47 protein-coding genes and 1 pseudogene (2 of these 48 cut by a window edge) are annotated in these 57671 nt (G+C 61.2%); 28 read left to right on the top strand and 20 right to left on the bottom strand.

The window, feature by feature from the left end; genetic code table 11:
- Together HYI44_RS07140 and HYI44_RS07135 are read right to left on the bottom strand one after the other, a co-directional pair.
- Positions 1–700: the 5' portion of a flagellar basal body rod protein FlgF gene (locus tag HYI44_RS07140; protein WP_122837928.1), read on the bottom strand. 41 nt of this gene lie to the left of the window's left edge; 700 of the gene's 741 nt are visible here — the first part of the coding sequence; it begins with the start codon at positions 698–700; the stop codon falls past the left edge of the window.
- 286 nt (positions 701–986) lie between these two features.
- Positions 987–2549 (bottom strand): sigma-54-dependent phenylalanine hydroxylase transcriptional regulator PhhR, encoded by a 1563-nt coding sequence (locus HYI44_RS07135; protein WP_045058872.1) that lies wholly within the window; start codon positions 2547–2549, stop codon positions 987–989.
- A 317-nt stretch (positions 2550–2866) separates the two neighbouring features.
- Here HYI44_RS07135 and phhA point away from each other — a divergent pair, with 317 nt between their 5' ends.
- From phhA to HYI44_RS07110, 6 genes are all read left to right on the top strand, one after another.
- Positions 2867–3658, top strand: coding sequence for a phenylalanine 4-monooxygenase (phhA, locus tag HYI44_RS07130; RefSeq protein ID WP_122837927.1), 792 nt, complete (start codon positions 2867–2869; stop codon positions 3656–3658).
- A gap of 69 nt (positions 3659–3727) precedes the next feature.
- Positions 3728–4084: a 4a-hydroxytetrahydrobiopterin dehydratase gene (locus tag HYI44_RS07125; protein ID WP_122837926.1), complete on the top strand. Its 357-nt coding sequence runs from the start codon at positions 3728–3730 to the stop codon at positions 4082–4084.
- Entirely contained in the window at positions 4084–5277 is a 1194-nt protein-coding gene (locus HYI44_RS07120; RefSeq protein ID WP_263868326.1) for an amino acid aminotransferase, read from the top strand. The genes HYI44_RS07125 and HYI44_RS07120 overlap by 1 nt, the downstream gene beginning before the upstream one ends.
- A gap of 294 nt (positions 5278–5571) precedes the next feature.
- A complete protein-coding gene (locus tag HYI44_RS29285; RefSeq protein WP_263868325.1) occupies positions 5572–5703 on the top strand; it encodes a hypothetical protein in 132 nt (43 codons plus the stop codon).
- 71 nt (positions 5704–5774) lie between these two features.
- Positions 5775–5978 carry a hypothetical protein gene (locus HYI44_RS07115; RefSeq protein ID WP_122837924.1) on the top strand — a complete coding sequence of 68 codons (204 nt, stop codon included), beginning with the start codon at positions 5775–5777 and terminating at the stop codon, positions 5976–5978.
- 82 nt (positions 5979–6060) lie between these two features.
- A complete protein-coding gene (locus HYI44_RS07110; RefSeq protein ID WP_225569057.1) occupies positions 6061–7260 on the top strand; it encodes an MFS transporter in 1200 nt (399 codons plus the stop codon).
- Here the strand turns inward: HYI44_RS07110 and arfB are convergent.
- The 8 genes from arfB to HYI44_RS07070 all read right to left on the bottom strand — a co-directional run bounded on the left by arfB (position 7257) and on the right by HYI44_RS07070 (position 15362).
- Entirely contained in the window at positions 7257–7670 is a 414-nt protein-coding gene (gene arfB / locus HYI44_RS07105; protein WP_045058867.1) for an alternative ribosome rescue aminoacyl-tRNA hydrolase ArfB, read from the bottom strand. The two genes, HYI44_RS07110 and arfB, sit on opposite strands and share 4 nt — an antisense overlap.
- A gap of 255 nt (positions 7671–7925) precedes the next feature.
- Positions 7926–9338 (bottom strand): amino acid permease, encoded by a 1413-nt coding sequence (locus HYI44_RS07100; RefSeq protein WP_045058866.1) that lies wholly within the window; start codon positions 9336–9338, stop codon positions 7926–7928.
- Positions 9339–10213: 875 nt separating this feature from the next.
- Positions 10214–11482, bottom strand: a complete 1269-nt coding sequence (gene rluB / locus HYI44_RS07095; RefSeq protein WP_122837921.1) for a 23S rRNA pseudouridine(2605) synthase RluB — start codon at positions 11480–11482, stop codon at positions 10214–10216.
- A gap of 155 nt (positions 11483–11637) precedes the next feature.
- Positions 11638–11829: a DUF1289 domain-containing protein gene (locus tag HYI44_RS07090; protein ID WP_225569056.1), complete on the bottom strand. Its 192-nt coding sequence runs from the start codon at positions 11827–11829 to the stop codon at positions 11638–11640.
- A 155-nt stretch (positions 11830–11984) separates the two neighbouring features.
- Positions 11985–13025 (bottom strand): SMC-Scp complex subunit ScpB, encoded by a 1041-nt coding sequence (gene scpB, locus HYI44_RS07085; protein WP_225569055.1) that lies wholly within the window; start codon positions 13023–13025, stop codon positions 11985–11987.
- Between the two features lie 11 nt (positions 13026–13036).
- On the bottom strand, positions 13037–13795 hold the full coding sequence (locus HYI44_RS07080) for a segregation and condensation protein A (protein WP_225569206.1): 759 nt from the start codon (positions 13793–13795) through the stop codon (positions 13037–13039).
- 60 nt (positions 13796–13855) lie between these two features.
- Complete coding sequence (locus tag HYI44_RS07075; protein WP_045058915.1) at positions 13856–14485, bottom strand: L-threonylcarbamoyladenylate synthase; 630 nt, start codon at positions 14483–14485, stop codon at positions 13856–13858.
- Positions 14486–14498: 13 nt separating this feature from the next.
- On the bottom strand, positions 14499–15362 hold the full coding sequence (locus HYI44_RS07070) for a PHP domain-containing protein (RefSeq protein WP_122837917.1): 864 nt from the start codon (positions 15360–15362) through the stop codon (positions 14499–14501).
- An 87-nt stretch (positions 15363–15449) separates the two neighbouring features.
- Here HYI44_RS07070 and HYI44_RS07065 point away from each other — a divergent pair, with 87 nt between their 5' ends.
- From HYI44_RS07065 to HYI44_RS07045, 6 genes and pseudogenes are all read left to right on the top strand, one after another.
- Positions 15450–16046: a septation protein A gene (locus HYI44_RS07065; protein WP_122838617.1), complete on the top strand. Its 597-nt coding sequence runs from the start codon at positions 15450–15452 to the stop codon at positions 16044–16046.
- Position 16047: 1 nt separating this feature from the next.
- Complete coding sequence (locus tag HYI44_RS07060; RefSeq protein ID WP_045058859.1) at positions 16048–16347, top strand: YciI family protein; 300 nt, start codon at positions 16048–16050, stop codon at positions 16345–16347.
- A 101-nt stretch (positions 16348–16448) separates the two neighbouring features.
- A pseudogene (locus tag HYI44_RS29525) lies at positions 16449–16530 on the top strand (translation initiation factor 2); the annotation flags it as partial.
- A gap of 7 nt (positions 16531–16537) precedes the next feature.
- Positions 16538–17215 carry a response regulator transcription factor gene (locus tag HYI44_RS07055; RefSeq protein ID WP_122837916.1) on the top strand — a complete coding sequence of 226 codons (678 nt, stop codon included), beginning with the start codon at positions 16538–16540 and terminating at the stop codon, positions 17213–17215.
- A 222-nt stretch (positions 17216–17437) separates the two neighbouring features.
- The gene (locus tag HYI44_RS07050) at positions 17438–17887 is read left to right on the top strand and encodes a Spy/CpxP family protein refolding chaperone (RefSeq protein ID WP_122837915.1); all 450 of its coding nucleotides are present in this window, start codon (positions 17438–17440) and stop codon (positions 17885–17887) included.
- A gap of 177 nt (positions 17888–18064) precedes the next feature.
- A complete protein-coding gene (locus tag HYI44_RS07045) occupies positions 18065–19405 on the top strand; it encodes an ATP-binding protein (protein ID WP_225569054.1) in 1341 nt (446 codons plus the stop codon).
- Between the two features lie 96 nt (positions 19406–19501).
- On the opposite strand, the gene HYI44_RS07040 is transcribed toward HYI44_RS07045, so the two are convergent.
- A complete protein-coding gene (locus HYI44_RS07040; RefSeq protein WP_122837913.1) occupies positions 19502–20068 on the bottom strand; it encodes an NAD(P)H nitroreductase in 567 nt (188 codons plus the stop codon).
- Positions 20069–20190: 122 nt separating this feature from the next.
- On the opposite strand from HYI44_RS07040, the gene HYI44_RS07035 reads away from it, so the two are divergent.
- Positions 20191–21645 carry a TrkH family potassium uptake protein gene (locus tag HYI44_RS07035; RefSeq protein ID WP_122837912.1) on the top strand — a complete coding sequence of 485 codons (1455 nt, stop codon included), beginning with the start codon at positions 20191–20193 and terminating at the stop codon, positions 21643–21645.
- On the opposite strand, the gene HYI44_RS07030 is transcribed toward HYI44_RS07035, so the two are convergent.
- On the bottom strand, positions 21602–22663 hold the full coding sequence (locus HYI44_RS07030) for an AraC family transcriptional regulator (RefSeq protein ID WP_225569053.1): 1062 nt from the start codon (positions 22661–22663) through the stop codon (positions 21602–21604). The genes HYI44_RS07035 and HYI44_RS07030 overlap by 44 nt on opposite strands.
- Positions 22664–22824: 161 nt before the next feature.
- On the opposite strand from HYI44_RS07030, the gene HYI44_RS07025 reads away from it, so the two are divergent.
- Positions 22825–23136: an Mpo1-like protein gene (locus HYI44_RS07025; protein WP_225569052.1), complete on the top strand. Its 312-nt coding sequence runs from the start codon at positions 22825–22827 to the stop codon at positions 23134–23136.
- 27 nt (positions 23137–23163) lie between these two features.
- Entirely contained in the window at positions 23164–23754 is a 591-nt protein-coding gene (locus tag HYI44_RS07020) for an HD domain-containing protein (protein WP_225569051.1), read from the top strand.
- Positions 23755–23858: 104 nt separating this feature from the next.
- On the opposite strand, the gene HYI44_RS07015 is transcribed toward HYI44_RS07020, so the two are convergent.
- The gene (locus tag HYI44_RS07015) at positions 23859–24674 is read right to left on the bottom strand and encodes a UDP-2,3-diacylglucosamine diphosphatase (protein ID WP_045058850.1); all 816 of its coding nucleotides are present in this window, start codon (positions 24672–24674) and stop codon (positions 23859–23861) included.
- A gap of 135 nt (positions 24675–24809) precedes the next feature.
- On the opposite strand from HYI44_RS07015, the gene HYI44_RS07010 reads away from it, so the two are divergent.
- Together HYI44_RS07010 and HYI44_RS07005 are read left to right on the top strand one after the other, a co-directional pair.
- Complete coding sequence (locus tag HYI44_RS07010) at positions 24810–25574, top strand: helix-turn-helix transcriptional regulator (RefSeq protein ID WP_225569050.1); 765 nt, start codon at positions 24810–24812, stop codon at positions 25572–25574.
- A gap of 96 nt (positions 25575–25670) precedes the next feature.
- Positions 25671–26564, top strand: coding sequence for a DMT family transporter (locus tag HYI44_RS07005; protein WP_122837906.1), 894 nt, complete (start codon positions 25671–25673; stop codon positions 26562–26564).
- Here the strand turns inward: HYI44_RS07005 and HYI44_RS07000 are convergent.
- On the bottom strand, positions 26558–26845 hold the full coding sequence (locus HYI44_RS07000) for a SelT/SelW/SelH family protein (RefSeq protein WP_045058847.1): 288 nt from the start codon (positions 26843–26845) through the stop codon (positions 26558–26560). The two genes, HYI44_RS07005 and HYI44_RS07000, sit on opposite strands and share 7 nt — an antisense overlap.
- A 71-nt stretch (positions 26846–26916) precedes the next feature.
- Between HYI44_RS07000 and HYI44_RS06995 the strand changes: the two genes are divergently transcribed.
- Positions 26917–29106, top strand: a complete 2190-nt coding sequence (locus HYI44_RS06995) for a patatin-like phospholipase family protein (RefSeq protein ID WP_225569205.1) — start codon at positions 26917–26919, stop codon at positions 29104–29106.
- Between the two features lie 115 nt (positions 29107–29221).
- Here the strand turns inward: HYI44_RS06995 and HYI44_RS06990 are convergent, their stop codons facing one another.
- The 3 genes from HYI44_RS06990 to recQ form a co-directional block, all read right to left on the bottom strand.
- On the bottom strand, positions 29222–30979 hold the full coding sequence (locus HYI44_RS06990; RefSeq protein ID WP_225569049.1) for a FimV/HubP family polar landmark protein: 1758 nt from the start codon (positions 30977–30979) through the stop codon (positions 29222–29224).
- Between the two features lie 127 nt (positions 30980–31106).
- Positions 31107–31541, bottom strand: coding sequence for a MarR family transcriptional regulator (locus HYI44_RS06985; protein ID WP_045058845.1), 435 nt, complete (start codon positions 31539–31541; stop codon positions 31107–31109).
- Between the two features lie 119 nt (positions 31542–31660).
- Entirely contained in the window at positions 31661–33787 is a 2127-nt protein-coding gene (gene recQ / locus HYI44_RS06980; protein WP_122837904.1) for a DNA helicase RecQ, read from the bottom strand.
- 1461 nt (positions 33788–35248) lie between these two features.
- Between recQ and HYI44_RS06975 the strand changes: the two genes are divergently transcribed.
- From HYI44_RS06975 to lapD, 4 genes are all read left to right on the top strand, one after another.
- The gene (locus HYI44_RS06975; RefSeq protein WP_045058676.1) at positions 35249–35836 is read left to right on the top strand and encodes a YecA family protein; all 588 of its coding nucleotides are present in this window, start codon (positions 35249–35251) and stop codon (positions 35834–35836) included.
- 10 nt (positions 35837–35846) lie between these two features.
- Positions 35847–36242 (top strand): YbaN family protein, encoded by a 396-nt coding sequence (locus HYI44_RS06970; protein ID WP_122837903.1) that lies wholly within the window; start codon positions 35847–35849, stop codon positions 36240–36242.
- A 118-nt stretch (positions 36243–36360) separates the two neighbouring features.
- Positions 36361–37068, top strand: coding sequence for a cysteine protease LapG (lapG, locus tag HYI44_RS06965; RefSeq protein ID WP_122837902.1), 708 nt, complete (start codon positions 36361–36363; stop codon positions 37066–37068).
- Between the two features lie 32 nt (positions 37069–37100).
- The gene (gene lapD / locus HYI44_RS06960) at positions 37101–39041 is read left to right on the top strand and encodes a cyclic di-GMP receptor LapD (protein WP_225569048.1); all 1941 of its coding nucleotides are present in this window, start codon (positions 37101–37103) and stop codon (positions 39039–39041) included.
- A 112-nt stretch (positions 39042–39153) separates the two neighbouring features.
- Here the strand turns inward: lapD and HYI44_RS06955 are convergent, their stop codons facing one another.
- The gene (locus HYI44_RS06955; RefSeq protein ID WP_225569047.1) at positions 39154–47847 is read right to left on the bottom strand and encodes a retention module-containing protein; all 8694 of its coding nucleotides are present in this window, start codon (positions 47845–47847) and stop codon (positions 39154–39156) included.
- A 607-nt stretch (positions 47848–48454) separates the two neighbouring features.
- Between HYI44_RS06955 and HYI44_RS06950 the strand changes: the two genes are divergently transcribed.
- The 3 genes from HYI44_RS06950 to HYI44_RS06940 all read left to right on the top strand — a co-directional run bounded on the left by HYI44_RS06950 (position 48455) and on the right by HYI44_RS06940 (position 53489).
- The gene (locus HYI44_RS06950; protein ID WP_122837899.1) at positions 48455–49813 is read left to right on the top strand and encodes a TolC family outer membrane protein; all 1359 of its coding nucleotides are present in this window, start codon (positions 48455–48457) and stop codon (positions 49811–49813) included.
- Between the two features lie 133 nt (positions 49814–49946).
- On the top strand, positions 49947–52106 hold the full coding sequence (locus tag HYI44_RS06945) for a type I secretion system permease/ATPase (protein ID WP_122837898.1): 2160 nt from the start codon (positions 49947–49949) through the stop codon (positions 52104–52106).
- Positions 52107–52115: 9 nt separating this feature from the next.
- Positions 52116–53489: an HlyD family type I secretion periplasmic adaptor subunit gene (locus tag HYI44_RS06940; RefSeq protein ID WP_045058683.1), complete on the top strand. Its 1374-nt coding sequence runs from the start codon at positions 52116–52118 to the stop codon at positions 53487–53489.
- A 129-nt stretch (positions 53490–53618) separates the two neighbouring features.
- On the opposite strand, the gene HYI44_RS06935 is transcribed toward HYI44_RS06940, so the two are convergent.
- Together HYI44_RS06935 and HYI44_RS06930 are read right to left on the bottom strand one after the other, a co-directional pair.
- Positions 53619–54215, bottom strand: a complete 597-nt coding sequence (locus HYI44_RS06935) for a tRNA-uridine aminocarboxypropyltransferase (protein WP_225569046.1) — start codon at positions 54213–54215, stop codon at positions 53619–53621.
- A gap of 4 nt (positions 54216–54219) precedes the next feature.
- Positions 54220–55113: a LysR family transcriptional regulator gene (locus HYI44_RS06930; protein ID WP_045058685.1), complete on the bottom strand. Its 894-nt coding sequence runs from the start codon at positions 55111–55113 to the stop codon at positions 54220–54222.
- Positions 55114–55377: 264 nt separating this feature from the next.
- Here HYI44_RS06930 and speB point away from each other — a divergent pair, with 264 nt between their 5' ends.
- The 3 genes in view from speB to HYI44_RS06915 are tightly spaced (at most 54 nt apart) and all read left to right on the top strand, a layout consistent with a single transcriptional unit that may run on beyond the window.
- On the top strand, positions 55378–56328 hold the full coding sequence (gene speB / locus HYI44_RS06925; RefSeq protein WP_045058686.1) for an agmatinase: 951 nt from the start codon (positions 55378–55380) through the stop codon (positions 56326–56328).
- Positions 56329–56337: 9 nt separating this feature from the next.
- Positions 56338–56760: a YybH family protein gene (locus tag HYI44_RS06920; RefSeq protein ID WP_122837894.1), complete on the top strand. Its 423-nt coding sequence runs from the start codon at positions 56338–56340 to the stop codon at positions 56758–56760.
- Between the two features lie 54 nt (positions 56761–56814).
- Positions 56815–57671, top strand: the 5' portion of a protein-coding gene (locus HYI44_RS06915) for a purine-cytosine permease family protein (RefSeq protein WP_225569045.1). The gene runs 664 nt beyond the window's last position; only the first 857 of its 1521 coding nucleotides appear in the window; the start codon lies at positions 56815–56817; the stop codon falls past the right edge of the window.

The following is a 57671-nucleotide window of genomic DNA, read 5'->3' as shown; positions in this document are numbered from 1 at the left end:
CTTTTGCGGTGTTCATCATCTTGATGTGCAATTCGAACTGCTTGGCCAGGGCCAGCACCGAGGTCATCTCTTCCACGGCATTGACGTTGCTCGACTCGAGGAAACCGGACACCAGCTTGACGTTGGCATCCGCCTGCGCCGGCTGGCCGTCCTTGGTGTGGATCGAACCGTCCAGGCCTTTGGTCATGTTCCGCAAGTCAGGGTTGACCAGCTTGATGCGGTCGACTTCGGCCATCACGCGCGGGCCTTCGCCCATCGCCCGAATACTGATGGTGCCATCCTCGCCCACCTCGATCTGTTGCTCGGGCGGCACGGCAATCGGCCCGCCATTGCCCATCACCGGCATACCGTTGCCGGCGCGCAATACGCCCAGGGCATCGACGTTGAGGCTGCCGGTGCGCACATAGCTTTCACCGCCATCGGGGTTCTGCACGGCAATCCAGCCATTGCCCTGTACGGCAACGTCGAGGTCGCGGCCGGTTTCCACCAGCGAACCTGCAGAAAAGTCGGTGGCCGGACGCTCGGACATGGCAAACGCACGCGCCGGAAAGCTGTCACCAAACACCGGCATCGAGCGCGCCTGCTCCAGGTCTTTCTGGAAACCGTTGGTGGAGATGTTCGCGAGGTTGTTCGCATGAGCCTTCTGCGCCAGTGCATTCTGGCTGGCGCCGGTCATAGCTACATAAAGGTACTTATCCACACTCTTTCCTCTGCATGCCGGACGTTTGCCGCCCACCGCTGTACTGCTGAGCCATAAGCAATTTGCAGACCAACTATTTTCTGGCGGCGCTGGGCCCGGCAAACAGGGGGCTTGAGGGGTTTGGAGAGGAGTGAAGGAATGGGGTGAAGTCGAAAAACCGGCGGTGTTGTGCCGCTTCGCGGCAATAGAGCGAAAGATCGCAGCCTCGTTTCACTCGACAGCTCCTACATGAATACCTGATCCCCGTAGGAGCTGCCGAGTAAAACGAGGCTGCGATCTTTTGACTTTAAGTGCTGCTGTCCTTGCCCACCTCATACTCACGCAGCTTGTTGGCAATGGTGGTATGCGAAACCCCCAGGCGTTTACCCAACTGCCGGCTGCTCGGATGTTCTGAATACAGACGCTCCAGCACCGCCTTCTCGAAGCGCCCGACAATCTCGTCCAGCCCGCCTTCCAAGGAGAAATCGCCAAGCGGCTGACGCACGCCGTAGTCCGGCAGGCGGATGTGCTCGGCCTTGACGGTGCCGCCTTCGCACAAGGACACCGCCTGAAACAGCACATTCTCCAATTGCCGCACGTTGCCCGGCCAATGGTAATGACTGAGCCGCTCCATCGCCGCCGGCGCCAGTTTCGGCAGCGGGCAACCGATCTGCCGGCTGGCCTGGTCCAGGAAGTGCTCGACCAGGGGCGTCAAGCCGTCCAGGCATTCGCGCAGTGGCGGGATGTGCAATGACAACACGTTCAGGCGGTGGTACAGATCCTGGCGGAACTCCCCGCGAGCGCACAGCTCCGACAGGTCGACCTGGGTCGCACAGATCACCCGCACATCGAGGTACACCTCTTCATCACTGCCTACCCGACGAAAGCATCCGTCCTGCAGGAAGCGCAGCAATTTCACCTGCAAGCGCGGGCTCATTTCACCGACACCATCGAGAAACAGCGTACCGCCGGCAGTCAGCTCCAGCAGCCCGAGCTTGCCTTCGGCCCGGGCGCCTTCGAATGCGCCGGGGCCGTAACCGAACAATTCGGTCTCGGCCATGGACTCCGGCAGCCCCGCACAGTTGAGCGCCATCAACGGCGACTGGCCGCGGGGACTTGCCAGGTGACAGGCCCGTGCCAGCAATTCCTTGCCGGTGCCTGTTTCGCCTTCTATCAACAACGGTGCGTCCAGGGGCGCCATGCGCCGGGCTTCGCGGACCACGGCAGCCATCACCTTCGAACTCTGGAAAATGCTGTCGAACCCGCGCAGTTCCTGCTTGCGCACGTTGTAGATGCGTTCGCCTACCCGATCCGCGCGATGCAGCGTCAATACCGCGCCGGCCATGGCCTCGCTGTCGTCATGCTCCGATTGCAATGGCGCGATGTCGGCCAGGAATACGTCGCCCTTGACCTTGACCCGCAGCCCGTTGATCCGCGACTTGTTGGCACGTACCAGTTCCGGCAGGTCGAAATCCTCGGCGTAACGGGACAACGGGATGCCCGGCACCTCGTCCACCCGCACGCCGAGCAACTGTGCGGCGGCCCGGTTAGCCGCAACGATCGAACCGCCCATATCGATCGACAGCACCGGAAACTCCAGCGCGCCGAGCAGCGCATTGAGCTCCATGTGCCGACGCTCGCTGGGCATCAGCCCTACACGCTTGACGCCAAACACCCCGGGGATCGATTCGAACTTCGCCCGCAGCGCCTGGAACTGCAGGTTGATCAGGTTCGGGCAGTGCAGGTAGATCGCATTACCGTGCTCACCCCCGACTTCGCCACGCGCGACGTTGATCCCGTACTCCACCAGCAGGTTGAGGATGTCGCGCAGGATGCCGATGCGGTTCTGGCAGTGGACTTTGATACGCATATAAAGGCTCGAAAAGCGGTTAAGGAAATCATGCCGAGCTCGGCCCGCTCCCACAGGGGGTGGCGGTGGCCGCAGGAGCGATTTTTTGCTGCAACGCTCAGATAGTCGTAAAGATTATGTGACACCCAAGGCGCTTTTCAAACCAGAAAACTCAACAGCCACGCCGCAACCGCCATTGCGTAACGAAAACTTTACGAAAAGTGCTGTTTTTTATGCCTTACACCTCGCGCACGGGGCTGCACATCCGAAAATCCTGGGGTATTTGTAAGTCCATAGCTGGACATAACAAGAACGAATTCCCCTAGCAGGAGAGCAGCATGAAGCAGACGCAATACGTGGCTCGCGAGCCCGATGCGCAAGGTTTTATCGACTACCCCGCCGAAGAACACGCGGTGTGGAACACGCTGATCACTCGCCAACTGAAAGTGATCGAGGGTCGTGCGTGCCAGGAATACCTGGACGGTATCGAAAAACTCGGTCTGCCCCACGACCGCATCCCGCAACTGGGCGAGATCAACAAGGTGCTCGGTGAAACCACCGGCTGGCAGGTGGCCCGGGTGCCGGCGCTGATCCCCTTCCAGACTTTCTTCGAATTGCTCGCCAACAAGCAGTTCCCGGTGGCCACTTTCATTCGCACTCGCGAAGAGCTGGACTACCTGCAAGAGCCGGATATTTTCCACGAGATCTTTGGCCACTGCCCGCTGCTGACCAACCCCTGGTTCGCCGAATTCACCCACACCTACGGCAAGCTTGGCCTGCAGGCGACCAAGGAAGAACGGGTGTACCTGGCTCGCCTGTACTGGATGACCATCGAGTTCGGCCTGGTCGACACGCCCCAGGGCCAACGCATCTACGGCGGCGGCATCCTTTCCTCGCCTAAAGAAACCGTCTACTGCCTGTCCGACGAGCCCGAACACCAAGCCTTCGACCCGCTGGAATGCATGCGCACGCCTTACCGCATCGACATCCTGCAGCCCTTGTACTTCGTGCTGCCCAACCTCAAGCGTCTGTTCGACCTGGCCCACGAGGACATCATGGGCATGGTCAAGCAAGGCATGCAGCTGGGCTTGCACGCACCAAAATTTCCGCCCAAGCCAAAAGCGGCCTGAGCAGATCCCGCTCGCGACTTGCGCGCAAAGATAGTAATTTCCAACAAGAATCGAATTCAGGAATACACCATGAACGCTCTGAACCAAGCCCACTGCGAAGCCTGCCAAGCCGGCGCACCTCAGGTCAGCGACGAAGAACTGCCGGTATTGCTCAAGCAGATCCCGGACTGGAACATCGAAGTTCGCGACAGCATCATGCAGCTGGAAAAAGTCTTCCTGTTCAAGAATTTCAAGCATGCGCTGGCGTTCACCAACGCGGTCGGTGAAATCTCCGAGGCCGAGGGGCACCACCCGGGCCTGCTCACCGAGTGGGGCAAAGTCACCGTGACCTGGTGGAGCCACTCCATCAAGGGCCTGCACCGCAACGACTTCATCATGGCCGCGCGCACCGACGAAGTGGCCAAGAACGCCGAGGGCCGCAAATAATGCATTTCGACTCGATCGGCCGGGTACCTGGCGATCCGATCCTGGGGTTGATGGAGGCGTATGCGCAGGATCCCAACCCGCGCAAATTCGACCTCGGGGTGGGCGTCTATAAAGACGCCCACGGCCTGACGCCAATCCCGCAGGCGGTGAAACTCGCCGAGGCGCGACTGGTTGACAAGCAATCCACCAAGACCTACATCGGTGGTCATGGCGAGCCGGCGTTTGGCAAGGTGATCAACGAGCTGGTGCTGGGCGCCGACTCCCCGTTGATCGCCGGGCAGCGCGCGGGGGCCACGCAGACCCCAGGCGGCACCGGCGCATTGCGCCTCAGCGCTGACTTCATTGCCCAGTGCCTGCCGGGCCGTGGCGTGTGGCTGAGCAACCCGACCTGGCCGATCCATGAAACGATTTTCGCGGCAGCCGGTGTCAAGGTCAGCCATTACCCGTACGTGAGCAGCGATAACCGTTTAGACGTCGAGGCCATGCTGGCGGTACTGCGTGAAGTGCCCAAGGGCGACGTAGTGCTGTTGCACGCCTGCTGCCACAACCCGACCGGTTTTGATCTTTCCCATGACGACTGGCGTCGGGTGCTGGACATCGTGCGCAGCCGCGACCTGCTGCCGCTGATCGACTTCGCCTACCAGGGTTTTGGCGATGGCCTGGAGCAGGATGCCTGGTCCACCCGACTGTTCGCTGCCGAGTTGCCGGAAGTGCTGATCACCAGTTCCTGCTCGAAGAACTTCGGGTTGTACCGCGATCGCACCGGCGCGCTGATTGTCTGCGCCAAGAGCGCTGACAAGCTGGTGGACATACGCAGCCAACTGGCCAATATTGCCCGCAACCTGTGGTCGACACCGCCGGACCATGGCGCTGCAGTGGTGGCGACCATCCTTGGCGACCCTGAGCTGAAAAGCTTGTGGGCCGACGAAGTGGAAGCCATGCGCCTGCGCATTGCGCAGTTACGCAGCGGTTTGGTAGAGGCGCTTGAGCCTCACGGTTTGCGCGAGCGTTTTGCCCACATCGGCGTTCAGCGCGGCATGTTCTCCTACACCGGCCTGTCGCCGGAGCAGGTGAAAAATCTGCGTGACCACCACAGCGTGTACATGGTCGGCACCGGCCGGGCAAACGTGGCCGGCATCGACGCAACACGCCTGGACCTGCTGGCCGAGGCAATCGCCGAGGTTTGCAAATAGCCCTGTTTGCAAAATAACCCTGTAGGAGCTGTCGAGCCTGCGAGGCTGCGATCTTTTGATTTTGAAGGGCAACGTCAAAAGATCGCAGCCTCGCAGGCTCGGCAGCTCCTACGCAGCTCCTACGCTGCTCCTGCAGGGAATCATCGCAAGATCGAGCGCCCCCCCCTGCGGCCATCTGTCGCAGAAATTCCAGATAAAACTCTAATTGTCATTTCTCCTGCTGTATCCTGCCCAGGCTTTGTAAAAGCGCGGATCTACCAGATCTATCAACAGACTTTGCGAGGAGCGCGAAACATGCACGAGATCCCTAATCTCCCCTTCCCAAGCCTGCACGAAACTGAGCAGACAACCACGCAGCAAGCCGGCGCCCAACAGCCCGAGCCGAAAGAAGCATCTGACAGTCGCAAGGCTGACAGCGAAGACTGAGACCCGCAATGCCAGACCGTGTGGAAAGCGCTAACATGCGCTTTCCACACCGCCTGAACCCTGAGCCCCGCATGAACGACGACTTTACCGAGAACCAGGCCAGCGTCCTGATCGGCACCGCCGAGAAAATGATCGCTATCTGGAATCGCCTCTCCGCCGAAAAACAGGCTGCCCTGCTCGCCCGTTTCGGCACCCAGGAAAACGCCCTGGCCGCCCTGGTCACGACGCAACTGGTTGCCCCGGCCCCGACTGACTCAACCCCGCCCGGCAAATAGTTTTACTTTTTCACGACCTGCGCTCCCTCCCACCGCTATCATAAGCAGCCTATCTATCCTGCTTTGCCGTGGACCTTTACCCATGTCTGAAAACCAGCGCCCCCTGCGGGTAACGCTGCAAGTTGTCTCTATCGTCCTCTTCACCTTCATCGGCTACCTGAACATCGGCATTCCCCTGGCGGTACTGCCGGGCTATGTCCACAGCGACCTGGGCTTTGGTGCCGTGATCGCCGGGCTGGTGATCAGCGTGCAATACCTGGCCACCCTGCTCAGCCGACCCTACGCCGGCAAGATCATCGACAACAAGGGCAGCAAGCTGGCAGTCATGTACGGCCTTGCCGGCTGCGGGTTGAGCGGCGTGTTCATGCTGATTTCAGCCTGGACCCAAAGCCTGCCGATGGTGAGCCTGACCAGCCTGTTGATCGGCCGCCTGGTGCTCGGCAGCGCCGAAAGCCTGGTCGGCTCCGGTTCGATCGGCTGGGGCATCGGCCGGGTCGGTGCGGCGAATACCGCCAAAGTCATCTCCTGGAACGGCATCGCCAGCTACGGCGCACTGGCTGTTGGCGCGCCGCTGGGTGTGCTGCTGGTGAGGGAGTTGGGCTTGTGGAGCATGGGCGTGAGTATCGTGCTGCTGGCGGTGATCGGCCTGGCCCTGGCCTGGCCAAAGACCGCCGCACCGATCCTGGTCGGCGAGCGCTTGCCGTTCATGCACGTGCTTGGGCGAGTGCTGCCTCACGGCTGTGGCCTGGCGTTGGGCTCCATCGGGTTTGGCACCATCGCCACCTTCATCACCCTGTATTACGCCACGCAAAACTGGAACAACGCCGTGCTGTGCCTGAGCCTGTTCGGCGCCAGCTTCATTGGCGCGCGCCTGCTGTTCGGCAACCTGATCAACCGCCTCGGGGGCTTTCGCGTGGCGATTGCCTGCCTGTCGGTGGAAACCCTGGGCCTATTGCTGCTGTGGCTGGCACCGGATGCACACTGGGCCCTGGCCGGTGCAGCGCTTAGCGGATTTGGCTTCTCCCTGGTGTTCCCGGCGCTGGGCGTGGAAGCCGTGAACCTGGTGCCGGCTTCGAGCCGCGGGGCTGCAGTGGGGGCTTATTCGTTGTTTATCGACCTGTCACTGGGGATCACCGGGCCATTGGCCGGTGCCATCGCCGCAGGGTTCGGCTTTGCCTCGATCTTCCTGTTCGCCGCGCTTGCCGCCCTTAGCGGTCTGGCCCTGAGCATCTATCTGTACCGCCAGGCGCCGAAGTACCGGGAACAACGGGACGTCCGCTAGAAGTCGACCTTGCCGCGCCCGGCCTTGATGCTGCCGCGTTTGGTCTTGGACTCGAGGCGACGTTTTTTCGAGCCAAGGGTCGGCTTGGTCGGGCGGCGCTTCTTTTCGACCTTGGTGGCGCTCTGGATCAGCTCGACAAGGCGCTCCAACGCGTCGGCGCGATTGGCTTCCTGCGTGCGGTACTGTTGGGCCTTGATGATGAGCACGCCATCACTGGTGATGCGACTGTCGCGCAGCGCCAGCAGCCGTTCCTTGTAGAACTCGGGCAATGAAGACGCCGGGATGTCGAAGCGCAGGTGCATGGCGCTGGAGACCTTGTTGACGTTCTGCCCGCCGGCGCCCTGGGCGCGAATGGCCGTCAGCTCGATCTCGGCATCCGGCAGGTGCACGTTGTTGGAAATCTCCAGCATGGTAAAAGTGTCCGTATTCAGAACACGCAGGATACCGCGAATGCGAACTTCAGAACGCCGAAAATCCCCTGTGGGAGCAAGGCTTGCCCGCGATTGAGGCGCCGCGATTTACAGGTTAGACCGCGTCATCGTTCATCGCGGGCAAGCCTGACTCCCACAGGGGATCTCCACAGGCTTGCTTTCACAGGAGATCTGCGCAGGTTACAAAACAACAAACCCGGCACATGGCCGGGTTTGTTGTTTCTGCGTACCGCGTTACTTCACGGCAGGCTGAAGGGCATGCCGTGCGCTGCGCTTGTTCTTGATGCCATAGCAGATCCACATGAAGGCAAGCCATACAGGGATCGCGTACACCGAGACCTGGATGCCCGGTATCAACAGCATCACGCCAAGGATAAACACCACGAACGCCAGGCAGATGTAGTTGCCGTACGGGTACCACAGCGCCTTGAACAGCGGTGTCTGGCTGGTTTTGTTCATGTGCTGGCGAAACTTGAAGTGCGAGAAGCTGATCATCGCCCAGTTGATCACCAGGGTGGCCACCACCAGCGACATCAGCAGCTCAAGCGCGCTGTGAGGAATCAGGTAGTTGAGCAACACCGCGATCAGCGTGACCGCCGCCGAAGCCAGGATCGAGCGCACCGGCACGCCGCGCTTGTCGATCTTCGCCAGGGCTTTCGGGGCATCGCCCTGCTCGGCCATGCCCAGCAGCATGCGGCTGTTGCAGTAGGTGCCGCTGTTGTACACCGACAATGCCGCCGTCAACACCACGAAGTTGAGGATGTGCGCCGCCGTGTTGCTGCCCAGCATCGAGAACACTTGCACGAACGGGCTGCCGCTATAGGAATCGCCGGAGGCGTTCAGGGTTTCCAGCAGGCTGTCCCATGGGGTCAGCGACAGCAGGATGACCAGTGCGCCGATGTAGAAAATCAGGATCCGGTAGATCACCTGGTTGATGGCTTTCGGGATCACGGTTTTCGGCTTGTCTGCTTCTGCTGCGGTGAAGCCCAGCATTTCCAGGCCGCCGAAGGAGAACATGATGATCGCCATGGCCATCACCAGCCCGCTGACACCGTTGGGGAAGAAGCCACCGTGGGACCACAGGTTGCTCACCGACGCCTGGGGCCCGCCGTTGCCGCTGACCAGCAGGTAGCTGCCCAGGGCAATCATGCCGACGATCGCCACGACCTTGATGATCGCGAACCAGAACTCTGCCTCGCCGAACACCTTCACGTTGGCCAGGTTGATCAGGTTGATCAGGACGAAGAAACCGGCCGCCGAGACCCAGGTAGGGATGTCCGGCGCCCAATAGTGGATGTATTTGCCGACGGCAGTCAGCTCCGACATGCCCACCAGGATGTACAGGATCCAGCAGTTCCAGCCCGACAGGAAGCCGGCGAAACCACCCCAGTATTTGTGCGCAAAGTGGCTGAACGAACCGGCGACCGGCTCTTCGACGATCATTTCGCCAAGCTGGCGCATGATCATGAATGCGATGAAGCCGCAGATGGCGTAGCCGAGGATCATCGACGGGCCGGCGGATTTAAGCACCCCGGCAGAGCCGAGGAACAGTCCGGTACCGATCGCCCCACCGAGGGCGATCAGTTGAATATGGCGATTTTTCAGGCCGCGTTTCAGCTCGCCTGAATGCGAGTTTTGTCCACTCATGAAAAGGGTCTCACGCAAGGTTTGATGATGTTCAGTAGACGTGCTGCTCGGGTTGCGATTTCAAGCAGCGCCGATCAAACCCCAGCGCAAGCACCAGGAGTTCAGCGTATTTACAACGTTCATGCGTCACCTGTTTGTTTTTATCTGTGACGAAATCGAACCCGACGCGCTTGTGGCGCAACGGAGTTAACAAGGCGGATAGCCCTGAGGTATGCGCTGGTGCGCAGGAAGTCACAGTTAAAACGCGGCGCATTGTACACCTGTAACCCCCTGCTGCCAGACCCGCTGGATCAGCGTGTCATTTGCCGGGATTGCCTGTGTCCGCCCCGGCAGTGCCGGACGGCTGCAAAAATAGATTCAGACCTTTGCAGGTCTTCGACGGGGACGACAGGAAAATCGCCCCTCGGAGAGAGTTGGAGTTGGGTCACGGCGTTCATTGCGCCTCCTTGTTTTTATGCACCTGCACGGCAGGCATGGGGCGCATCTGATCCTGCTATGGAGGTTGAAACAAGCGGGATAGAGGGCTTGGGAATCCATGAGGTCCGGGTTAGCGGAAGGATTTCCTTACACCCGGCGGAAAATAGCTGAAGCACTGGGTAATTCGTCAAGATCTCGTTACAGCGTGTAACGACGGATTTCCAATCGACATGCTTTGGTGTCTTCGCTGGTGCCATCGCGAGCAAGCCCGGCTCCCACAGTGATATCCGCCGAGCACAAATGCTGCGTCCACCTCCAATACCCTGTGGGAGCGGCGGTGCGACGTGCTCAAGAAGGCAAACTGCCAGGCGCCGCAGCATTTGAGCCAGACAAAAAAACGCCACCCCGAAGGATGGCGCTTTTCACTGACTGCTTACCGCTTGAAGCCTACCGCTGCTTCACTCCGGCTTGCGACGGCCAAAGCCCGGACGCTGACCCGAACCGGCCGGCGCACCACGGCGCTTGCCTGATGGCGCATCCTTGTCGACCAGGACAATGCCCGGACGCTTTTTCGCGACTGGTTTGGCTGGGCGCTTGGTGTCCGCTGGACGATCCGCCACTGGCGTACCACGACCGGCGGGAGCGCCGCGATCACTGCGACCCCCGGCTGGCGCGCCACGGCCTTCACCGCGCTCGGTACGGCCATTGGCCGGACGCGGCGTACGTGGACCGCGCTCGCCATCGGCGCGAGGAGCCGCCGGCTTGCGGGCCGGACGTTCGCCTTCGATGTGCGGCTCACGGGCCGGACGCGGGTTGGCAGCTGGAGCACCGGCGGCTGGACGCAGGGTCCTCACACGCTCGGTGGTGCCCATCGGACGCGACGACTTGCGCTGCATCCGCTCGAGCTTGTCTTTGCTCTTGGCGTTCATCTGCGGCATGGCCACAGGCGTCAGGCCAACCTCGGCACTGAGGATGTCGACTTCGTACTGGCTCATTTCGCGCCAGCGACCCATCGGCAGGTCGGAGTTGAGGAACACCGGACCGAAACGCACGCGTTTCAGGCGGCTGACCACCAGACCCTGGGATTCCCACAGACGACGAACTTCGCGGTTACGACCTTCCATCACCACGCAGTGGTACCAGTGGTTGAAGCCTTCGCCACCTGGCGCCTGCTTGATGTCGGTGAACTTGGCCGGGCCGTCTTCGAGGACAACCCCGGCTTTCAAGCGCTCGATCATCTCGTCATCCACTTCGCCACGCACACGTACCGCGTATTCACGGTCCATCTCGTAGGAAGGATGCATCAGGCGATTGGCCAGCTCACCGTCAGTGGTGAACATCAGCAAACCGGTGGTGTTGATGTCCAGGCGCCCGATATTGATCCAGCGACCTTCTTTCGGGCGCGGCATCTTGTCGAAAACGGTTGGACGGCCTTCCGGGTCGTTGCGGGTGCAGATTTCACCGTCGGGCTTGTTGTACATGATCACGCGGCGAACCGACTCGGCGGCCTCTTCGCGCTTGATCACCTTGCCATCGATGGTGATGGCGTCATGCAGGTCGACGCGCTGACCAAGGGTGGCGTCTTTGCCATTGACTTTGATGCGGCCATGGCTGATCCAGGCTTCCACGTCACGGCGCGAGCCTACGCCGATACGGGCGAGGACCTTCTGCAGCTTTTCGCCTGCTGGGCCGATTTCCTGGTCGTCTTTCTGGTCGTTGATACTCATCTGGGCACCTCCCGGTGTGGTCTGTTCAGGAAGCGCTGATAAGGCGTCCTGAAGCGTTGTCTATCTGGTACTTGGGCGAAGGGATCGCCGAAGGGTCGCGAATCATACGCGCATGCGCGGATTTACGCATCAGAGACTAGCGCAGGCAGACCAGGTTATTTGCTTTTGCGCCGAGCGGTAGGGCCGAGCGCGATCAGGCGTAACGCGGCTTCGGCGAGCACGGCGCGCTTGTCGACCTTGTCGAGCTTCTTCCACGACTTGATCTCGCGCTTGCTGCGGCCGCAGCCGATGCAGATGTCGTCGGCGAATTTGCAGACGCTGATGCAGGGGTCTTTGGGTGAGCTCACTTGAGGCCTCAAAAATTAAAGTCAAAAGATCGCAGCCTGCGGCAGCTCCTACATGACCGGGTACAAATTGATACTGGTGGCAAACGCGGTCCTGTAGCTGCCGAAGGCTGCGATCCTGTAGGAGCTGCCGAAGGCTGCGATCTTTTGGCAGCACCTCAGTCTTCGAATGCGCGGCGTTCAGCTTCGATGGCTTCGGCCAGCGCGCGGGCTTCGGCTTCCTCGTCACTCAACTCAGATTCGAGCTCCGGTTTGCGCTGTTCGAGAGCAGCGACGGCGGCCAGTAGTTTTTCGCGAGCTTCGGCAACGCCAAGCACATCGTCGTCCGGTTCCTCTTCGAGTGTGGCGTCAGGCTCGGCGTGAAGTTCAACTTCAATCGCAGGTTCCGGCTCAACCTCAACCTCAACTTCCATCTCAGGTTCAGGCTCAATCTCGGATTCAGATTCAGGCTGATCCGGCAGCTCTTCGGCATCAGTCACCGCACCATCGCGCAGAATGTCATCGAAATCGGTCTTGAGCCCCTCCTCCATAGTGTCCAGTTCCAGCAGCAAGGTATGGAAACTGGTTTCCTCCTTGGGCTCCTCCGGTTCGGCACTGGCGTCGGCCAGCTCTTGCAGGCTGGCAGGTACGGGGGCGTCGTCGAAGTCGAGCACCGGGTCGGGCTCCAACTCGCGCAGCTCTGCCAAGGGTGGCAGATCGTCCAGATTCTTCAGGTTGAAATGGTCGAGAAACGCCTTGGTGGTGGCGAACATCGCCGGTTTGCCGGGCACGTCGCGGTAGCCGACGATGCGGATCCACTCGCGCTCAAGCAGGGTCTTGACGATGTGGCTGTTGACCGCCACACCCCGCACGTCCTCGATTTCACCCCGGGTGATCGGCTGGCGATAGGCGATCAACGCCATGGTTTCGAGCATGGCCCGGGAATAGCGCTGCGGGCGCTCTTCCCACAGGCGCCCGACCCACGGCGAGAATTTTTCGCGGATTTGCAGGCGATAGCCGGAGGCGACTTCCTTGAGTTCGAAGGCACGACCATCACAGGACTTGGCCAGAATCGTCAGGGCCTTCTTGAAGACCGGTGGCTCCGGGCGCTCGGCCTCTTCGAAGAGTTCGAACAGACGTTCAAGCGATTGCGGTTTTCCCGAGGCCAACAGGAAGGCTTCAAGCAGTGGTGCCAGCTCGCGGGGTTCAGTCAGGTTCATGATTCAACTCGTTAATCGGCTCGGGCCCGCACGTGGATCGGCGCGAACGGCTCATTCTGCACCAGCTCGACCAGGGATTCCTTGACCAGTTCGAGGATCGCCATAAAGGTCACCACCACCCCCAGGCGCCCTTCCTCGGCGGTGAACAGCTCGACGAAGGGCACGAACCCGCCGCCCTTGAGCCGCTCCAGTACATCGCTCATGCGCTCGCGGGTGGACAAGGCTTCGCGACTGACCTGGTGACTTTCGAACATGTCGCCCCGGCGCAGCACCTCGGCCATGGACATCAGCAACTCCTCCAGGCTGACGTCCGGCACCAGCTTGCGCGCCCGCGCCTCGGGGGCATCAAGCCTGGGCACGACGACATCACGGCCAACCCGGCTCAGGCCATCGATGCCTTCGGCTGCGGCCTTGAACCTTTCATACTCCTGCAGGCGCCGGATCAGTTCGGCGCGGGGATCGTCTTCCTCGGCCTCGATCGACTCCGCCCGAGGCAAGAGCATTCGCGACTTGATCTCGGCCAGCATCGCGGCCATCACCAGGTATTCGGCCGCCAGCTCCAGGCGCACCGACTGCATCAACTCGACATAGCCCATGTACTGGCGGGTAATTTCCGCGACCGGAATGTCGAGAATGTTGATGTTCTGTTTGCGGATCAGGTACAGCAGCAAATCGAGGGGGCCTTCGAAGGCTTCCAGAAACACCTCGAGAGCATCCGGCGGAATGTACAGGTCCAGCGGCATTTCCATTACCGCCTGGCCATAGACCATGGCGAAAGGCAGCTCCTGCTGGGCGCCGGCCTGAGTGTCGACGGGCTCTACTGCCGACATCTAGGCTTCGGCCATGAACGGCGCAGGGTCGCCGCAGCCGACGCGGATCACTTCCGGCTCGCCATCGGCAAGACTGATCACGGTGGAGGCCTTGATCCCGCCGACGCCGCCGTCGATGATCAGGTCGACCTGATGCTCGAGCAGCTGGCGCATTTCGTACGGGTCGGTCAAGGGATCGGTGTCACCCGGCATGATCAGCGTCACGCTCATCAAGGGCTCGCCCAGCTCTGCGAGCAAGGCCAGGGCGATCGGATGACTCGGCACACGCAGGCCGATGGTGCGCTTTTTCGGGTGCAGTAACAGCCGCGGGACTTCCCGTGTCGCGTTGAGAATGAAAGTGTAGGGGCCCGGAAGATGGGCCTTCAGCAGGCGAAATGTACCTGTATCAATCTTGGCGAACAGACCCAGTTGCGAAAGATCGCTGCAAATCAGCGCAAAATTGTGCTTTTCGTCCAGTTGACGCAAGCGCCGCACACGCTCAACCGCATTCTTGTCGCCAATCTGGCAACCAATGGCGTAGGACGAGTCCGTGGGGTAAATCACCACCCCGCCTTTGCGGATGATCTCGACCGCCTGTTTGATCAGGCGCGCTTGCGGGTTTTCCGGATGAATCTGGAAAAATTGACTCACATTCTCTACCTGTTCAGACGGCGGCAATAATTGGATCATGTTTGAATCGACACCAAAGTGGCGGCAGATCCTCCGGAAGCGGGCGATATTCGCCGATCTCGGACCAGCCTCCAGGGCCATGGAAATCACTGCCGGCGCTGACCAGCAGACCGAACTCACGAGCAAGAATCGCCAGGCTGCCGACCTGTTCGGCGGGCTGATGGCCATTTACCACTTCTATGGCGTGGCCGCCTGCTTGAATATAGTCAGAAATCAGCCGACGACGCTTGCTGCGAGTGAAATCGTAGTGCCATGGGTGCGCCAGGCTGACCCAGGCTTTCGCCGCGCGAAGGGTTTCGACCGTTTCTTCCAGGGTCGGCCAATGCTGCTTGACGTCCCCCAGCTTGCCGGCACCCAGCCATTTGCGGAACGCCTCGGCGCGATCCTTGACGAAACCTTCGCGCACCATCCAGTCGGCAAAATGCGGACGGGCCGGCGCGTTGCCACTGTCGCCCAACTCCTGCTGGATGGCCCGTGCGCCTTCGAGGGCGCCCGGCATGCCCTTGAGCGCCAGCTTGCGGCTTATTTCCTCGGACCGTAACCAGCGGCCATCGTGCAATCGGGCGATGGCTTCGACCAGCGATGGCGCATTTACATCAAACCCGTAACCCAGCACATGAATGGTCGCGCCGCCCCAGGTGCAGGACAATTCGACGCCATTGACCAACTGCATGCCCAGCGCTGTGGCGGCCGTGCGGGCTTCATCCAGCCCTTCAAGGGTGTCGTGATCGGTCAAGGCCAGGACTCGCACGCCTTTCTCGAACGCACGCGCAACCAGAATCGCCGGTGCCAGGGCGCCATCGGAGGCCGTGCTATGGCAGTGCAGATCAACATTCACGGGGAAGTGTTACCTCAAATCAGCTGGCGCTATCGCGCGCCCATATGTTTGTTATTATGCCGCCACATCCTGCTTCTGGCTGCCACTGTGAAACAATTCATCGATTTCATCCCGCTTCTCCTGTTTTTCATCGTCTACAAACTTGATCCACGGGTCGTCGACATCGCCGGCCATGAATTGACTGTAGGCGGTATCTACAGCGCCACCGCGATGCTGATCATCAGTTCCCTGGTGGTCTACGGCGCCCTGTTCATCAGCCAGCGCAAGCTGGAGAAGAGCCAGTGGCTGACCCTTATCGCCTGCCTGGTGTTCGGCGGCATGACCCTGGCGTTTCATAGCGAAACCTTCCTGAAATGGAAGGCACCGGTGGTCAACTGGTTGTTCGCCCTGGCGTTCATCGGCAGTCATTTCATCGGCGACCGCCTGCTGATCAAGCGCATCATGGGCCACGCACTGACCCTGCCAGACCCGGTCTGGACTCGCCTGAACATCGCATGGATCGGCTTTTTCCTGTTCTGCGGAGCCGCCAACCTGTTTGTCGCGTTCACGTTCCAAAGCTACTGGGTCGACTTCAAGGTCTTCGGCAGCCTGGGCATGACGCTGTTGTTCCTGGTCGCACAGGGCATCTACCTGTCGCGCCACCTGCACGACACCGATACCACAACGCCAAAAACCGAGGACTGACATGCTTTACGCAATCATTGCCACAGACGTCGCCAACTCCCTGGAAGCTCGCCTGGCCGCGCGGCCTGCACACCTTGAGCGCCTGCAACAGCTCAAGGGCGAAGGCCGAATCGTACTGGCCGGGCCGCACCCGGCGGTCGACAGCAATGATCCGGGCGCGGCAGGGTTCACCGGCAGCCTGATCGTCGCCGAGTTCGACTCCCTGAATGCCGCCCAGGCCTGGGCCGACGCCGACCCCTACATCGCCGCCGGCGTGTACGCCAACGTTTCGGTCAAGCCGTTCAAGCAAGTCCTGCCTTAGTTTGTCCCCCACGATGAACCTTCCCGGGTTCATCGTGTTCTCAATCGCTCATCCTTCCCGTTTACCTGCCGACAACCTGCCCAGTAACCGATTGGAATCAGGCGGGAGTTGCGCGGTTGGCCCTGCTGTGCGGTATCTTCGCCATCGGGGCAAGTCGAAAAACCTCGGCAATGGCTAAATTGAGTGATTCATGAGCGAGCTGTTATTAATTGATGATGACCAGGAGCTGTGTGAGCTCCTGTGCAGTTGGCTGGGCCAGGAAGGCTTTCAGGTCCGTGCCTGCCACGATGGCCAGAGTGCCCGCCGGGCCCTGACTGAAACGTCTCCCGCAGCGGTGGTGCTGGACGTCATGCTGCCGGACGGCAGCGGGCTGGAGTTGCTCAAGCAATTGCGCAGCGATCATCCGGACCTGCCGGTATTGATGCTCTCGGCCCGTGGCGAACCCCTGGACCGGATTCTTGGGCTGGAACTGGGTGCCGACGACTACCTGGCCAAACCCTGCGACCCCCGGGAACTGACCGCCCGCCTGCGCGCGGTGCTACGGCGCAGTCATCCGGCGGCGGTGTCCAGCCAGGTGGAACTGGGCGACCTGTGCTTCAGCCCGGCGCGAGGCGTGGTCAGCATCGACGAACAGGAGTTCACCCTCACGGTTTCCGAAAGCCGCCTGCTCGAAGCGCTGCTCAAGCAACCGGGCGAGCCGCTGGACAAACAGGAACTGGCGCAGATCGCCCTGGGCCGCAAACTGACCCTGTACGATCGCAGCCTGGACATGCACGTGAGCAACCTGCGCAAAAAGATCGGCCCCCACCCCGACGGCCGCCCGCGCATCATTGCGTTGCGCAGCCGTGGGTACTATTACAGCCTCTGAGCCCCCCTGCGATCGACATGAATCGCGCTCCTACGGGGCTCGATGAGATCGGGGGCGGGGCGGGAGATCATGAGTCCGGGAGATCAGGTGGTTACCTGGTTTGTCAGGCCGGGCCAAAATGCTCTTTACACAGGCTTTACGCTGCCCTGACCGCCGCTTACCTTGGTCTCGATAATCTGTACTCATCCGGAACGTACCGGGAACGAGACAAGGAGATTCACCATGCGCAAGACTCTTATCGCTCTGATGTTCGCCACCGCCCTGCCGACCGTTGCCATGGCGATGCCTGAAGGCGCCGGCCCGATGGGTGGTCCGATGGATGGCCCGCGCCACGGCGGTCAGATGCACGGCATGCACGGCAAAGGCCCCTACGGCCAACTTGACCTGAGCCGCGAACAGCGCGAGCAGATCCGCAAGATCATGGGCGAGCAGATGCACGAGCGTAAGCAAGTGGTCGACAAGTACCTGGAGAAACTCTCCCCGGCCGACCAGAAAGCCATGAAAGATGAAATGGCCGCCAACCACAAGAAGGCCGAAGCGGACGTCCGCGCCCTGCTGAAACCGGATCAGCAGAAGCAATTCGACGAGATGCAGAAGAAAAAGGCTGAACGTCGCGCCGAATGGGCCGAGTTCAAGGCGTGGAAAGCGCAGCAACCGCAAAAAGCGCAATAATACGCTGACCAAAGACCCAACGGCCCCCACCGTTGGGTCCTTTTTTTTGTAGGAGCGAGCTTGCTCGCGAAAAACGTCAACGAAAACGCGGGGTATCAGACAGCCCACGTCGTACCTGCGTTTTTCGCGAGCAAGCTCGCTCCTACAGTATTAATTCGTGTCTGCTGAGGACTTTCTGTGCGTTCACTGTTCTGGCGTATCCTGGCCAGCTTCTGGCTGGCCATCGCTCTGGTTGCAGGGCTTTCCATACTGCTGGGGCACATGCTCAACCAGGACGCATGGATCCTCAGCCGCCACCCGGGCCTCAACACCCTGGCCGAACAGTGGACGCAAACCTTCGAAGCCCAGGGCGAAGAAGCCGCGCAAGACATCCTCGAGCAACGTAAACGCCAGTATCACATCGACGTCCAGGTGCTGAACGAGAGCGGCGACCCGGTGGTTCGCGGCACCTTCCCGCGCCGCGCCGCAGCGTTCGAAGCACGCCAGAACGACGGTGATCGACGCCTGCCCTGGCGGCGCCTGACCGACGAGTACACCAGCGAAAAAACCGGCAACACCTACTTGCTGATCTACCGCATCCCGCACCCGGAACTCGACTCCTGGCACCGCGAAAGCCTGCTGTGGCCTTTAAGTGCGCTAGGCATCGCGCTGGTGGTACTCACCCTGTTCAGCCTGTTCGTGACCCTGTCGATCACCCGCCCGCTCAGCCGGTTACGCGGGGCCGTGCATGACCTGGGGCAAACCACCTACCAACAGAACAGCCTGGTCAAACTGGCCAATCGCCGCGACGAATTCGGCGTACTGGCCAATGATTTCAACCGCATGGGTGCGCGCCTGCAAAGCCTGATCGGCAGCCAGCGGCAATTGCTGCGCGATGTGTCCCACGAACTGCGCTCGCCCCTCGCCCGACTGCGTATCGCCCTGGCGCTGGCCGAGCGGGCCAACCCGGAAGAACGGCAGAAACTCTGGCCGCGCCTGACCCGCGAGTGCGACCGTCTGGAGGCGCTGATCAGCGAAATCCTGGTCCTGGCGCGGGTCGATGCCGACAATGCCAGCGCCGAAGACGTTGAACTGCATGCGCTGCTGCAAACCCTGCAAAAAGATGCCCAGCTGAGCTCGCCGGAACAGCCCGTAAACCTGGAGATCGACTCGGCGCTCAGCCTCAAGGGCTGGCCAACGATGATTGAACGTGCGGTGGATAATCTGCTGCGCAACGCCCAACGGTTCAATCCGCCCGGGCAATCGATAGAAATGCGGGCGACCCGGCAGGGTGAGCGGATTGTGATCAGCGTGCGCGATCACGGCCCCGGCGTGGAGGCCGTGCATCTGAGTCAGCTGGGAGAACCGTTTTATCGGGCGCCGGGCCAGACTGCCGCGGGGCATGGCCTGGGTCTGGCGATTGCGCGCAGAGCGGCGGAGCGGCATGGCGGGAGTCTGGCGCTAAGCAATCATCCGCAAGGCGGGTTCATTGCCAGTCTCGAATTGCCGTTGGTACCAGGGGCCGTGGTCCAGCCGTAGCGATAGCGGTGTTGTCGGAAAGATCGCAGCCTCGTTTCACTCGACAGCGCCTACAGAACGCGCCATCTTTGAAACGGGGCTGCGATCTGTCGATGTTCAGCGCTTGCCCGGCCAGGCACTGACGAACTCATCAAGGTTCACTTTCTCCGCCACCCGCGGTTCTTTCTGCGGCGTCCCCAGGTAGAGAAACGCAATGACCTCCTCCCCCTCCGCCAAACCCAAGCCCTTGGCCACGTGGGGCGAATACGCCAGGTCGCCGGTGCGCCACACCGCGCCAATCCCTTGGGCATAGGCGGCCAGCAGGATGCCATGGGCCGCGCAACCCGCAGCCAGCAGCTGCTCGGATTTCGGATACTTCACGTGTTCCTGCAATCGCGCGATCACCACGACCACCAGCGGTGCCCGCAGCGGCCCGTTGCGCGCCTTGTCCACCGCGGCTTCAGACACTTCGCCGTCCTGCAGCTTCGCCGCTTCAGCCAGCAGCTCGCCCATCTGCTCCCGTGCAGCACCCTCGACGGTCAGAAACCGCCAAGGCTGCAAATGACCGTGATCCGGTGCGCGCATGGCTGCGGCGAACAGGGCCTCACGCTGCTCGGCGGTCGGTGCCGGGTCGAGCAGTCGGGGAACGGAAACACGGTTGAGCAAAGCGTCGAGAGCCTGCATCGGCCACCTCCAATGAAAAATGTTTGGCTATTCTAGCGGTAACTGCCGCAGGGATGCCGGTTTACATGCCCTGCCCCGCAGGTAGAATGGCGCCCTTCCCTATTTCAGCCCGAGCGGACTTCATGGCGTTGCCGACCTTACGGATCATTGGTTTCATCATCGGCATCTTTCTGATCACCCTGGCCATCGCCATGGTCGTGCCCATGGCCACGCTGGTGATTTTCGACCGCACCAGCGACCTGCCGTCGTTCCTCTGGGCCAGCATGATCACCTTCGTCGCCGGCCTGGCGCTGGTCATCCCCGGTCGCCCTGAACACATACACCTGCGCCCGCGGGACATGTACCTGCTGACCGTCAGCAGCTGGCTGGTGGTGTGCATATTCGCCGCGCTGCCGTTCCTGCTGACCCAGCACATCAGCTACACCGACTCATTCTTCGAAAGCATGTCCGGCATCACCGCCACCGGGTCGACAGTGCTCAACGGCCTGGACAAGATGTCACCCGGGATCCTGATGTGGCGCTCGTTGCTGCACTGGATCGGCGGCATCGGCTTTATCGGCATGGCAGTGGCGATCCTGCCGTTGCTGCGCATCGGTGGCATGCGCCTGTTCCAGACTGAATCCTCGGACCGCTCCGAAAAAGTCATGCCCCGGTCGCACATGGTGGCGCGTCTTATTGTTGCAGCCTATGTCGGCATCACCATCCTCGGCAGTCTGGCCTTCTGGTGGGCCGGGATGAGCCCCTTCGATGCCATCAACCATGCGATGTCGGCCATTTCCACCGGGGGCTTCTCGACCTCCGACCTGTCCCTGGCCAAGTGGACACAGCCCGCGGTGCATTGGGTGGCGATCGTCATCATGATCCTCGGCAGCCTGCCATTCACCTTGTACGTGGCGACCCTGCGCGGCAACCGGCGGGCATTGATCAAGGATCAGCAGGTTCAGGGTCTGCTCGGGATGTTGCTGGTGACCTGGCTGGTGCTAGGCACCTGGTACTGGTGGACCACCCAGCTGCACTGGCTGGACGCTCTGCGCCACGTGGCGCTGAACGTGACCTCGGTGGTCACCACGACCGGATTTGCCCTGGGGGACTACAGCCTGTGGGGCAATTTCTCGCTGATGCTGTTTTTCTACCTGGGTTTTGTCGGTGGTTGCTCAGGCTCGACCGCTGGCGGGATCAAGATCTTTCGCTTTCAGGTCGCCTATATCCTGCTCAAGGCCAACCTTAACCAATTGATTCACCCGCGCGCAGTGATCAAGCAGAAGTACAACGGACACCGGCTCGACGAAGAGATCGTGCGGTCGATCCTGACCTTCTCATTCTTCTTTGCCATCACCATCTGCGTCATCGCCCTGCTGCTTTCGCTGCTGGGAGTGGACTGGATGACCGCGCTGACAGGCGCAGCCAGTACCGTATCCGGCGTCGGCCCGGGGCTGGGTGAGACTATTGGCCCGGCGGGCAACTTCGCGACGCTGCCCGACGCCGCCAAGTGGATCCTGTCGTTCGGCATGTTGCTGGGCCGACTGGAGATCATCACGGTGTTTGTGTTGTGTATTCCGGCGTTTTGGCGTCACTGACCGGCCCAGGCGTGCCCGTCAACCGTGCCCGGTACTCTCCCGGCGTGGCGTCAAACCAGCGGCGGAACGCGCGGAAAAAGTTGCTGGGGTCGGCGAAACCCAACAGGTAGGCAATTTCCAGCAGGGTCATGCTGGGCTGGGCCAGGTACTGCTCGGCCATCTCGCGGCGAGTATCGTCGAGCAAGGCCTGGAAACTGGTGCCCTCTTCCTGTAACCGGCGCTGCAAGGTGCGCTGCGACAGGTGCAGCGTCTGCGCCACGGTGTCGCGCTTGGGTTCACCCTGCGGCAGCAGCCGGCACAACACCTGACGCGCCTTGTGGGTCACACGACTTTCGGAAAACCGCGCCAGGTACTCGCCGGCAAACCGGTCATGCAACGCCGCCATCGCTTCATTGGCCGTAGGCAGCGGCGCCTCCATGTCGGCGCGCTCGAAAATCAGCGCGTCATAGGGCGCGCTGAATACCAGTGGGGCGTGGAATGTTTGGGTATAGGGCTCAAGGTTGACGGGGTGCTCACCCTGGAACATCACCTTGCGGGGTTGCAGGGTTCGCCCGGTCAGCCAGTTGCACAGCCCCAGGGCGCAGGCCAGGGAAGCCTCGGCGCTTTGCCGGGTCGGCGGCAGATGGTCGCCATGCACCGTCAGGATCAGCGCATAACCCTCGTCCAGCAGGCGGAAACTCAGGTCGGCACTTTCGGCGATGATCCGTTGATAACGCACCAACCGCTGAAAACCTTCAACCAGGGTCTGGCTCGACATCAAGGCGTAGCCCGCCACATGAAAGGATGCCGGCCGCACCACTTTGCCCATGTTCAGGCCGATCGCCGGGTTACCCGACAGCTCGACCGCGCGTTGCCACAGTCGTGTCATGGAGTCCTGGGTAAAGCGCCCATCCGGGTCGGTCAGGGCCGCGTAGTCCAGCCCTAGCTGCCTGAACAGGACCCGACAATCCAGGCCGTCCATTTCCAGTGCCTTGACAATCCCCATCGCCCAGCTTGCAGAAGTCGTTCTTTCGCTCATGGCGTTTACTGTCTTGGTGAGCCGTCTACGGCCGCAGGTTTACCGAAGGATACTAAAGTGGCGCCTATTGTCACTGGCTGATGCCAATGATCACTCTAGACTTAAATAGGCTACCCGCAGAACAACTTGGCGCCAGAACAATAACCACAGAGACCGTTGTCGTGGAAAACATCAGACGTTTCAACAGCTTCGCCGAGTTCTACCCGTATTACCTCAGCGAGCACAGCGACAGTACTTGCCGACGATTGCACTTCATTGGCACCACACTGGTTATTTTCATTCTGGCCATGACCATCGGCAAAGGCGCCTGGCTATTACTGTTGTGCCTGCCCCTGGCCGGTTACAGCTTCGCCTGGGCCGGGCATTTCTTTTTCGAGAAAAATCGTCCCGCGACCTTCCAGCATCCGTTTTACAGCCTGCTCGGCGATTTTGTCATGTACCGCGACATGATCCTGGGTCGCGTGCCGTTCTAGGAATCTCCCGCTACTCGAGGACAGTCGATGAATGCCAATGCCCGCTTCACCCACATGCAAGACGGCACCCAGGAAGACTGGGCAATCATCGCGGCCGACTTCAGCGCCTACGCCAGGCAGTTACCAAAGCGGATCGTGTCCCACGTGACGTTGCTCGAGGGTGACTTCGGTGGTTTTCCCGTAGATCGCCTGACCCACTCCCTGCAAACCGCAACACGTGCCTGGCGCGACGGCCGTGATGAGGAGTATGTGGTGTGTGCGCTGTTGCATGACATTGGCGATACGCTGGGCTCCTACAATCATCCGGACATTGCTGCGGCGATCCTCAAGCCATTCGTCAGCGCCGAGAATTTGTGGATGGTGGAAAAGCACGGGATTTTCCAGGGTTACTACTTTTTTCATCACTTGGGTATGGATCGGCATCTGCGCGAGCAATTCAATGGTCATCCGCAGTACCAGGCGACTATTGAGTTCTGCGCCAAATATGATGCGGCGGCGTTTGACCCCGCCTACGAAACGCTGCCGCTGAGCTTCTTCGAGCCGATGATGGAGCGCCTGTTTGCGCAGCCGAAGAACTCGATCTACAAGGCGGCGATGCAGGAGCACTCACCAGCCTAGAATCAAAAGATCGTCCGATCGCGGCCTTCGGCAGCTCCTCCACCTGCGTCCCACCGTAGGAGCTGCCGAAGGCTGCGATCTTTTGATCTTTTGATCTTTTGATCTCAGGCAGGCTCACCCACCTTCTGCGCCGTCATCTGCTCTTCCCGCGCCTGTGCGTCCGCCAATCGATACAACTCGATCGAGCCGTCCCAGTGCTCGATCAGCGCCGTGCACGACTCCACCCAATCCCCGCAGTTCAGGTAATCCACGCCGCCCACCCGGCGGATTTCGGCATGGTGAATGTGCCCGCACACTACGCCGTGCAACTCGCGCTTTACGCACTCGTGGGCGATAGCCTCCTCGAAATCACTGATAAAGCTGACTGCGGTTTTCACCTTGTGCTTGAGGTAGGCCGACAGCGACCAGTACCCATATCCATAGCGGGCGCGCCAGTGATTCAGCCAGCGGTTGAGTGTCAGGGTAAATTCGTAGGCCGAGTCCCCGAGAAACGCCAGCCAGCGGTGGTAGCGGGTGATCACATCAAACTGGTCGCCGTGGATCACCAGCAGATGCCGGCCATCCGCCGTGACGTGCACCGCCTCGTCGACCAACTGGATATTGCCCAGGATCAACTTCGAGTAACGGCGCAGAAATTCATCGTGGTTGCCCGTCACGTAGATCACCTCGGTGCCGCGCTTGCTCATGGTCAGCAGGCGGCGAATGACGTTGGTGTGCGCCTGGGGCCAGTACATGCCGCTACGCAGCTTCCAGCCATCGATGATGTCGCCGACCAGGTAGACCTTGTCCGCGTGGTAACCCTTGAGAAATGTGCTCAGGTGCTCGGCCTGGCAGTCCCGGGTGCCCAGATGCACGTCGGAAATCCACAAGGTCCGCACCCGCTGCTTGCGACCGGGTCTGGCGAGCTCGGCACTGGTCATTGGCAACGCTCCACGATGGTTTGGACAACTGTGCGCCGGGCGGGTGAATCGCCCATGACAATGACGCGTCAGTCCTGTGACAACGCCTGGCGGCCAACGCGGTGTAGAATGCCCACCTTGCCCGGGAGACCTGCGATGAGACCGATCCTCACGCTCCGCCAGTACACCAAGGACCTGATCATCCACAGCCACGACCATGCGCAGTTGGTGTTCGGGTTGTCGGGTGCGCTGGATTTCGAGGTGGGCGGGCATGGCAGCCAGGTGATCCAGCAGAGTTTTATGGTGGTGCCTTCCGGTTTTCATCACGCCTGCAACAGTGCCAATGGCAGCCGTTGCCTGGTGCTGGATATACCGAGCGATCAATGGGTGATGCAGTCCCTGGGTGAGCATGCCGACGCCAGCCGACGCCTGCTCGACAGCGCTGCACGCCTGCCCCTCGATGCCGGGCAGAGCCAATTGTTGAGCTGGCTGGCGGGCAGCCAGGTCGACGACCCGCTGATTGCGCAACAGGGTGCCGTGCTGCTGCTGGCCAGTCTCAATAACGTCAAACCCGAGGTCATGGGGGGGCGTCGCCTGCCCTACGCGGCGTTGAATGCGCACATCGACCAGCACGCGGCCTATCCCCTGCAGGTCGCTGACCTCGCCCGCATCGCCGACTTGTCCAGCGCCCGCCTGCATGCCCGCTTCGTCGCCGAATGCGGGCAGACGCCGATGGATTACATCCGCAGCCGCCGCCTGCACCGGGCTGTCGAGCTGTTGCGCGACACCGTGCTGCCCATCGGCGAAATCGCCAGCCGGGTCGGCTACAGCTCGCAAAGTGCGTTCGCCGCAGCAGTGTTGCGCGAGTTCGGCGCCTCTCCGGGAAAACTGCGACGCGAGGGCGGCGACAAAAGACGCTAGTCTCGCGACAGACGCATACTGCTCCCCCACGGTCTACTGTAGGAGCTGCCGAAGGCTCGTGTATCGGCCGTGCTCACTCATGATCAAGGATCTGCAATGACTCCCCGTACCGCCCTTGGCGCCCTGCACATTGGTGCACTGATGTTCGGCCTGACCGGCGTGTTCGGCAAACTCGCGGCAGCCTCCCCGGCCGTGATCGTTTTTGGCCGCGCGGCGTTCGCGGTGCTCGCCCTGGCGGTGTTTGCGCGGTTCGCCAGTGCCACCCGCTGGCAACCTCTCGAAGCCGTGGATTGGCGCCGATTGTTACTCAGCGGCGTGCTGCTGGCCGGGCACTGGGTGAGCTTTTTCATCGCGGTGAAGGTCGCCGGCGTGGCGATTGCGACGTTGGGATTCGCCAGTTTCCCGGCTTTTACCGTGATCCTCGAAGGCCTGATCTTCCGCGAGCGAATTCGCGCCAACGAAATTCTCCTGGTGGTGCTGGTGAGTATCGGGTTGGTGCTGGTCACACCTGATTTCGACCTCGCCAGCGGCGCCACCACCGGCCTTTTGTGGGCAGTGGGTTCGGGTTTGCTCTTCGCTTTGTTGTCGTTGACCAACCGCGCCAGTTCCTCACGGATTCCGCCGGTGCAGGCCGCGCTGTGCCAGAACGTGGTGGTCGCGCTGTGCCTGCTGCCGGTGGCCGCACCGCAATTGAGCGAAGTGCGCGCCCTGGACTGGCTGTGGATCAGCCTGCTCGGAATCTTCTGCACCGGTGTCGCTCACAGCCTGTTCGTCGCCAGCCTGGCGGTGATCAAGGCTCGCACCGCCGCAGTGGTTTTCGCCATGGAACCGGTGTACGGCATCACCATGGCCTGGCTGCTGTTCAACGAAAATCCCACGCTACGCATGCTGCTCGGCGGCGCGTTGATCATCGTGGCGATTGTGGTCTCCAGCCGTCTTGCCGGCGGGTCAGACAAGAAAACCGTTGTTGCAGAGGCTGCCTCTCACTGAGTCCGGTCGTTGTGACCGAGGTCGCGGTCGGGATCAATCTGATCCCGAACCCGCTGTTTCAACACCTTGGCCTCGGGAAAACCGCCGTCACTCTTGCGCTCCCAAAGCTGCACGCCATCACAAAAAATATGGAACACCCCACCTGTGCCGGGCACCAGCGACACTTTGCCCAGGTCGTCACCAAAGGTACTGAGCAGTTCCTGGGCCAGCCAGGCTGCGCGCAGCAACCACTGGCACTGGGTGCAATAGGTGATGACAATTTCCGGTTTGCTGGCAGGCATGATTGACGAGACTCCAGAGGCGAGGGGCGCCGCTATAATAGCGACCTTTTCCGCTGGTCCCGAGATTCATGATGCGCCATCTTCTGTCCTGCCTGCTGCTTTGCTTGCTGCCCATGATCGTCCAGGCCGCCGAGCCTCCTCGACCAAAAGTCGGCCTGGTGCTGTCCGGTGGCGCAGCCCGGGGCCTGGCGCACATTGGTGTGCTCAAGGCGCTGGAGGAGCAAGGCATCCAGATCGATGCCATCGCCGGCACCAGCATGGGTGCGGTGGTGGGCGGGTTATACGCATCCGGGTACAAGATCGATGAGCTGGAAAAGCTCGCCCTCAACATCGATTGGCAGCAGGCCCTGTCGGATGCGCCGCCCAGGGCCGACGTGCCGTTCCGGCGCAAGCAGGATGATCGCGACTTCCTGGTGAAGCAGAAACTCAGTTTTCGCGACGACGGCAGCCTCGGCTTGCCGCTCGGGGTCATCCAGGGCCAGAACCTTGCCCTGATGCTGGAAAGTCTGCTGGCCCATGCCAGCGATACCCGGGACTTTGACAAGCTGCCCATACCCTTCCGCGCAGTCGCCACCGACATTGCCAGTGGTGAGAAGGTGGTGTTTCGCAAGGGTCACCTGCCTCAGGTGATTCGCGCCAGCATGTCGATCCCGGCGGTGTTCGCCCCTGTCGAACTGGATGGGCGCCTGCTGGTGGACGGCGGCATGACCGATAACATCCCGCTGGATGTCGCCAGGGAAATGGGGGTTGACGTGGCGATCGTGGTCGACATCGGCACGCCCCTGCGCAACAGCAAGCAACTGACCACCGTGGTCGACGTGCTGAACCAGTCGATCACCTTGATGACCCGCCGCAACTCCGAAGAACAGCTCGCCGCCTTGCACCCGGACGACATCCTGATCCAGCCGTCACTGGCGAGTTTTGGGGTGACCGACTTCGGTCGTGCCGAAGAAATGATCGAGGCAGGCTATCGCGCAACCAGGATTCTCGATGCACGCCTGGCGCAGCTCAAGCCGTCGCAGCCGCTGGATCCCGAGCTGAGCGCCGCCCGTGAGCCCAGTGAGCGCACGCCGATCATCACCGCAATCAAGGTCGAGAATGACTCCAAAGTCGGCGATGATGTCATTCGGTACTATATTCGCCAGCACATTGGTCAACCACTGGACCTGGGGCGCCTGCAAACCGATATGGGCACCTTGTATGGCCTGGACTACTTCGAGCAGGTGCGATACCGAGTCGCCCACAAGGGCACTAGCCACACTCTGATCATCACTGCCCGCGGCAAGCGCAGCGGCACGGATTACCTGAGGCTGGGCTTGAACCTCTCGGACGATATGCGCGGCGACAGTGCGTTCAACCTGGGCGCCAGTTACCGCGTCAACGGCATCAACCGCCTGGGTGCCGAATGGTTGACCCGCGCGCAGATCGGCGACCGCCAGGAACTGTACAGCGAGTTCTACCAGCCACTGGATGTCGGATCGCGATATTTCATTGCGCCCTACGCCGCCTTTGACGCGCAGAACGTCGAAGCTACCCTGGACAACGATCCGATCGCCCAATACCGGGTTGAGCGCTACGGCTTTGGCCTGAACGTAGGCCGCCAGATCGGCAACAGCGGCGAAGTGCGCCTGGGTGTTGGCGAAGCCTGGGGCAAGGCAGACGTGCGCATTGGCGACCAGGACCTGCCCAGCGAAAGCTTCAACGAAGGGTTTTATGAAGTGAAGTACTCGTTCGATTCACTGGATAACGTCTACTTCCCCCATGAAGGCGAAGACTTCGGCCTGGCCTTGCGGCAGTACGAACCCGGCCTGGGCTCGGACAATCGCTATCGACAATGGGAAGTCGCGCTGGACAAGGCCCTTAGCCACGGCCCGGACACCTTCATTCTCGGCGGCCGCTACGGGCGCACGCTCAACGACGCCAATGTGGTGACTTCCAGCTTCCTGCTCGGCGGAGCACGGCAGTTATCGGGTTTCAGGGAGGATGCGATTTCCGGGCAGAACATCAGCCTGATGCGCGCCGTCTACTATCGACGCCTGACACCGCGCTCTTACCTGCCGCTGGATTTTCCGCTGTATGCCGGTGGGTCACTGGAGCGAGGTCGGGCGTGGAACAACGACAATGAGTTCGACAGTGGCTACATCAATGCCGCCAGCGTATTCATCGGCTTCGACACGCCCTTGGGGCCGCTGAACTTCAGTTACGGCTTTAACGATGCCGATGAGCAGGCCGTGTACCTGAACCTGGGGCAAACATTCTGAAGCCTGTGGGAGGGAGCCTGCTCGCGATTGCGGCTGGTCAGTCGCTATTTATGTCGACTGACTCACCGCTATCGCAAGCAGGCTCACTCCCACATTGATAACGACACATGCACTATCAGCGAATGCCAGCCAACAAACTCCGCGCGGTCTGCTTGAGAGGTTCATCGGCATCCTTGAGCAGCTCGTTGAGCAGCTCAATCGCGCTGTCCAGGTCGCCGTCATCAATACAGGTCTGAGCCTGTTCCAGTTTGCCGGCGTTGTCCGGTTCAAGACTGAAGGGCTCAATTTCCAGCGATGAGTCCGGGTCACCGAATTCGGCGAGGAAATCGTCATCCAGCCCCTGGGAATCGGCTGGCGCATCCCACTCCAGCTCGGGTTCGCCCAGTGAAGGCTCCTCGGGCATTTCGAACACCTCGGGCAAGATGTGGAGATTGGAGTGAAACGCCGGCTCTTCTGGAAGTGCGGGTGGCGGCGCAGCGCTGTCGAAGGGGCTGATCAGGTCCCAATTGGCGTCCATCGACAGGTCATCCAGATTCAACTGGAACTCATCGCCCTGGGCAACAACGGGCGCTGCGGCGATCACTGAAGCGACAACCGGCGCAACAGCCAGCGACGTCACGTTGTGCATTTTCGGGTGTCGGCTGCGAATGTCCTGCAGGGTCTGCGGGTCAAATCCTGAGTCGCGCAGCTGGGTTTCCTGGGCGTCATAGGCCGCCACGTCGCCTTGTTTGCCGAGCACTTCCAGCAGTTGCACGGCCAGATCAGTGCGCTGTGGCTCTTTGGCCAGCGCCTCGCGCAGCAAACCGGCAGCCTCGGAAAACCGGCCATAGGCCATGTAGATACCCACGCCCTCAAGCACGTCGCCCGACGGCGCATCCTCTTGGTGATCCGCCGCCGATTTGGCCAGCGGTGCCTGCATTCCTAAATGATCATCAGCCACCGACTCAGGCCGGGAAGCAGGCACCGGAGCCTCCTGCGCCACCTCATCCGCCTGTTGGCGTTGGCGCTGGCGCCGCATGAACAAACCCAGGAGTACCAGGACCGCCAAGGCCAGAACGCCGATAATCATTGGCCATTGACTGGCATCAGGCTGTTCAACGGCGACCACCGGCGGTGCCACGGCAACAGGTGCCGCGGGCGGTGCCTGTTGCACTTCGGCCAACCGGGTTTGCAGTTCGATCACCTGCTTCTTGTGGGCGGCAATCTGTTCGTCCTGTGTCTGCAGCCGCGCACTCAGCTCAGTGATGGTCGCTTGCAGTTGCTGGTTTTGCAGAACGCTGGCGGCCAACTGCTCTGCAGCGGGGTCAATTTCCGCGACCGGGGCAACAGCCTCGGCCTTGGGCGCAGCAGCTTTTTTCGGCGCTGGCACTGGCGTGGCTGCCGCAGGCTTGACTGCAGGAAACGGAGAATTTGGCGAAGTGGCGGCGGGTTCATCGACCACCGGAACAACACCCGGCGCGCCAGGAGGATCGATCAACACCGTGTATTCGCGCAGCACCCGCCCATTGGGCTGATTGAGCTGCACCAGGAAATTCAGGAAGGGTTCATTGACCGCTTTATTGGAGCTCACCCGGATCAGGCTGCGATTGCCCTTGAGGATTGGGGTGAACTTCAGGTCGTTGAGAAAAAACACGCGTTCAACACCCGCGCGGCTGAATTCGTCCGCCGTGGCAAGATTGACCGACAGGTCGCCCTCTTCGAGCCCCGCCGCGTCCACCAGCGCGATGTCTGCCCGCAATGGCTGATTCAGCGCGGAATGCAGGGTGATTTCACCCAACCCCAGCGCAGGCGCCAATGCCGAGTAACACACAGCGCCACCCACCAGCAGCAGCCTGGTGCCACACCGCAAGACAACGTGCAAACTCTCAAGCATGAGCATCCCTTAGATAACCAGAACCAACCGTACGCGTTCGCACATCCGGTACGAACGCGATAATGCATAGTAGTTCTTTATAGTCCGCCCAACGGGCGATCTCAAAAGTCCTGCACGAAGCAACGAGTCAGGATTTTTCCAGGTTGGCCAGGATATGCCCGTGAACTCGCATGCATATCTTCAATTCCGCCTCATCGACGCCTTCAAACAGTTCCTGGCGCAGCTGGTTGGCAATGGTTTCAATCTGTTCAATCAACGGACGGGCCGGGGCGCAGAGGACGATTTTCTTCGCCCTGCGGTCTTCCACCACTGCCTGGCGCTGGACCAGACCCTGACTTTCGAGGCTGTCGAGCAATCTGGCCAGTGTCGGACCTTCTACGGCAACGCTTTGCGCCAACTCTCGTTGGGTCGGCGGCTCTCCGAAACGCGCGAGGTGCAACAGCACCAGCCAACGGGCCTGGGACAATCCCAGGCCAGCCAGGCGACGGTCAAGTTCGGCCCGCCAGCCACGGGACACCTGCGCTAACTGCATGCCAAAGCGGTGTTGATCGGTTAACGGCATAAAAAACTCATGGTTAGACTGAAATAGAGAAAACCTAATTATTAGTCAGCTAAGCATGGCCGATGACATGAAGCAAGGCTCGCTTTGTACTGAATCGTTACATCAAAGCAAGGGTTGTTTCAAATTTCGAATTCCGACTGCAGCGCCGCCCGGACGCAGTACAACACGCCCTCTGGAACCCGTCCGGCAAACATTGCCGCGATCTCCGCAACCGGTGGCAACTCGCCTTCACCGTCCAGGAACGCATCCTGGATTTCGCCCATCAATTCCTCGGGCAAATCCAGCGCCTGCTCCAGGGACAGCTGTTGCTTGCCAATCGCCTCGGCAAGCAGGGTGTACACATTCTTTTCCGAACACTGCAACTGGCCGGCGATCTGCAGTGGCGTCATGCCTGCGCGGGCCAGTGTGATCAACTCGTGGCGCAGGTCGGCCACCACTTTTGGCGCTTCGGCCTGGCCGCCCAGCACTTCGAGGAATGCCTCGCCGTAACGCTCCAGCTTGCGCGCGCCGACACCGCTGACCCGTGCCATCTCGGCCATGGAGCCCGGTTGGCTGCGCAGCATTTCCAGCAGGGTCGAGTCCGGGAAGATGACGTATGGTGGCACCCCGTGCTCTTCGGCAAGCTTGCGACGCAACGCGCGCAAGGCTTCCCACTGCTCGCGTTCTTCACCACGAACCAACTGGCTCGCCTGGCTCTTGCTGCTTTTCGCAGTCGTTTGCGGCTTGAGGTCTCGGCGCAGCTCCAGGGTGACTTCGCCCTTGAGCAGCGGCCGGCAAGTGGCGCTCAACCGCAGGCCGCCATAACCTTCGAGGTCGATGTCCGCCAGCCCGCGGGCAACCAGCTGGCGAAACAGCGATCGCCATTCGCTCTCGCCCATCGCCTTGCCGACACCAAACACTGACAGGTGCTGATGCCCAAAGCTGCGGACCTTTTCATTGTCCTTGCCTAGTAACACGTCCACCAGATGCCCTACACCATAACGCTGGCCGGTGCGGAAGATCGCCGAAAGGGCCTGGCGAGCCGGCTCGGTCGCGTCCCACGTCTGCACGCCATCGACACAGTTGTCGCAATGGCCACACGGCTGCGGCATGTCTTCGTCGAAATAAGCCAGCAAGGTTTGCCGGCGGCAGCGGGTTTCTTCGCACAGCGAAAGCATGGCGTCGAGCTTGTGCTGCTCCAGGCGCTTGTGACGCTCATCGCCTTCGGAGTTCTGCAGCATCTGCTTGAGCATCACCACGTCTTGCAGGCCATAAGCCATCCAGGCATCAGCCGGCAGGCCATCACGCCCGCCGCGGCCGGTTTCCTGATAGTACGCTTCCAGGGATTTGGGCAAGTCCAGGTGCGCGACGAAACGCACGTTGGGTTTATCGATCCCCATGCCGAACGCCACGGTGGCCACCATGATCAGGCCTTCCTCGTTGAGAAAGCGCTTCTGGTGATGGGCGCGGGTTTCGTTGGGCAGCCCGGCGTGATAAGGCAGCGCCGGGAACCCCTGCTCGCTGAGGAATACCGCGACTTCGTCGACTTTCTTGCGCGACAGGCAGTAGACGATACCGGCGTCGCTGCGCCGCTCGGCCAGGAACGCCAGCAACTGCTTGCGCGGCTGCTCCTTGGGGACGATGCGATAGAAGATGTTCGGGCGGTCGAAACTCGACAGGAAACGCTCGGCGTCCTGCAGGTGCAGGCGATCGACGATTTCTTCGCGGGTGCGTTTGTCGGCGGTGGCAGTCAGCGCAATACGCGGAACGTTGGGAAAAAGCTCGGCCAGTTGGCCCAGCTGCAGGTATTCGCGGCGGAAATCGTGACCCCATTGCGATACGCAGTGTGCTTCATCGATGGCAAACAGGGCGATTTCCAGGCTTTGCAGGAATGCCAGCATCCGCGGCTGAACCAGGCGTTCTGGCGCGAGGTACAACATTTTCACTTCACCGCGCTTGATGCGGTTGGCCAGGTCCCGTTGCTGTTCGGCGCTCAGTGTGGAGTTCAACGCAGCGGCGGCAACACCCAGTTCTTCGAGGGTGGCGACCTGGTCGTCCATCAACGCAATCAGCGGCGAGACCACGACGGCCAGGCCTTCGCGCAGCAGTGCCGGTACCTGGAAGCACAGGGACTTGCCGCCGCCGGTAGGCATCAGCACCAGGGCGTCGCCACCACTGGCCACGCGCTCAATGATCGCACCCTGGCGGCCACGAAAGCTGTCGTAGCCGAAGATGTCCTTGAGGACGCGTTGAGCCTGTTCGAGCATAAAAACTCCAAAAATCACCGAAACATCCCTGCAAGGCTGGTTCAGAATCGCGCGCTCTGCACTGACAAATCGTAAGTGCGGATTGCATGACGCTGTCCATCTCAGCCATGACGCCGGCAGGGCATCGCAAAACGCGGGAGTATACCCGACCCCTCCGGTTCAAAGGGTGCCGCTGAGTAGACACATTGGGACAAACACTCATGGGTGGGTGTGGTGGGTGTGGTGGGTGTGTAGGAGCTGTCGAGTGAAACGAGGCTGCGATCTTTTGATCTTGCTGTGTGTACATATCCATTGCTGCGGTAACGGCGGCTTACGGTTCCGCTCTTACAGCGGGTCACTTTTAAAAAGCGCAAAAGTAACCAAAACGCTCTTGCCCCACCACTCGGCACCTCGCCTGGGCTCGGTGTGCCCGAACCCAGGCATTGCTCCGCGGGTCGCCGCGATGGGCCATCCCTGGCCCAGCGCGGCTAAACCGGCATCCTTGCCGGTTTACCCGCTACGCAATGCCTGCGTTCGGCCAGCGTGGTTAACGGGGCGTCCGCGATCAAGAACCGAGCCGTGGCGGCCTTCGGGCCGACCAAGGCATCAAGCTGGCGCGCTTCGCTTGTTTGGTCGTGCACCGTTTCTGGATATGCAATGGGCGCTGTGAGGTGGTATCCGAGGAAGGCGAATTCCCTGGAAAGTGATCCCTCTGGAAAGTCATCCCTGTGGAGGTTCGAAATCTGTAGAGAGTGCGAGTATGCACATCAGAGCAGCGCAGCGCGCCGGCGTGATGCCTTGGTCGGCCCGAAGGCCGCCACGGCGAGGCTCTTGATCGCAGGCGCCCCGTTAAACCACGCTGGCCGAACGCAGGCATTGCGCAGCGGGGAAACCGGCAAGGATGCCGGTTTAGCCGCGCTGGGCCAGGGATGGCCCATCGCGGCGACCCGCGGAGCAATGCCGGAGTGAGGGCACACCGAGCCTGAGCGAGGTGCCGAGTGGTGGGGCAAGAGCGCTTTGGTTACTTTGCGCCGGGGCGCGCAGCCTCTTCGAAAGTGACCCGCTGTAAGGGCGGAACCATAAGCCGCCGTTACCGCAGCAATGGATATGTACACACAGCAAGATCAAAAGATCGCAGCCTCGTTTCACTCGACAGCTCCTACTTAGGAACAACTCCAGCCCGGAGGCAGTGCACATCAGAGAAGCGCAACACGCCGGCTTGTCGCCGGGACGCGCAGCCTCTTCGAAAGTGACCCGCTGTAAGGGCGGAACCATAAGCCGCCGTTACCGCAGCAATGGATATGCACACACAGCAAGATCAAAAGATCGCAGCCTCGTTTCACTCGACAGCTCCTACTCAGCTCCTACAGAGCGCATATGGAAAAACGCGGCCCGAGGGGGCAAATGTGCCGCGCGGCTGGCCTGACTGCTCAAGAAGGCCTAGAATTCCCGCATCTGTTTAATTCCCAAGGTAGCCCTTTAATGTCCTTCGCTGAGCAACTAACCCGCCTGCAAGTCTTCCTCGACGCCGATGAACTGCATGACGAGGCGCTGGACTACGTGGCCGCCCACGGCTACCTCACGGCCCTGTCGATCTGCTCCGAAACCGTACCGGACCGTGAATGGATCGATGCCCTGTTCGCCGAAGAGCCGCATTACGCCGACGACACCGAGCGTGAAGCCATCGAATCCACCCTGCTGGCACTCAAAGCCCACATCGCTCGCCAGCTGGCTTCCGATGAAGAATTCGAGCTGCCTTGCGAACTCGATCTTGGCGAAGACCCAGATGATTCCGACCTGCGCGGCTGGTGCATCGGCTTCATGGAAGGCGTGTTCCTGCGTGAAGCCGCCTGGTTTGAGACCGCTGAAGACGAAGTCAGCGAAATGCTGCTGCCGATCATGGTCGGTTCGGGCCTGTTCGACGAGCAACCGGAATTCTCCGATATCGCCGCCGATGCCAACCTGATGGACGACATGATCGTGCAAATTCCGGAAGCCCTGACCGCGCTGTACCTGCTGTGCAACGCGCCTGACGAAAAACCGGCCATCCTCAAGCCTCGTCACCACTAAGGTTCTGCCTATGGACAATCCCATAGGCAACCGCTCCCTGATGTTGCGCTACGGGCTGCTGGCCATCGGCTGGCTCAGCGTAGCGTTGGGGGTGATCGGGATCTTCCTGCCGGTATTGCCCACGACCCCTTTCCTGTTGCTGGCCGCTGCCTGTTTTGCCCGCAGTTCACCGCGCTTTTACCATTGGCTGGTGGAGCATCCGCGCCTTGGGCCGTGGATCCGCGGTTACCTTGACGGTAACGGCATTCCGCTCAAGGGCAAGGTCTACGCCATCGGGCTGATGTGGGTGAGCATCGGGTTTTCCTGCTACCTGGTACCGATGCCGTGGGCGCGGGGCTTCATGTTGACCAGTGCGGTGCTGGTGACCATTTACATCCTCAAACAGAAAACCCTGCGCAAGCCCTGATCGCCTCGTCACAGCATCCCCTGTGACTCAATGCAACTGCATTGCCAACCGACGATTTGCCCTCTTCCCCTGCAAACACCGCCTAGACTCCATCCATCTGCACCCCGAGCAGCCCGACATGCCCCGTCGCCGGCGTAGTCCAGGATGGTCAACGCTCCGACTTCGGTTCGGCGGATGGCTGCTGCTGGCATTTTGGCTGGTGCCGGGCCTGGGTGCGGTCTTCGCCAGCTGGGATTATGCGCAGGTCTTGCAGAACGCCCAGGCCCGATACGGCGCGCAGGGTCCCGCGCAAAGGCGGATAGAGGCCTGGAGCCAGTTGCTGCAAGGTCAACAGGATCAGCCAGAGCGCGAGCAACTCAATGCGGTCAATCGCTTCTTCAACCAGCAACTGACTTTCCAGGACGATACGCGCATCTGGCGCCAGGTCGATTACTGGGCCACACCCGTCGAATCCCTGGTCAAGGGCGCGGGCGACTGCGAGGACTATGCCCTGGCCAAGTATTTCAGCCTGCGCCATCTCGGCATTCCCAGCGACAAATTGCGCATCACCTACGTCAAAGCCCTGACCCAGAACCAGGCGCACATGGTACTGACCTTCTACAGCAGCCCCACGGCCGATCCGCTAGTGCTGGACAACCTGGTGGGCGAGATCTCCCCCGCCTCACGACGCAAGGACCTGCTACCGGTCTACGCCTTCAATGCCGAGGGGCTTTACCTGCCGGGAGCTAACGGCGGCAAGCGTTCCAGCGACTCGAAAAAGTTGTCGCGCTGGCAGGATGTGTTGAAAAAAATGCAGGTTGAAGGTTTCGCCGTGGGCGACGGCTAGTCGTCCTCGCAAGGTCTCGCAAGGAGCGTGTTATGTCACTGCGCAAACAATTGTTTCTCGCCATTTGCCTGTTCCTGCTGGTGGCGTTCAGCGGCAGCTTTTTTGTCAGCCTGGAAAGCTCCCGCGACCAGATGCTCGGGCAGTTGCGCTCACACGCCCAGGACGCGGCGACGGCGCTGGGGTTGTCATTGACCGCGCAAGTAGACGATCCGGCGATGATGGAGTTGATGGTCAGCTCGATTTTCGACAGTGGCTACTTCACCAGCATCCGGGTAGTCAGCATTGCCGATGAGCAGGTGCTGGTGGAGCGCAGCGCCCAGGCCCGCGGCGAACGTGTGCCCGGCTGGTTCACCAGGCTGGTCGACCTGCGCCCCCAGGGAGGCGAAGCGTTGATCATGCGCGGCTGGGAGCAATTCGCCCGGGTCGAAGTATTGAGCAACCCGCGATTTGCCCTGGCCAAGCTCTGGGACAGTACATTGGGCAGCCTGATCTGGTTGCTTATCTGCGGGCTGCTCAGCGCGGTGTTCGGCGGCTGGTTGCTGCGCCGGCAATTGCGCCCGCTGGACAAGATGGTCAAACAGGCCGAAGCCATCAGCAAACGCGAATTTCGCAGCCTGACGAAATTGCCCCGCACCCCGGAATTGAAACGCGTGGTGCTGGCGATGAATCAGATGGTCGAAAAACTCAAGGCGCTGTTCGCCGAAGAAGCCGCTCGCAGCGAAAAACTGCGCGCCGAATCCTACCTCGATGGCCTCACCGGGCTGGCCAACCGACGGTTACTGGACGAGCAATTGGCGGATCATTTGCTGGTGGCCGAGCAGAGCAGTGAGGGCCACCTGCTGATGCTGCGGATCAACGATCTGGCGGGGCTGAATCAGCGCATGGGCGGACAGCGCACTGATGCATTGATCAGCGCAGTCGCCGAATTGCTCAAGCGTCTTTGCGGACTACCCGAGCGTCGTACTTGGCTGGCTGCGCGTAATCGTGGCGGTGAGTTCAGCTTGCTGACACCTGGATTGGGCCAGGCGGACGCCGCCCGCCTGGTCGCGGAAGTCAGTGCCACCCTGGAGAACCTGCGCCTGACCGGCGCCAGTGACAGCATGCCAGTGGCGCACCTGGGCATCGTCCCCTATCACCCGGGAGAATCCGCCAATGCGGTGCTGCTGCGCCTGGATCAAGCCCTGACTCAGGCCCGGCAACACCCCGAGCGGCCGTGGACATACCTGGACAGCGGTGACTGCGCGCCGAACCAGTCCCAGCACGACTGGCGCACCTGGATCGACGAAGCCCTGACGCAGGGGAATATGCAGCTGTACTTTCAGCCGGTGGTGCAATGCGCCGACACCAGCCAGGTGCTTCACCACAAAGTCCTGGCACGCTTGCTCGACCCCAGCGGCGAGGCGATTGCCGCCGGGCATTTCCTGCCCTGGATAGAGCGTCTGGGCTGGTCAGCGCGCATGGACCTGGCGATGCTCGAAGCGACCCTCGATTACCTTGTCGTCAATCGCTGGCCGCTGGCATTGAGCCTGTCTGGCAGCACCCTGCGCGATCCGGCGCAGTTGGCGAAGATACTCGACATGCTCGAATCGTTACCCGATCTGGCGCCGCTGCTGACCCTGGAAATCGACGAACGCCAACTGCCGCCCCCGCTGGAGTTGCAGCATTTGTGTCATAGCCTGCTCGACACCGGCTATCGCGTCGGGCTGCAGCATTTTGGCGGCAGCTTCAGCCAGATCGGCAACCTGACACAGCTGGGGTTGGCTTACTTGAAGATTGATGGTGCGTATATCCGGGGTATAGATCGCCAGGACGACAAGCGCCTGTTCATTGATGCGATCTTCCGGGCAACCAACAGTATTGATTTGCCGTTGATTGCGGAGATGGTCGAGACCCAGGGAGAGTTTGCGACGATCAGGGAATTAGGGGTGTATGGGGTCATGGGCAGGTTCATCGGGCCGCCTGAGCCAATGTGACGGGGTAGCTGCCCCCCACGGTGGAAGCAAGAATTGCCCGCGACGGCGTCTTCGCTATCGCAGGCAAGCCTTGCTCCCACAGGAGATCAGCCTCTCTCCTTCACTTTTCAGATCAAACCGTATCCACCTTCAACGAGTGATCATTCAACATCCCGTTGATGATGGTCGCCGTGTCATGCCCCCCGGCGACCACACCACCCACCCCCGGCGTGACGCCGTAGTGGCTGGCGAGGTTGACACCGGCAAGGTCAATGGTCTGGTTCGGCGTGGCGCCGGCCATGGCGCTGACGTCGATGCTGGTCAGGACCGAAGCGCCACTGCCGACAACCTTGAAGTGCAGGTAATCATCCAGCGAAGCTGCCGTGCCGTTTTCACCTTGCAGCAGTTGCGACAAGTCGAGCTTGTCGGTGCCCGGGGTGAAGTCAGTGACCAGGTCATGCCCGGAGTTGCCTTTGAGCCACTGGAAGGTATCCGCGCCAGCGCCGCCGGTGAGGGTGTTGTTGCCCAGGCCGCCGATGAGGAAGTCATCGCCGCCACCGCCGTTGAGGACGTCGTTGCCCAGGCCGCCAGTGATGATGTTGCTGTTGTTGTCGCCCATCAGGCTGTCATTGAAGTTGGAGCCGGTGAGGTTCTCCAGGCCGGTGAGGGTATCAGTGCCGGCGCCTCCGGTGTTTTGCGCAGTGAGCAGGCCCAGGTCGACGGTGACACCGCTGGTGGCATGGGCGTAGCTGACGGTATCGATACCAGCGCCGCCGTCCAGCAGATCGTTACCTGCCCCGCTGAACAACAGGTCGTTGCCGGCACCGCCGTGCAGTTCGTTGTTACCGGCACCCGCCGTCAACACGTCGTTGCCATCGCCGGCATTGAGCACGTTGTTGCCGGTGCCGGCCACCAGAACGTCGTCACCCGCGGTACCCGTGAGGGTATGGCCGTCCTGGTAGCTGATGGTCACATTCGCCGTGTCACTGCCGCCGTGGGTGTCATTGGCGCTGTAGGCGCCGTTGAAGTCCGGGGTGACATCATGGGCACCGGCGTAGTTGACCGTCATGGTCAGCTGGTAGTTTTCGGCGTTGTTGGCGCCAACGCCGCCGCCGGGATTGGTGATGTTGGTGACATGGATCTTGTACGTGCCATCGGCATCGGCCGTGATGGTAGCGCCATCGGCAAGGGTCACGAAGGCACCGCCATTGAGTGAGTACTCCATGGCAATCCGACCGCCCGCCAGGTTGTGATCCAGATTAAGGGTCTCACCCTCCTTGAGTTTCACCGTGATGAGGTCTTCATCATTGGCATTGGAAGTGGTGACAGAGCCCAGATAACCACTGATCACCAGCACGGCTGTCATCGCTGCGGTATTGGCCGCGAAGGACCCGCGCACATCCGCCAGGTTCTGGTTCGCGACGGTGTTGTTGCTGCCCTTGAAGTTGATCGCGCCGGTGCCGACAAAGTCCGCGCCCCTGGCCACCCAACCGGTGTTGAAGGTAGTCGGCGCTGCGGTGAGGGTATCGCCTTCGGGATCAGTGTCGTTGGCCAGCAACAATTCGCCAGGTACCACCACGCTGCCGGACAGCACGTTGGTGATGATGTGGTCGTCGACGGCCACGGGCGCGGCGTTCGGCACGACCTTGACCACCAGGGTCGAGCTCGCCAGGTCGCCGTCGTTGTCGCTGACGGTGAAGCCGATATTTTCGGTGATCACCACGTTCGTGGCTTTCTGCGAGGTGTAGTTGTACTCACCGCTGTCGAGGTTGATGACCAGCGTACCGCCGTTATTGGTGGCGATGCTCAGGGAGTTGTTTACCGTGTTGAACGTGCCGTGGTTGTCCCCGCCGCTGGAAATCAGTGAGCCCTGGTTGTTCAACGCTTTAGGATCGTAGGTGTACGTGGTGCCATCGACGACGATGGACTTGATGAAACCGCCATCGGCACCAAAGTTTCCGCCCTCCAGCAAGGTGCCCGTGACCGGGGCACCCTGCACGGTGCCCGAGAGTACCGAGTTGAGCTGGTTGAGATCGGTCACCACCACAGCATTGGTGTTGGTGTGGGTGCTGCCGTCATAGGCGACCGGATCGAGGTAGGCATTGCTGACGCCGTTGCCCAGGCCGATTGCGTAGTTCTTGATGTTATTAGCGTCGAGGAAGGCTTTGAGTGAAGCCTCGTCGGCAGCGTTGATGTCACCTTCGTTGGGTTTGCCGTCCGAGAAGAAGTAGCCGACATTCTGCGCGCCGGTCAGTTTGCCGGCCGTGTTGAACGCGGTCTTCATGGTTGCCACGGCGGCATCGTAGTTGGTCCCGCCGCCCGCCGTCAGGCCCGAAATGATCGACTTGGCCGTGGCCACGTCAACCCAGATCGCGGTCTTGTCGGTGGCGTTGCTGCTGAAAGTGACGATCTGCACCTTCACGTCGCCAAGGTCGTCGTACTTGTCGAGCAAGGCACTGATCGCCTGCTTGGCCAGGGCCAGGCGCGACAGGCCAGGCACGCCGGACGCATCGGCCATACTGCCGGACACGTCGATCACCAACAGCAGGTTGGAATCGATTTCCACCGCCGCCACCGAACGCTCGGAAGCAACGGCCTTGGGCACGTCATCGACGATGTTCACCACGATGGTGCTGGTGGTGGTGTTGCCCAGGGCATCAGTGGCCTTGTAGGTGAAGCTTTCGCTCAGGCTGTTGGGCCCGTCGTTGGCGTTCGGCGAGGTTTTCGGCGCCGAGGTCAATGTGTAGGTGTAGGTGCCGTTGGGGTTGAGGAGCATTTGCCCGTAGGCCCCGGTGCCACTGCTGACCAGGGTGTAGGTGATTGCGCCGATAGCCCCGGTGACCGAACCGACCAGTGTTCCCGTGGACGTTTCGCCGGTATTGCCCGGATCGCTGCCGACCACGGTGCCGGCCGCGAGGTCCAGGCCGTCCTTGCTCAGGTCCAGGGCTTTTTCGTAGACCGTCACGTCGGTGTCGGACACCGCCTTGATGCAACTGTTGGACACGTCGATGGTGAGGGTGGTAGTGCTTTCATCGCCATCGGCATCGCGCACGGTGTAGGTGAACACGTCAGTCGCGCCCGCTACGCCCACCGAGTCCGGCCGGCTGTGGTAGGTCGCGTTGCCGTTGGCATCCAGGGTGAGGTAACCGTAGGCGCCATTGATATTGGTGTTGAGGCCGCCGCTGGCCGAGGTCGAGGTGTCGCTGCCTGCACGCACACCCACCACCGCACCGGTGGCCGCCGGGCCATCGGAGCCGCCGATGTCATTGACCAGGACGTTGGTGCCGACCGTCCCGCCCTCTTGCACCTGCTTGAAGTCCGGATTGGCACTGGGCAAGTCATCGATGATGTTGACGTTGATCTGGCCCGACGCAGTACTGCCGTCGTTGTCGTGCGCCACCACGTCGAAATTCTCGACGAGGGCGTTGGCGCCGTCGGCCGCTGGGTGCGTTTCGCTGCCCACCAGGGTGTAGCTGTAGCTGAGCACGCCCGTGACGGGATCGAAGCCGTTGATGGTCAGGAAGTTACCCAGCGGGGTCACCACGGTGTGCGGCAAACCGACCACCTCGCCGTTGGCGACCACCGCGAATCCACCCACGACCAGGGAGTTCAGGCCGTCGAGTGCCGTGACGGTGAAGGTCCCGGACTGGGTCAGCGCGGGCGAATCGGGGTTGGTGCCCCAGTCGAGGTTCTTCTCGTAGACGGTGAGTTCGCCGCCGTTGACATCCAGGCCGCCGATGATCACCGGATCATCGTTGTTATGGATCTGCAGCACCAGGTTGGCGGTGCTGGTATCGCCGTCGGCATCGGTGATGGTGTAGGCGAACGTCTCAGTGCCTTTGCCGCGACCTTCCAGGGCCTTGAAGTCCGCGTCGTTGGTGTCCAGCGTGTAGGTGTAAGTGCCATTGGCGTTCAGCACCAGGGTGCCGTAGGTGCCTACGAATGTGCCGGCGGTGATCGGCCCGGCGCTTGGCCCGGTCGGTACCCGGTCAGCGCCCTGCACGTCATTGGTCAGCACGTTACCGTTAAGGGTCAACTGGCTTTCCGAGGCGGTGCCGGCATTGCTGTCATCCACCGCGCTGGGCAGGTCGTCGACGATGTTGACGTCGAGGCTGGCATTGGCCGTGGTGCCGTTGTCATCGACCACGGTCACTGCAAACTGCTCGGACAGGTTGTTCGCGCCGCTGGCGTTCGCGTGGGCTTCGTTATCGGCCAGGGTGTAGCTGTAGCTGACCACGCCGGTGGTGGCGTCAAAGCCGGTGATGGTCAGGGTGCTGCCCAGCGGAGTGACGATCGACTGCGGGAAGCCGGCGCTCACACCACCGACCACCACGTTCAGGCCGCCGACGCTGAGGGTCTGCACGCCGTCGAGCGCGGTGATGGTGAAGGTGCCGGTCTGGGTCAGCGCAGGGGTATCCGGCGCGCTGCCGTCGCCAAGATTTTTCTCGTAGACCGTCAGCTCGCCACCGTTGACGTTCAAACCGTCGATGGTCACCGGATCATCGTTGTTATGGATCTGCAGCACCAGGTTCGCGGTGCTGGTATCGCCGTCGGAATCGGTGATGGTGTAGGCGAAGTTTTCAGTGCCGTCGCCACCGCCGTGCAACGCCTTGAAGTCGGCATCGCTGGTGTTCAGCGTGTAGGTGTAAGTGCCATTGGCGTTCAGCACCAGGGTGCCATAGGCCCCATTGAAGGTGCCGGGCGTGATCGGGCCGGTGTTCTCCCCGGTCGGTACCCGGTCAGCGCCTTGCACGTCGTTGGTCAGCACATTGCCGTTGAGGGTCAGCAGGGTTTCCGAGGCGGTATTGGCGTTGCTGTCATCCACGGCGTTGGGCAGGTCGTCGACGATGTTGACGTCGAGGCTGGCATTGGCGGTTGTGCCGTTGTCATCGACCACGGTGACTGCAAACTGCTCCGACAGACTATTCGCACCATCGGCATTGGCATGGGTTTCGTTGTCGGCCAGGGTGTAGCTGTAGCTGACCACGCCGGTGGTGGCGTCAAAGCCGGTGATGGTCAGGGTGCTGCCCAACGGAGTGACGATCGACTGCGGGAAGCCGGTGCTCACACCACCGACCACCACGTTCAGGCCGCCGACGCTGAGGGTCTGCACGCCGTCGAGCGCGGTGATGGTGAAGGTGCCGGTCTGGGTCAGCGCAGGGGTATCCGGCGCGCTGCCGTCGCCAAGATTTTTCTCGTAGACCGTCAGCTCGCCACCGTTGACGTTCAAACCGTCGATGGTCACCGGATCATCGTTGTTATGGATCTGCAGCACCAGGTTCGCGGTGCTGGTATCGCCGTCGGAATCGGTGATGGTGTAGGCGAAGGTTTCAGTACCGTCGCCACCGCCGTGCAACGCCTTGAAGTCCGCATCGCTGGTGTTCAGCGTGTAGGTGTAAGTGCCATTGGCGTTCAGCACCAGGGTGCCGTAGACCCCGCTGAAGGTGCCGGGCGTGATCGGGCCGGCGTTCTCCCCGGTGGGTACCCGGTCAGCGCCTTGCACGTCGTTGGTCAGCACATTGCCGTTGAGGGTCAGCAGGGTTTCCGAGGCGGTATTGGCGTTGCTGTCATCCACGGCGTTGGGCAGGTCGTCGACGATGTTGACGTCGAGGCTGGCATTGGCGGTTGTGCCGTTGTCATCGACCACGGTGACTGCAAACTGCTCCGACAGACTATTCGCACCATCGGCATTGGCATGGGTTTCGTTGTCGGCCAGGGTGTAGCTGTAGCTGACCACGCCGGTGGTGGCGTCAAAGCCGGTGATGGTCAGGGTGCTGCCCAACGGAGTGACGATCGACTGCGGGAAGCCGGCGCTCACACCACCGACCACCACGTTCAGGCCGCCGACGCTGAGGGTCTGCACGCCGTCGAGCGCGGTGATGGTGAAGGTGCCGGTCTGGGTCAGCGCAGGGGTATCCGGCGCGCTGCCGTCGCCGAGGTTTTTTTCGTAGACCGTCAGCTCGCCACCGTTGACGTTCAAACCGTCGATGGTCACCGGATCATCGTTGTTATGGATCTGCAGCACCAGGTTCGCGGTGCTGGTATCGCCGTCGGAATCGGTGATGGTGTAGGCGAAGGTTTCAGTACCGTCGCCACCGCCGTGCAACGCCTTGAAGTCCGCATCGCTGGTGTTCAGCGTGTAGGTGTAAGTGCCATTGGCGTTCAGCACCAGGGTGCCATAGGCCCCATTGAAGGTGCCGGGCGTGATCGGGCCGGTGTTCTCCCCGGTCGGTACCCGGTCAGCGCCTTGCACGTCGTTGGTCAGCACATTGCCGTTGAGGGTCAGCAGGGTTTCCGAGGCGGTATTGGCGTTGCTGTCATCCACGGCGTTGGGCAGGTCGTCGACGATGTTGACGTCGAGGCTGGCATTGGCGGTTGTGCCGTTGTCATCGACCACGGTGACTGCAAACTGCTCCGACAGACTATTCGCACCATCGGCATTGGCATGGGTTTCGTTGTCGGCCAGGGTGTAGCTGTAGCTGACCACGCCGGTGGTGGCGTCAAAGCCGGTGATGGTCAGGGTGCTGCCCAACGGAGTGACGATCGACTGCGGGAAGCCGGTGCTCACACCACCGACCACCACGTTCAGGCCGCCGACGCTGAGGGTCTGCACGCCGTCGAGCGCGGTGATGGTGAAGGTGCCGGTCTGGGTCAGCGCAGGGGTATCCGGCGCGCTGCCGTCGCCGAGGTTTTTTTCGTAGACCGTCAGCTCGCCACCGTTGACGTTCAAACCGTCGATGGTCACCGGATCATCGTTGTTATGGATCTGCAGCACCAGGTTCGCGGTGCTGGTATCGCCGTCGGAATCGGTGATGGTGTAGGCGAAGGTTTCAGTACCGTCGCCACCGCCGTGCAACGCCTTGAAGTCCGCATCGCTGGTGTTCAGCGTGTAGGTGTAAGTGCCATTGGCGTTCAGCACCAGGGTGCCGTAGACCCCGCTGAAGGTGCCGGGCGTGATCGGGCCGGCGTTCTCCCCGGTGGGTACCCGGTCAGCGCCTTGCACGTCGTTGGTCAGCACATTGCCGTTGAGGGTCAGCAGGGTTTCCGAGGCGGTATTGGCGTTGCTGTCATCCACGGCGTTGGGCAGGTCGTCGACGATGTTGACGTCGAGGCTGGCATTGGCGGTTGTGCCGTTGTCATCGACCACGGTGACTGCAAACTGCTCCGACAGACTATTCGCACCATCGGCATTGGCATGGGATTCGTTGTCGGCCAGGGTGTAGCTGTAGCTGACGATGCCGGTTGCGCTGTCGTAACCGGTAATGGTCAGCGTACTGCCTAGCGGGGTGGTAATCGATTGCGGGAAACCTGCGCTGACGCCACCGCTCACCACGCTGACCCCGCCAATGCTCAGGCTCTGCACACCGTCGAGGGCGGTGATGGTAAAGGTGCCGCTTTGGGTCAGTGCGCCAGCATCCGGCGCGCTGCCGTCGCCCAGGTTTTTCTCGTAGACGGACAGCTCGCCGCCTGACACGCCGAGCCCGCCGATATCGATCGGGTCATCGTTGTTGTGAATGTTCAGCACCAGCGTTGCGGTGCTGGTATCACCATCCGAATCGGTGAGGGTGTAGACGAAGCTTTCCGTGCCGCTGCCACCACCGTGCAAGGCTTTGAAGTCGGCGTCATCGGGGTTCAGCGTGTAGGTGTAGGTGCCGTTCGGATTGAGCACCAGGGTGCCGTAGGTGCCGGTGAACGTACCGCCGATTACCGGTCCGCTATTGGGGCCGGTGGGAATGCGGTCGGCACCCTGGATATCGTTGGGCAGCACGCTGCCGGTCAGGGTCAACAGCGTTTCCGAGGCGGTATTGGCGTTGCTGTCGTCGATCGCTGTTGGTGCATCGTCGGTGATGTTGATGTCCAGGGAACCCGTAGCCGTGTCGCCATTGGTGTCGCCCGCCACCACGGTGAATTGTTCGCTGAGGGAGTTCGCGCCATCACCCGCCGAATGGGTGTCGTTGCCATTGAGGGTGTAGCTGTAGCTCACCACACCAGTGGCCGGGTCATAACCTGTGATCGTCAGCGTGTTACCCAGCTGCGTGGTGATCGATTGCGGGAAGCCTGCCGCCACGCCACCGCTGATCACACTGATACCGCCCACGTTCAGGTTCAGCAGGCCATCGGCCGCTGTCACGGTGAAGGTGCCGTTCTGGATCAGGGCCGAGGGGTTGCTGGCCGTGCCGTCGGGAAGATTGGCCTCGTTGAGGGTCAGCTCGCCGCCCGAGGTATTCAGGCCGCCAAGGATGACGGGGTTGTTCACGACCAACGGTGGCACGACGACAGGAGGTGTGGCGTCGTCCTGGTTATCGAGGCTGTTGTCGGGATCGTTGAAGATGCGCTCCAGGGGAAACTCTGGAATGCCGTTGAATCCTGCCGTCGGGAAACCCACGGTCGGATCGACCCGGCCTGCCACTTCTTCGAGCAGGACAAAACTGTGTCCGCCGCCCAGGGCTCCGGCAGCGGTGCTGCCCGTTGGCCCGGCCGCAGTGGCTTCACCGGTTTGAGTCGGGTCTTCGCCAGCGGCGATGGCTTTCTGCAGGCGTTCGACGTCGGTCAGTTGTGCCTCGCTGGGCGTCACGGCTTCCGGCGTCTGCACATGGGGCGCCTGGTGCGCGAGCAGTTGCGAGGTCATTTGCAGGCTGCTGCCACGCCCAAGCGTCAGCTCCTGGCCATTGTGCAGCTTCACCGCCACCGCCCCTTCGGCCCCGGTGACCAATTGATCGCCGGCAAACAGCCGATCGCCCTCGACCAGCGCGCGTCGGGTGCCGTCACCCGCTACAGCAACCACCTGACCAATGACTTTAGTGACGATACCGATGAGCGTAGCCATGTGCATTTCCTCCGCTGCCAACCGTTGCCGGCAGCCTGTTTTTTGCGAAGATCGTGCTCATGGAAAAAAGCCAGTTGCCGGGTGAATCGTCTACCGGGCTACGGGTTTTTCCCCGGATTATTCCGGGTCAACCGTGGCCCTGGCGACTTTCTCGCCAAGCCTGTCGCGTATGGGCAATCAGCGCCTGATTCGAATAAACCCAATACATTCAATGGCTTTGGGCTACTAATCGGCAAAAATGATCACCTGCCAGCGATGCGTTACAGTTCTGAACCGGTCAAGTGACAAAAAAATGTCACCCCCAAACTGCCCCGCCTCCTTCCCCTCCAGCACTCCATCGTCCGTTATCGATAAATGGTTGGAACTTTCGATTTGCCCTTGCAAGCTCCCTAGAGCTCGTAATACAAGGGTTCCACGAGTGAACAATGTGCTGGATTTTTCAGAGCTCATAAGTTTTTTTTGGCATAAGACTTATGAGAAAAATTTCTTAGCTTTGCTCTAGAATGTTCTTAGCTCTGTTGTTACAAGCTTGAAACGGTTTTCACTATAAATGCCGTCAAATATTTGGCGACTGATAAGCATCATTAGGAATCAGGGAGATACACCCATGCGCGTTTTAACCCCCCTCTGCAGCGCGATTTTGCTGGCCATGGCCTGCACTTCACAGGCCCAGGCCATGTCCTTGACCGAGGCCATCCAAAGCACCATTGCAACTCACCCGGAACTTGCCTCACGCGTGGACGCGCGGCTGTCCGCGGACGAAGAAGTCAAAATCGCCAAAGGGGGCTTCTATCCATCTGTCGATCTGAACGCTGCTTACGGCCGCGGCTACAGCGATAACACCAGCACCCGCGCACAGGGCAATCACAACACGGAGATCCTGACTTACACCCAGTCGGAACTGCGCCTGCGGCAGATGCTGTTTGACGGTTTCAACACCGCCAACGAAGTCGAACGCACCAAGGGTGTGGTCAATTCCCGGGCCTATTACGCTCAGGGCACTGCCCAGGACCTGGCCCTGCGCACCATCGAGGTCTACCTCGAAGTGCTCAAGCGTCGCGAACTGGTGACCCTGGCCAAGAACAACCTGCAAGCTCACCTGCGCGTCAATGACCAGATCGGCCTGCGCACCGAGCGCGGCATCGGCAGCACAGCCGACGCCGACCAGTCCACCGCTCGTCGGGCACTGGCGCAAAACAACCTGGACACCGCCGAAGTCGACCTGGCTGACGCCGAATCGAATTTCTACGCCGTGGTGGGTCGCCTGCCGGATGAACTGGAAACCCTGCCTTCGACCCGCGGTGAGTTGCCCGCCACCCTGCAGGAAGCCCAGCAGAGCATGGTGGAGAACAACCCGTACCTGAAATCCGCCCAGGCAGACGTGCAGTCCGCCGAGAGCCAGTACGAAGTTGCCAAGTCGCCGTTCTTCCCACGCTTCGACGCTGAAGCGGCCGTGGGCGCGAACAACAACGTCCAGGGCGATGAAGGTCACGACAACGAGTGGCGGGTCGGTGTGGTGATGAACTACAACCTGTTCCGCGGCGGCAGCGACAAGGCCCGTCTGCAGTCCAACGCGCACCAGATCAACCAGGCCATGGACATCCGCAACAACGCCCTGCGCCAGCTCAACGAAAATATCCACCTGGCCTGGAACGCCATGCTCAACGCGAAGAAGCAGACGCCGACCGCGCGCGAGTACGCCGAAACGACCAAACGCGTACGTGCGGCCTACCAGGACCAGTTCGGCCTCGGCCAGCGCACCCTGCTGGACGTGCTCGACAGTGAAAACGAGCTCTACAACGCCAACCGTCGCTACACCGAAGTTCGCTACACCGAGGAATACTCGATGTACCGCATCCTCTCGAACATGGGCCTGTTGCTGAGCAAACAACGCGTGGTGCTGCCTGCCGATGCGATCGCCCAGACCGAAGTGAAGAACGAAGCCCGCTTGCCTGAACTGAGGTAAGTGCCGAGGCAGGAGCTGCCGCAGGCTCGGTCCTCTGATTTTTTCAGATCAGGAAATCGCAGGCTTCGCCCGCTCCTCCCCGTGCGGTATGTGTTGTGTTGATGTGGCAGCCCGTTCACCTGGAGCGATCAATTTGACCAGCATGGAAACCGGCAACACTGGTGTCGATCCGCGTCTTGGCTTCGACGACCCGCTTCTTGACGGGCTGTTGATCCTCTGCAAACTCCACGGCGCGACGGTCAGTCGCGCCAGCCTGAGTGCCGGGCTGCCCCTGAACAAACAACGCCTGAGCCTGGACCTGCTGCCCCGCGCAGCAGCCCGGGCCGGTTTGCAGGCGCGCGTGCTGCGCCGGGACCTGGCGGATATTTCTCCTCTCAACCTGCCAGTCATGCTGATACTCGGCAACGGCCGCACGGCCGTTCTGCGACGTCTGGGAGACGATGGCCGCCTGCTCATCCTGCCCAGCGAAGCCGACGGTGGCGAACAATGGGTCAGCCGTGAAGAGCTGACTGAAAATTACAGCGGCCAGGCATTGTTTGCCCGGCCACGCCATGAACTTGAAGACCTGCGCTCGCCCCTGGTTCCCCGGGTGGAAGCCTGGTTTCGCGACACACTGAAACTGTCCAAATGGCTGTACAGCGACGCCATCCTGGCGAGCTTCCTGATCAACCTCCTGGGCCTGATGGTCCCGCTGTTCGTCATGCAGACCTACGACCGGGTCGTGCCGAACCAGGCCACATCGACCCTGTGGGTGCTGTCCATCGGCTTGCTGATCGGCACCGGTTTTGAACTGGTGCTGCGCGTGGTGCGCGCGCACCTGCTGGACACCGCCGGGAAGAAAACCGACGTGATTCTCTCGGCTACCCTGTTCGAGCGCATCACTGGCATGTCGATGAAGGCACGGCCGGCCACCATCGGCGGGTTTGCCCAGAGCATCCATGACTTCCAGGGCCTGCGTGAATTTCTCACCGCCGTGACCCTCACCAGCCTGATCGACCTGCCATTCGCCGTGCTCATGCTGGTGGTGATCGGTCTGCTGGGCGGCTGGCTGGTGGTGATTCCGCTGCTGGCATTTCCGATCACCATCATCTTCGCGATGATCATCCAGGCACGCCTGCGCGACACCGTGCAAAAAAGCCTGACCCTGGGTGCGGAACGCCAGGCGCTGCTGATTGAAACCCTGGGCGGCCTGGAAACACTCAAGGCCTGCAGCGCCGAAAGCGAGCGCCAGCACAAATGGGAAACCACCCACGGCGCCCTGACCCGCCTCGACAGCCACGCCCGCAATCTCTCGGCCCTGGCCACCAACGGCACCCTGTTCATCCAGCAATTTTCCGGCATGGCGACCATCGTCGCCGGGGTCTACAGCATCATTGCCGGCAACCTCAGCGTTGGTGCGCTGGTGGCGACCTACATGCTCGGCAGCCGGGTGCTGGCACCGCTCGGGCAGATTGCCGGCCTGATCACGCGTTACCAGCAAGCGCAGTTGACCATGAAAAGCACCGATGCGCTGATGGGGCTGCCCCAGGAGCGCGACGCCCGGCAACGGCCGCTGGAGCGCACGCAACTGCAAGGCGCCCTCGACGTCAGTGGCGTGACCTTTCACTACAACGGCCAGAGTGCCCCGGCGCTGCACAACGTGAGTTTCAGCGTGAAACCTGGTGAGCGCATCGGCATTATCGGCCGCAGCGGCTCGGGCAAAAGCACCCTCGCCCGCCTGGTGATGGGTTTCTACACACCGGAAGAAGGCCAGTTGCTGCTCGACGGCCTGGACCTGCGGCAACTGGATGTCGCCGACTTGCGCCAGCAGATCGGCTACGTTGCCCATGACTTGCCGCTGCTGGCCGGCAGCCTGCGCGATAACCTGACGCTGGGCGCCCGCTATGTCAGTGACTCGCGGATGCTCGAAGTGGCGGAGCTCACCGGCGTCACCGAGCTCGCCCGTCAGCACCCGCAAGGCTTCGACCGACCGGTAGGTGAACGCGGCCAGTTGCTTTCCGGCGGCCAGCGCCAGGCCGTGCTGCTGGCCCGGGCCTTGTTGCTCGACCCACCGATCATGCTGCTCGACGAACCCACCAGTGCCATGGACAACAGCAGCGAAGACGTCCTGCGCCAGAAACTCCACGGCTGGGTCCAGGGCAAGACCCTGCTGCTGGTCACCCACCGAACCTCGATGCTCAGCCTGGTGGATCGGCTGGTGGTGCTGGACAACGGACGGATCGTCGCCGACGGTCCGAAAGAAGCGGTCATCGATGCACTGCGCAAGGGCCGCGTCGGCTCTGCTGCGGTCTAGGAGTTGCCCATGGCCCGATCATCATCCGACTCGCCCGATGCAAAGCCGCGCGGTTATTTCGGCAGTTTCAGGAAAAGCGCCGAGAGCGAGTTCATGCCGGAGACCGCCGGCGCGACCCTGCAGGATTCCCCGCGCTGGTCGCGGATCACCGTGTGGCTGGCGGCCGGGCTGATCGTCAGCGCCGTGGTCTGGGCAAAATTCGCCGTGCTCCAGGAAGTCACCATGGGCGAAGGCAAGGCGATTCCGTCGAGCAAGGTCCAGGTGATTCAAAACCTGGAAGGTGGCATCGTCACCGAGATTTTTGTCCGCGAGGGGCAGATGGTGAACAAGGGCGATACCTTGCTGCGCCTGGATGACACCCGTTTTCTATCGAACAAGGGTGAGAGCGAGGCCGACCGGTATGCCTTGACCGCCCAGGTAGAACGCTTGTCCGCAGAGGCCGAAGGGCGGCCCTTCAAGTTGTCGGCCGAGGTGATCGCCAAGGCGCCGCAAGTGGCCGAGGACGAGCGCTCGCTCTACGAGCAACGGCAGCGTCGACTGGCCAGTGAACAGCGCACGCTCAGCGAACAGCTGCGGCAAAAAACTCAGGAACTGGCGGAGTTTCGCTCGAAACAGGGGCAATTCAGTTCGAGCCTGGCCCTACTGCAGCAAGAGATGAACATGTCAGCACCGCTGGTCGGCACCGGTGCCGTGTCACCCGTGGAAATCCTGCGACTCAAGCGCAGCGCGGTGGAAATTCGCGGCTCGTTGAACGCCACGACCCTGGCCATTCCTCGGGCGGAATCGGCGATTGCTGAAATCAAGAGCAAGATTGACGAGTCCGAACAATCCTTCCGTTCGGACGCTGCCAAGGAGCTCAACGAGAAACGCACCGACCTGTCAAAAATCACCGCGTCGAGCATCGCCATCGACGACCGCGTCACCCGCACCACGGTGGTCTCGCCGGTTCACGGGATCATCAAGGTGCTGAAGGTCAACACCATAGGCGGTGTGGTCCAGCCCGGCAGCGACATGGTGGAAATCGTACCGCTGGAAGACAACCTGCTGATCGAGGCCAAGGTCCGTCCGCAGGACGTGGCGTTTCTGCATCCGGGGCAGCGGGCGATGGTCAAGTTCAGCGCCTATGACTACACCATCTATGGCGGCTTGAGCGCCAAGCTGGAGTTGATTGGCGCCGATACCATTACCGATGACAAGGGCAACAGCTTTTATCTGATCCAGGTGCGCACCGACAAGAACCACCTGGGTGGGGATGCGAAGCCGTTGCTGATCATCCCGGGGATGGTGGCGACGGTGGATATCATCACCGGTGAGAAGAGTGTGCTGGACTACCTGCTCAAGCCGGTGCTGAAGGCGCGGACCGAGGCGATGCGTGAGCGATAGGTCTGGTCTGGAGTGGTAGTAACAGCTCTACCGTCTTCGCGGGCAAGCCCGCTCTCACAGGGTAATGTGGACGCTGATGATCCCATGTGGGAGCGGGCTTGCCCGCAAAGAGGCCGGCACGAGCAACGCCTACTTCGGCCCATGATTACGCAAAAAAACCTCCTCCCCCATCGCCGCGATCTGCCCCTCGATCAACGCCTCGAACGGCTTCAGCAATGGCTCAAAGCAAATCGGCGCTTCCAGCACCTGCAACGCCTGCGCAATGGCCTCCACCGTCGATAAAGCCCCCGGCCCCGGCGCCTTGCGCAATCGATACCGCGACACTCCGCCCTGCGCCAGTGATACCCGTGGCAAGGTCGCCAGCAGCGGATTGAGGTGCAGCAGCTTGCGCGCCTTGCGCCAGGTACCGTCCGGCACCACCAGCAACAGCGGCTGATCACCTGCGCCATAGCCCTGCAGCGTCTGCGCATCCTCGCCCGGAAACAGCAGCCGCGCCTGGTACCCCGGTTGATTCAACAACGCCGGCAGATCCGCGAACACTTCGCCGACGATCAGCTCCGCATTGGTCAAGCCAAGCGCGGCCAAACGTGCGGTATTCAGCGCGTGGTTGACTTCACTCGGATGCTGCAGCACCAGCACCCGGGTGCGGCTGTCTAGGCTCGGGATCAATGGGCACAGGCAATGGGCTTCTGGGCGCTGGCAGCGCGGGCAATGGATTCTGGACATTATTTCAAGCCTGATTGAGTTGCGCTTTGAGCAGGTCGCGGAAGGTCTGAATCAGCGGTTCGCGGCTGCGGCCACGGCGCACGATCATGGAGAATGGCGCCTGATAACCAAAAGTCGCCGGCAGCAGCACCCGCAAATCGCCCTTATCGGCCCAGGCCTGGGCGTAGTGTTCGGGCAAGTAACCGATGTAGGCACCAGACAGCACCAGGATCAACTGCGCCTCCATGCTCTCCACCGTGGCAGCGCTGTGTTTGAAGCCGTGGCGCGCCAGTTCCGCCTGGCTCCAGTAGCCCCGACCGACCATGCGCTGCTGGGTAATGACCTGCTCGGGGATACGTCGTTCGGTGAACAGCGGGTGCCGGCTGCTGCAGTACAACCAGTGCTGCTCGCGGTACAGCGGCATGTAGACCAGGCCGCTCATGCGCGTGGAAAATGCACCGATGGCCAGGTCCAGGCGATTGTCCTGCACGCCGAGTTGCAGCTCGTAGGGGCTCATGACCGACAAGTGCAGATGCACGGCCGGGTGCTCCTGGCTGTAGGCACCAATGGCTTCGGCAAACGGCAGGGCCTTGTCGCTGACGGTGGAGTCGATGACCCCCAGGTTCAGCGTGCCGCGCAACTCGCCCTTGAGTGCGGCGGCATATTGCTCGAATCCTTCGAGCTCGGCCAGCAACCGCAAGGTTTCCTGGTGGAACAGCTCACCTTTGCTGGTCAGGCTGAAACCGCCACGCCCGCGATGGCAGAGCACCAGGCCGAGGGCGGCTTCGAGCTGGCTCATGTAGGTGCTGATGGCCGAAGTCGAAAGGTTGAGCTCCTGCTGGGCAGTGGCAAACCCCTGATGGCGAACCACGCTGACAAAAATGCGCAGCAGTTTCAGGTCGGGTAAAGCGTTGGCCATGGGGACTCCGGATTTGCAGCAGCTACCTGTAGGAGCTACCGCAGGCTGCGATCTTTTGACTTTCGGCGGTACAACGCCGCGAAGAATAAAGATCAAAAGATCGCAACCTGCGGCAGCTCCTGCCATCAGCCGTTAAGTTTACCGCCGCCATGTTCCATTAGTTTAGAAAAATCTGAACTAAGTATTTGTGCGTAGCGATTCTTCCCCGCCACTACATTTCGCAAAATCGGCGCCTAATACAAAAAAATGATGAGGCCTGAACCCGTGGACAAGATTCTTCACCAACCACTGGGCGGCAACGAAATGCCGCGCTTCGGCGGCATCGCCACCATGATGCGACTTCCCCATGTGCCGACCGCTGCCGGTCTGGACGCTGCCTTCGTTGGCGTGCCCCTGGACATCGGTACCTCCCTTCGCCCAGGCACCCGTTTTGGACCTCGGGAAATCCGCGCCGAATCGGTCATGATTCGCCCGTACAACATGGCGACCGGCGCTGCTCCGTTCGATTCGCTGTCGGTGGCCGACATCGGCGACGTGGCGATCAACACCTTCAACCTGCTGGATGCCGTACGGATCATCGAAGAATCCTACGACAACATCCTCGAACACGACGTGATCCCCCTGACCCTGGGCGGCGACCACACCATCACCCTGCCGATCCTGCGTGCCATCCATAAAAAGCACGGCAAAGTCGGCTTGGTGCACATCGACGCCCATGCCGATGTCAACGATCACATGTTCGGCGAAAAAATCGCCCACGGCACTACGTTCCGTCGCGCAGTCGAAGAAGGCCTGCTGGACCCGGACCGCGTAGTGCAAATCGGCCTGCGCGCCCAGGGCTACACCGCCGACGACTTCAACTGGAGCCGCAACCAGGGCTTTCGCGTCGTGCAGGCCGAAGAGTGCTGGCACAAATCTCTTGCGCCGCTGATGGCTGAAGTGCGCGAGAAAGTGGGTGGCGGCCCGGTGTACCTGAGTTTTGACATCGATGGCATCGATCCGGCCTGGGCGCCAGGCACCGGCACCCCTGAAATTGGCGGACTGACGACCATTCAGGCGATCGAGATCGTGCGCGGCTGCCAAGGCCTCGACCTGGTCGGCTGCGATCTGGTAGAAGTCTCGCCCGCTTATGACACCACCGGTAATACCTCGCTGCTGGCCGCCAACCTGCTGTACGAAATGCTCTGCGTGCTGCCTGGCGTGGTTCATCGCTGAGGACGGGTCATGAACGAACGCGATCAAGTATTGCAAGCCGCCGCCGATCTGGTGTCGGCCTTTGCCGGTAACGATCGCGAAGCCTATTTCGGCGCCTTCAGCGCCGATGCCAGCTTCGTCTTCTACACCCTCGAACAGCCCCTGCTGTCGCGCGATGCCTATCAGGCGTTGTGGGACAGCTGGCGCCGCGAGGATGGCTTCGAGGTGCTTTCGTGCACTTCAAGCAACGCTTTCGTCAGCCTGCAGGGTGACGTGGCGATTTTCATCCATGACGTGGCCACCGAGCTGCGCATGCAAGGGGAGCAACACTTCAGCCAGGAGCGCGAGACGATTGTTTTCAGAAAACACTCGTCTGGCCAAGAACAACAAGGCCATTGGCTGGCCTGCCACGAACATTTATCCGCGATGCCGGAAGGGCTGCCACCCCCTTAGCCAAACAGGTGACGCTCACACACGATGAGCGCGCCTTTATGATCGGAGCAGATCATGAATAACAACAACAACGAAAAAAGCCTTAGCAGCATCGAAACAAACGGGGTCGAACAGATCCCGGATCACGAACGCGATGCCCGTCCCGGCGATTTGTTTCGCCTGATCTTCGGCGGCGCCAACACTTTTGCGACCGCCGTGCTCGGCAGCTTTCCGGTGTTGTTTGGCCTGTCCTTCCAGGCGGGTGTATGGGCGATCGTGCTGGGCGTCGTGCTTGGCGCGCTGATCCTGGCACCCATGGGCCTGTTCGGACCGATCAACGGCACCAACAACGCGGTGTCTTCCGGTGCGCACTTCGGCGTGCACGGGCGGATCGTCGGTTCGTTCCTGTCGTTGCTGACTGCCATCGCCTTCTTCTCACTGTCGGTGTGGAGCTCGGGCGATGCGCTGATCGGTGGCGCCAAACGCCTGATCGGCCTGCCGGAAACCGACCTGAGCCTGGGCCTGGCCTACGGATTGTTCGCCATCCTGGTGCTGACCGTGTGCATCTACGGTTTCCGCTTCATGCTGTGGGTCAATCGAATCGCGGTATGGGCGGCCAGCGCGCTGTTCCTGCTCGGCATCTTCGCTTTTGCCCCGACCTTCGACAGCCAGTTCGCCGGCACCGTCGCCCTGGGCCAGGCCGGCTTCTGGGCCGCCTTTATCGGCGCAGCACTGGTGGCCATGAGCAACCCGATATCCTTCGGCGCGTTTCTCGGCGACTGGTCGCGGTACATCCCGCGCGAAACCCCGAAAGGCCGGATCATGTTTGCAGTGATCGCGGCACAGCTTGCCACCCTGATCCCGTTCCTGTTCGGTCTGGCCACTGCCACCATCGTGGCGATCAAGGCACCGGATTACATCGCGGCCAATAA

The organism is Pseudomonas sp. Y24-6, assembly GCF_020295325.1.
In the GTDB taxonomy this organism is placed as follows: Bacteria; Pseudomonadota; Gammaproteobacteria; order Pseudomonadales; family Pseudomonadaceae; genus Aquipseudomonas; species Aquipseudomonas gregormendelii.
Note: the sequence above shows the minus strand (reverse complement) of the source record. Positions and strands in the feature narration are given on the sequence as shown.

Excerpts from the sequence above, each read along its gene's own strand:
- HYI44_RS07135 (WP_045058872.1), bottom strand. The coding sequence starts at position 2,549 with ATGCGTATCAAAGTCCACTGCCAGAACCGCATCGGCATCCTGCGCGAC.
- phhA (WP_122837927.1), top strand. The coding sequence starts at position 2,867 with ATGAAGCAGACGCAATACGTGGCTCGCGAGCCCGATGCGCAAGGTTTT.
- HYI44_RS07125 (WP_122837926.1), top strand. The coding sequence starts at position 3,728 with ATGAACGCTCTGAACCAAGCCCACTGCGAAGCCTGCCAAGCCGGCGCA.
- HYI44_RS07120 (WP_263868326.1), top strand. The coding sequence starts at position 4,084 with ATGCATTTCGACTCGATCGGCCGGGTACCTGGCGATCCGATCCTGGGG.
- HYI44_RS29285 (WP_263868325.1), top strand. The coding sequence starts at position 5,572 with ATGCACGAGATCCCTAATCTCCCCTTCCCAAGCCTGCACGAAACTGAG.
- HYI44_RS07115 (WP_122837924.1), top strand. The coding sequence starts at position 5,775 with ATGAACGACGACTTTACCGAGAACCAGGCCAGCGTCCTGATCGGCACC.
- HYI44_RS07110 (WP_225569057.1), top strand. The coding sequence starts at position 6,061 with ATGTCTGAAAACCAGCGCCCCCTGCGGGTAACGCTGCAAGTTGTCTCT.
- arfB (WP_045058867.1), bottom strand. The coding sequence starts at position 7,670 with ATGCTGGAGATTTCCAACAACGTGCACCTGCCGGATGCCGAGATCGAG.
- HYI44_RS07100 (WP_045058866.1), bottom strand. The coding sequence starts at position 9,338 with ATGAGTGGACAAAACTCGCATTCAGGCGAGCTGAAACGCGGCCTGAAA.
- rluB (WP_122837921.1), bottom strand. The coding sequence starts at position 11,482 with ATGAGTATCAACGACCAGAAAGACGACCAGGAAATCGGCCCAGCAGGC.
- scpB (WP_225569055.1), bottom strand. The coding sequence starts at position 13,025 with ATGAACCTGACTGAACCCCGCGAGCTGGCACCACTGCTTGAAGCCTTC.
- HYI44_RS07080 (WP_225569206.1), bottom strand. The coding sequence starts at position 13,795 with ATGGTCTATGGCCAGGCGGTAATGGAAATGCCGCTGGACCTGTACATT.
- HYI44_RS07060 (WP_045058859.1), top strand. The coding sequence starts at position 16,048 with ATGCTTTACGCAATCATTGCCACAGACGTCGCCAACTCCCTGGAAGCT.
- HYI44_RS07055 (WP_122837916.1), top strand. The coding sequence starts at position 16,538 with ATGAGCGAGCTGTTATTAATTGATGATGACCAGGAGCTGTGTGAGCTC.
- HYI44_RS07050 (WP_122837915.1), top strand. The coding sequence starts at position 17,438 with ATGCGCAAGACTCTTATCGCTCTGATGTTCGCCACCGCCCTGCCGACC.
- HYI44_RS07040 (WP_122837913.1), bottom strand. The coding sequence starts at position 20,068 with ATGCAGGCTCTCGACGCTTTGCTCAACCGTGTTTCCGTTCCCCGACTG.
- HYI44_RS07035 (WP_122837912.1), top strand. The coding sequence starts at position 20,191 with ATGGCGTTGCCGACCTTACGGATCATTGGTTTCATCATCGGCATCTTT.
- HYI44_RS07030 (WP_225569053.1), bottom strand. The coding sequence starts at position 22,663 with ATGAGCGAAAGAACGACTTCTGCAAGCTGGGCGATGGGGATTGTCAAG.
- HYI44_RS07020 (WP_225569051.1), top strand. The coding sequence starts at position 23,164 with ATGAATGCCAATGCCCGCTTCACCCACATGCAAGACGGCACCCAGGAA.
- HYI44_RS07015 (WP_045058850.1), bottom strand. The coding sequence starts at position 24,674 with ATGACCAGTGCCGAGCTCGCCAGACCCGGTCGCAAGCAGCGGGTGCGG.
- HYI44_RS07010 (WP_225569050.1), top strand. The coding sequence starts at position 24,810 with ATGAGACCGATCCTCACGCTCCGCCAGTACACCAAGGACCTGATCATC.
- HYI44_RS07005 (WP_122837906.1), top strand. The coding sequence starts at position 25,671 with ATGACTCCCCGTACCGCCCTTGGCGCCCTGCACATTGGTGCACTGATG.
- HYI44_RS07000 (WP_045058847.1), bottom strand. The coding sequence starts at position 26,845 with ATGCCTGCCAGCAAACCGGAAATTGTCATCACCTATTGCACCCAGTGC.
- HYI44_RS06995 (WP_225569205.1), top strand. The coding sequence starts at position 26,917 with ATGCGCCATCTTCTGTCCTGCCTGCTGCTTTGCTTGCTGCCCATGATC.
- HYI44_RS06990 (WP_225569049.1), bottom strand. The coding sequence starts at position 30,979 with ATGCTTGAGAGTTTGCACGTTGTCTTGCGGTGTGGCACCAGGCTGCTG.
- HYI44_RS06985 (WP_045058845.1), bottom strand. The coding sequence starts at position 31,541 with ATGCCGTTAACCGATCAACACCGCTTTGGCATGCAGTTAGCGCAGGTG.
- recQ (WP_122837904.1), bottom strand. The coding sequence starts at position 33,787 with ATGCTCGAACAGGCTCAACGCGTCCTCAAGGACATCTTCGGCTACGAC.
- HYI44_RS06975 (WP_045058676.1), top strand. The coding sequence starts at position 35,249 with ATGTCCTTCGCTGAGCAACTAACCCGCCTGCAAGTCTTCCTCGACGCC.
- HYI44_RS06970 (WP_122837903.1), top strand. The coding sequence starts at position 35,847 with ATGGACAATCCCATAGGCAACCGCTCCCTGATGTTGCGCTACGGGCTG.
- lapG (WP_122837902.1), top strand. The coding sequence starts at position 36,361 with ATGCCCCGTCGCCGGCGTAGTCCAGGATGGTCAACGCTCCGACTTCGG.
- lapD (WP_225569048.1), top strand. The coding sequence starts at position 37,101 with ATGTCACTGCGCAAACAATTGTTTCTCGCCATTTGCCTGTTCCTGCTG.
- HYI44_RS06955 (WP_225569047.1), bottom strand. The coding sequence starts at position 47,847 with ATGGCTACGCTCATCGGTATCGTCACTAAAGTCATTGGTCAGGTGGTT.
- HYI44_RS06950 (WP_122837899.1), top strand. The coding sequence starts at position 48,455 with ATGCGCGTTTTAACCCCCCTCTGCAGCGCGATTTTGCTGGCCATGGCC.
- HYI44_RS06940 (WP_045058683.1), top strand. The coding sequence starts at position 52,116 with ATGGCCCGATCATCATCCGACTCGCCCGATGCAAAGCCGCGCGGTTAT.
- HYI44_RS06935 (WP_225569046.1), bottom strand. The coding sequence starts at position 54,215 with ATGTCCAGAATCCATTGCCCGCGCTGCCAGCGCCCAGAAGCCCATTGC.
- HYI44_RS06930 (WP_045058685.1), bottom strand. The coding sequence starts at position 55,113 with ATGGCCAACGCTTTACCCGACCTGAAACTGCTGCGCATTTTTGTCAGC.
- HYI44_RS06920 (WP_122837894.1), top strand. The coding sequence starts at position 56,338 with ATGAACGAACGCGATCAAGTATTGCAAGCCGCCGCCGATCTGGTGTCG.